The sequence below is a fragment of the Marinobacter sp. ES-1 genome (assembly GCF_000475255.1).
Lineage (GTDB): Bacteria > Pseudomonadota > Gammaproteobacteria > Pseudomonadales > Oleiphilaceae > Marinobacter > Marinobacter vinifirmus.
Genome location: NZ_AXBV01000064.1, coordinates 1 through 57671 on the forward strand (window position 1 = coordinate 1; position 57671 = coordinate 57671).

A 57671-nucleotide genomic window follows, 5' to 3' on the forward strand; every position below is an offset into this window, starting at 1 on the left:
GCTTTACGGTGTGTTGGGTAAGCAAAAGGCCGGAGGGAGTTATCCCGTCCGGCCTTTTTTGTGCCAGCTTGCCAGGCAGCCATTCAGAAAGCGGACTTTAAACCGGACATTTAACGCCTAAAAAGCAGCTCTTTCCTGCGACCGACTCACACCAAAGCCTTTATTTATGGGCGCTCACTGTGGCATTGTGGAGCTTTCAAAGCGGAAATTAAACCGGACACTCTCGCTCAAGTGCTATCAGAATATACCAAGGACTGTGTATGACTTCATTTATGGACCTGGCCCCGTTCGTACCGCAGGAAGAGGCGTTGATTAAGTACGAGCTTCTGGACCTTGCCAGCACGCTGAACCGTGAAGCCGCCAAACTGACCCGCCGGCTGGCTTGATCTTGGCGGGATGCAGAAACGCATTCGCAGTTATGTTCAGGCGAGAAATGAAGGCCGGATTCCGGGCGTTGACGGAGCACTGAAACCGGAAGCTTCACAGATTCTGTTCCAGGCCTTCATTCAGGGCGCGCTCGAACGCTCCACCGCACTCGAAATGACCGGAGCTTCCGAAAGCCGTACAGCACGAAGGCTCATCAAGCAGTTGAAAGACGATGGGCTGTTGAGTGAAACCAGCAGTCGATCCCCTCTGAAATGGGAAATCCCGGAACATGCGGAACCTTACTACTTCCCGCAGCTTGCTCCCGGTATCTGACTATCGATCAAAGGACAAAAGAGCCACAGGCCCTACTGGGCCCGGGAAAACAGATGGGTAACGTTACTCAGCCCGCTCGCCAGCTTGCCCTTCTCGGCTTGTTTCTTGCGGCCCTTGGCCACGTACAGCGGTAACAGTTCGCCATACAGGCTGGTGGAGATGGTGCGCTGTTCGTCTTCCAGGCGGTCCCGGCGTAGTTTGATGCCGTATTTCGCCAGTTTTGGCTCCAGTTCATCGGCCCGGCTGAGCAAGTCCCGCCTGGTCATCTGGTAGGCGTGTTCGCACACCATGCGGCGGCTCTGGAAGCTGAATACGTTGGAGAAGAACAGCTTGGCATCGTCCCGGGTGGGTTCGAACAGCAGGATGTCTTTGTCCGGGTAATCCCGGGCGTATTGGGCAATGCCCGACTGCATTCGCGAATAAACCATGGTGCGGAACATCTGGGACAGCAGGTTGGGCATGCCCGAGCGGGTGAGATCGCCCGGCTGCATGGTGCCGGCCCGCACGGCGGCGCTGGCATCGATGGGCACTTGCGGATTAACCGCCAGCACCAGGTCCGCACCATCCTCGAAAGCGACGGATGCATGCAGGCCTTTTCTCAGGGTGCCGTCTACATAGTACCGGCCGTCTACGTCTATCGGCACATACAAGCCTGGAGAGGCTGTGCTGGCCTGTACCGCCCTGGAAATGGGCACGTGGTCAAAGCCCGGCGCTCCGAAACACACGGCTTCGGTGCTTTCTACATCGGCAGCCACCACATACAGCCGGTGCTTCAGTTGCCGGAAGTCGTTCGTACGCCCCAGCATGGTGAACGCCCGGCGCAGGTAATCATGCAGGCCTTCGTTGTCGAACAGCCCGGCAGGCGCGACTTGGGCCAGGATGGTCATGGCTTCCAGCAGGCTCTGGTCGTACGGGTTGTTGACGAAACGGCTGATGGCGGTGGAAATCAGCTTCGGCACGGCCAGCAAGCGGTTACCGTACTCCCGGAGCGCCGGGCGGTAGAACACTTCCGGATGGAAGGGATGCACTTCGGCTTCGTTGCGCACAAAGATCCGGCACAGCTGGGCGGTGGTCACCTGGTTGGCCAGGTTCGCAGCCACAAAGGAGCCGGAGTTCACGCCTACGTAGACATCCACATTGTTGAAGTCGAGGCCGTCCAGCGCTTCATCCAGGGCTCGCAGGGCACCGATTTCATAAATACCGCCCAACGGGCCGCCGCCGCCAAGGGCGAGGCCTATGCGTGGTGCGGATTTAAGCTCGGTCGACTGCTTCATCGGCTGTCCTTCACGGTTACTGCAGCGAATTTACCCTACTAACCTAACAACGGTTTTTAGAGTGCGCACCCTATAACCACCGGAAAATCAGGAAACGGCCTGTTCCGCCAGCGCAACGGGGGAGGACTTCACCGGCCGCAGGTAGCGGCCGAAACCGGCATTTCGGATGGCCAGGTCAACGCAGCTCTTGATCACATGGGGAGAGTCCAGCAGCAATACATCTTCCAGCAACTGGATCGCCCATTCCCGATCGATACTGCGAATAACCGATTTCACCTTGGGCAGGCTGGCTGCGTTCATAGACAGGGAATCGTAGCCCATGGCCATCAGCAACAAGGCACCGCCCGGATCACCGGCCAGCTCGCCACAGATGCCTACCGGTTTGCCAACGGAGTGGGCATCCTGTGCAATCCGTACGAGTGCCTGCAGCACGGCCGGGTGGTAAGAGTGATAAAGCTGGGCCACGCGGGGGTTGTTTCGGTCGACCGCCAGCAGGTACTGTGTGAGGTCGTTGGAACCGACCGACAGGAAGTCCACCCGCTCGGCCAGTTCGCGAATCTGGTAAACCGCAGCCGGCACTTCCACCATCACGCCCACCTTGGGCATGTGGATGTCGTAACCTTCTTCCCGAACCTCGTGGTAGACCCGGTAAATCAGGTGCAGGGATTCTTCCACCTCGGAAATGTTGCTGATCATGGGCAGCATGATCTGCAGATTGTTCAGGCCCTCGCTGGCCTTGAGCATGGCCCGCACCTGTACCAGGAATATTTCCGGGTGGTCCAGGGTAACCCGGATGCCACGCCAGCCCAGGAACGGGTTTTCTTCCTGGATGGGGAAATAGGTCAGGGCCTTGTCGCCGCCAATGTCCAGGGTACGCATGGTAACCGGGTTGGGGGCGAAGGCTTCCAACTGCTCCCGATAGTATTCCCGCTGCTCCTGCTCGGAGGGGAAGCGATCCTTGATCATAAACGGCACTTCGGTGCGGTACAGGCCAATACCTTCGGCGCCATGGGAGAGTGACCGCAATACATCGGTCATCAGGCCGGTATTCACCAGCAACGCGACCCGGTGGCCGTCGGTGGTTTCACAGGGTTTGTCCCGCAGGGCTTCCAGGCCGCGAATCAGCTCGTTTTCTTCATCGCAAATAGCCTGGTAGAAGGCCCGCAGATCCGCTGAGGGCGAGGCGAAAATCTGCCCTTCGAAACCGTCGACAATCAGTTCCCTGCCATCCAGCTGGTTCACCGGGATGTCCACCAGGCCCATCACCGTGGGCACCCCCATGGCCCGGGCCAGGATGGCCACGTGGGAGTTACTGGAGCCCTTTACGGATACCAGCCCCACAAGCTGGCCTTTAGGTACTTCTCCGAGCATGGCCGGAGTGATTTCGTCACTGACCAGTATCGTATGCTCCGGATATTCCAGGTGCTTTTGCTCACCTTCCTGCAAATGTGACAGCAGGCGGCGACCGAGATCCCGGATATCCACCACCCGCTCCTGCAGGTAGTGGTCGTCCATCATTTCAAAATGCCGGATGTACTGCTGAACCACCTGTTTGAGAGCGCCCTGAGCCCAGATGCCTTCGCGGATCTTGTTGACCACCTCGCCGGGCAGTGCTTCATCGCTGAGCATGCGCAGATACACATCGAACAGTGCCTGTTCTTCCGGGCGCAGCTGGGACGCGAGCCGGTTCGCTACCCGTTCGATGTCTTCACGCACCGCCTGCACAGCAGACTGGAACAGCGCCAGTTCCTGCTCGATCTCCTCGGTAGGCTTCTCGGGCACCAGGTCCAGGTCTGCCGCGGGATAAACCACCACGCCGGTGCCAATGGCCACGCCCGGAGCGCCGGGCACGCCGTTGAAGCTGACGTCCTGGGTTTCTTCACCGGTAAGCGACAGGCCGCTGATCGCGCCCGTGGCTTCACTGTGCGCAATCACCCCGGCCAGTTGGGCTGATACGGTAACCAGGAATGCTTCTTCCCCTTCATCAAAGCACCGGGAGCTTTCCCGCTGCTGGACGACCAGCACGCCAAGTACGCGGCGGTGGTGGATAATGGGCACACCGAGGAAGGAACGGAATCGTTCCTCACCGGTTTCAGGAAAGTAGCGGTAGCGCGGATGGGAAGGCGCATCTTCGAGGTTAATGGGTTCTTCACGGGAACCCACCAGGCCAACAAGACCTTCGGAATAGGCCAGGCTGACCTTGCCCACAGAATCTTTGTACAGGCCTTCTGTGGCCATCAGGATGTAACGGTTGGAGGCCGGGTCCAGCAGGTAAACGGAGCAGACCTCGGTGTTCATGGCTTTCTGCACCCGCGATACGATGATCTCCAGCGCCTCGTTCAGATCGCGGGCGCTGTTCACCTCTTGTACTAGACTTCGCAGGATGCTCAGCATGGAGTCAGTCCGTCATTTCTGATGTTCCTTCAACGCCGGTTCTGCTCACTCCGATGCCACTGTTCCATGTTATGGAACAGTCTGGGAGCCAGTTCTCTCAGCGCACGTCTGTATACTTCTCTCTTGAATGAGACCACCTGCCCCAACGGATACCAGTAGCTTACCCACTGCCAGCCGTCGAACTCCGGTGAATCCGTGCCATCCACGCGTACATGCGCGTCTGGCGATAACATCCTCAGCAGGAACCATTTCTGTTTTTGCCCCACACAAACGGGGTGCGAGTTGTGGCGTACCATCCTTCGCGGAAGACGGTATCGAAGCCAGCCCCGGGTGCAGCTGATGATTTCCACATCGCTGGCACTGAGGCCGATTTCCTCTCCAAGCTCCCGATACAGCGCGTCTTCCGGTGATTCATTGTGCTTGATACCACCCTGCGGAAACTGCCAGGAGTCCTGCCCTATTCGCCTTGCCCAGAGAACTTCTCCCCTGTGGTTGGCCAGAATGATTCCGACATTGGGTCTGAAACCGTCTGAGTCGATCACGGCACAGTCCTCGTTAAAGTCGGCTGCCGGTTAATTTGTAACCGGCGGAAATTGTCCAAGTTGCTCTCATTCTTACAGAATCCCAAGGGTTCGGCAAACGGAGCCGTTGGCGGCAGGTCATGCTAGACTGTGCGCCTTGCTACGAAGCCTGTAAAGATGGGAGGAAACGGCTTGACGCTCGCAATTTTTGATCTGGACAACACCCTGCTCAATGGTGACAGCGACCACGCATGGGGTGAGTTTCTGGTGGAAGAAGGCATGGTGGATGCCGAAGAGTACAAGCGGGCCAATGACCGCTTTTATGAGGAATACCTGAACGGCGAGCTGGACGTTTTCCACTATCAGCGCTTTGTACTGGCACCGTTAACCCGGCACAGCATGGATGAGCTGGAAAGCTGGCGTGAAGCCTTTATGGCCAAGAAAGTTCAGCCGATGATGCAAGACAAGGCCGCGAAACTGCTGGCAGAGCACCGCGAGCAGGGTCATACGCTGATGATCATCACCGCCACTAACCGATTTATTACCGAACCGATTGCCGAGTTACTGGGCGTAGACCACCTGATTGCTACGGAACCGGAGCTGGTAAACGGCAAGTTCACCGGCGAAGTGGCAGGTACGCCGAGCTTTCAGGAAGGCAAGGTGGTGCGGCTGAATGACTGGCTGGCCGCCCATAACGAGAGCCTGGACGGAGCCTGGTTCTACAGTGACTCCCACAACGACTTGCCGCTGTTGCGGAAGGTGGAGAATCCGGTGGCGGTGGACCCGGACCCGACGCTGGAGAAGACGGCTATCGAGAATGGCTGGGCGGTGATGTCGCTGCGGGGGTAAGGCTTGATGCACCAACCCTGACGGATACAAAGGGGTCTGACCCTACGGGTCAGACCCCACCCTTCTCTACCGCCTTTCTCCCCTGGCGGCGATCACAAAAACCCGGTAAGAGAGCGCACAAAGCACGACTTGATATAGTCGGTCTCCGGAATCCCCGGCACGATCGGATGATCAGGCGCCTGGTGGCCCTGCTCCAGCAGCTGCACAAACCTGTCGATCTTGCGCCCGCTGCCCCGGATAATGTCGATCAGCTTTTCCTGGGACAAATGCATGGAACAAGATGCGGATACCAGCAAGCCATCACGCTCCAGCAAGCGCAGTCCGAGCTGGTTCAGCCTGGCATAGGCCTGTTCACCCGCTTTCTGATCCCGGCGGCGGGGAATCAGTGCGGGCGGGTCCAGCACTACGATGTCGAACTTTTCTTTCTCGTCTGCCAGGGCTTTCAGGGCGTCGAAGGCATCGCCTTCGATGGTGTCCACATTCTCCAGCCCGTTCAGTTTGGCATTGTGATGCACCGCATCCACTGCCGATGAAGACGCGTCTACACAGGTCACCTGGGATGCACCCGCACAAGCCGCTTGAATACCCCAACCACCCACGTAGCTGAACACATCCAGCACTTTCTTGCCGGGCGCATAGGCCTGAAGGCGCTGGCGGTTCATGCGGTGGTCGTAGAACCAGCCGGTTTTCTGGCCGCCAGCCAATGGCACTTCAAAGCGGGCGCCGTTTTCTTCTACCAGCACGGTGTCAGCTTCCGGGCCATGGGCAAATTCCACATAGGTGTCCAGCCCCTCCACCTTGCGCATCTTGCCATCGTTTTTCAGTACGATGATGCGGGCATGGGCCAGGCGCTGAACGGCTCGCACGATGGCGTCTTTCATCTGCTCCATGCCGGCGGTGGAGATTTGCACCACTACTACGTCGTCAAACCGGTCCACCACCAGGCCAGACAGGCCATCGCTGTCGCCGAACACCCAGCGATAAAAAGGCTTATCAAACAAACGTTCCCGAAGGCTCAACGCCGCCTCCATCCGGTCCGTCAACCGCTTCGGCGTCATGCCGTGGTCCGCATCCCGGCTGATCAGCCGGCCGCAAATCAACGCATGAGGATTAACGAAAGCGATACCCATGGGCTTGTCATTCGAAGCACGCACCTGCACCTGTGAGCCGGGTTCAAACCCTGGCAGCGGGCTACGCTGGGTGTCCACCTCATTGCTGTAAACCCACAAGTGGCCGGCACGGAGACGGCGTTCTGCGCCCTTGCGCAGGTAGAGAACGGGAAAGTCCATCAATGATTATTCCTCAGCGGCCACGTGTTCTGCGTACGCAGCAGCATCCATCAGGCCGTCCAGCTCGCCTTCATCGGCCAGCTTCACCTTGAACATCCAGCCATCGCCATATGGGTCTTCATTGACGATTTCCGGCTCGTCTTCGAGCTTTTCATTAATTTCGATAACCTCACCGGTCACCGGGCTGAATACATCAGACGCTGACTTAACGGACTCTGCCACACCGGCCTCCTCACCACCGTTTACAGTCACGCCCAGTTCGGGCACGCCGATGTAGACCACGTCGCCCAGTTGCTCCTGGGCGAAGTCGGTGATGCCCACGGTAGCTGTGCCATCGGCATCTACCCGCACCCATTGATGAGTTTCGATGTATTTCAGATCTGCAGGAATGTCGCTCATGATTCGTGTGTCCTGTTGAAATTTTCCGCGCAGTTTAACCGAAGAGATTAGTTCCAGCGAATGCTCCGGGCCAGCTTCACGAACGCGTTCAGGTAATCCACGGCTTCGTCGCGCTCCCGGAAGCCCAGAAAGATCTGTTTAGGCATGCCCTGCTGGCCCAACTTCAGGGCTTTAATGGGCAGGTTGAGGGCGTATTCATCCACCAACCAGCGGGGCAGTGCACTCACGCCTCGCCCTGCGGCTACCATCTGCAACATGATGTCGGTAGTTTCGATGGTTTTGTGCCGGGCCGGGCCAGTGTGAGCGGGCAGAAAGAACCGGGTAAAAATGTCCAGGCGCTCGACCGCAACCGGGTAGGTAATCAGGGTTTCCTGCTCAAGTTGATAGGGCTCTACCCAGTGCTCGCCCGCCAGCGGATGGGTTTCGGGGACGACCAGTACCTGCTCATAATCGAACACCGGCTCGAAACAAACGCCAGGCTTGTGCAGCGGGTCGGGGGTCACCAGCAGGTCGATGTCATGGCCGAATAACGCGCCCATACCACCGAACTGGAATTCCTGCTTTACATCCACATCGACATCCGGCCATTGCTGCAGGTAGGGGCCGACAACCTTCAACAGCCATTGGTAACAGGGATGGCATTCCATACCCACCCGCAAACTACCCCGCTGCCCTTTGGCAATCTGGCGGATCTGCATTTCTGCATGTTCAAACTGTGGCAGCAGCCTATTCGCCAGCCCCAGCAGCTGATTGCCGGCCTGGGTAAAACGCAACTGCCTGCCTTCCCGAAGCCAGACGGGCGTGCCCAGCTGCTGTTCCAGCTTGCGCATGGCATGGGATAACGCCGACTGGGTGAGGTGCAGCTGTTCAGCTGCCGCGGTTAACGAACCCTGGCGCTCTACCGCGCGCAGAATCTCAAGGTGATATCGTTCGATCATACCCATCCGTGAATAACGCTCATGATTTATTGAAATAATACCATTTTTATTCATGAAAGAAGCCCCTTAACCTTGGCTCCTGATTCAACACACAGGATTCAAGGATTCGATCATGGCAATTACACACAACCTCGGATTTCCCCGCATCGGCAGTCAGCGGGAGCTGAAATTTGCACTGGAAAGTTACTGGGCTGGCCGGCAGACCGAACAGGAACTGGCCATCACGGCCACGGAACTGCGCCGGCGCCACTGGCAGCAACAAGCAAAGCTGGATTTTGTACCCGTGGGAGATTTTTCCCTGTACGACCAGGTGCTGGACATGTCCGTTACCCTGGGCAACCTGCCGGCAAGGGTCGCAGACAAGCAGGGCTCGGAGCTGGATGCCTATTTCCGTGCTGCCCGGGGCCGGGGTGCCAGCGACAGCCCCTGCTGCGCCACTGCGGCGGGCGAGATGACCAAGTGGTTCGACACCAACTATCACTACATTGTGCCGGAGTTTACCGCCGACACCCGCTTTCAACTGAACCCTGAGCGACTGCTGGCCCAACTGGCCGAAGCGCAGGCACAGGGCGTTAAGGCCAAACCCATCATCATCGGGCCAGTGACCTACCTCTGGCTGGGTAAAACCTCCGATGGCAGCAACCGGCTGGACTTGCTGGAACACCTGCTGCCGGCGTATTCGCAACTGCTGGAAGCCCTGGCCGATGCCGGCGCTGACTGGGTACAGATTGATGAACCGGCCCTGGTGACCGACCTGGACGCCAACTGGCGCTATGCCTTCAATCTGGCCTATCACCAGCTCAAGGCCAATCGCCCGAAACTGCTGCTGGCCACCTACTTCGGAGAACTCCGGGACAACCTGCAACTGGCCTGCGAACTGCCGGTAGCCGGCCTGCACATTGATGCCGTGAGCGCACCGGCAGAAGTCAGCCGGGTGGCGGACTGGCTGCCGAGCCACAAGATTCTCTCGCTGGGCGTGATCAATGGCCGCAACATCTGGAAATCCGACCTGAACAATATTCTGGACTGGCTCGAACCACTGAACGAAAAGCTGGGCGAGCGCCTGTGGCTGGCGCCCTCCTGTTCACTGCTGCACGTGCCGGTCGACCTGGCCCCTGAGCAGGAGCTGGATACCGAAATCCGTAGCTGGCTGGCCTTTGCAGTGCAGAAACTCGATGAGCTGCAAACGCTTGCAAAAGCACTTAACGAAGGTCGCACCGCCGTGCGCAGCGAACTGGCTGAAAACCGTATCGCCATCGAAAGCCGTCGCAGATCCAGCCGGGTAACCAACCCTACCGTTCAAAAAGCCGTTGCTGCGGTAACGCCAGAGCTGGGTAATCGCCAAAGCCCCTACCCCCAGCGAATCGCCAAACAACGGCAAATTCTTAGCCTGCCGGCATTCCCGACCACCACCATTGGCTCCTTCCCGCAAACCCCGGAAATCCGCCAGGCCCGCCTGCAGTTCCGCAAAGGCGAGCTGAGCGGCACCCAATACACCGAGCAAATGCAGGCAGAGATCGCCCGTTGCATCAAAGAGCAGGAAAAACTGGGGCTGGATGTGTTGGTGCACGGCGAACCCGAGCGCAACGACATGGTGGAATACTTCGGTGAACAGCTGGATGGCTATGCCTTTACCCGCTTCGGCTGGGTACAGTCCTATGGCTCCCGCTGCGTGAAACCGCCCATTCTGTTTGGCGACATTCGCCGGCCCAGGGCAATGACTGTGGACTGGATCCGCTACGCCCAGTCTCTCACCGACAAGCCGGTGAAAGGTATGCTGACCGGCCCGGTGACCATTCTGAACTGGTCCTTCGTGCGGGACGATCAGCCAAGAAAAGACTCCTGTCTGCAACTGGCCCTGGCCATTCGCGAGGAAGTCCAGGACCTGGAGAAAGCCGGCGTGAATATCATCCAGATCGACGAAGCCGCCCTGCGCGAAGGCCTGCCGTTGCGGCAGTCAGACTGGGCAAACTACCTGGACTGGGCCATCAACAGCTTCCGCATCGCTGCCAATGGCGTGGAAGACGGCACCCAGATCCACACCCATATGTGCTATTCGGAGTTCAACGACATCATCGAAGCCATCGCCCGCATGGATGCCGATGTGATCACCATTGAAACCTCGCGGTCAGATATGGAACTGCTGGATGCCTTCCGGAACTTTGAATACCCGAACGATATCGGGCCGGGCGTGTACGACATCCACTCCCCGAACATTCCGGACAAGGAACACATCATCAACCTGATGACCCTGGCGGCGGAGCGCATCCCGGCAGAGCGGCTGTGGATTAACCCGGATTGCGGATTGAAAACCCGCAAGTGGGAGGAAGTGACGCCGGCGCTGGAGACAATGGTGGCGGCTGCGCAAGCACTGCGGGCCTGACACTCGCGCACAGTTTTGTCCCTATATGTTACAAACCGGCGTGCAGGTCAGCCATTGGGAATATATAGGGACATCTTGATCGGCTAGTAGCCGGCGCTACCTTCATCCAGGTTGAACCGGAACTGCTCTGCGCGGCAGACTTTTGTGGTGATGTTGCCGGAAGGATCGAGCTCAAACCAACGGTAGCCCGGGGCTAACGGTTCTACCGCAAAATCAGTGGAACCTCGCGCAAACTGAATACAGGTCGACGGAGAGGCCATTAGCTGCACGCCTTTGCGCTGCTGCTGAAGCTCCTGATGAATGTGCCCCCAGAGCACGCATCTGACGTTGGTGTGCCGGTCGATCACCTGCCAGAAAGCCTCACGGTTTTTGAGGCCTATCTGGTTCATCCAGTCCGAGCCGATATCAATCGGGTGATGGTGCAGGCAAACCATGGTGGGCAAGCCCGAGTGTTCCGACAGGGTTTGATCCAGGAACGCCAATTCGTCCGCCGAAAGTTCTCCATGCACTTTCCCGTGTACGGAGGAATCCAGCATAACGAAGTGCCAGCCCCCCAGCACAAACTGCCGGCGCCGGGCGTCGAACTCATCCGCAACGGCGTACATGGTGGCTGAGTCATCGTGATTGCCGGCAATCCATGCAGACGGGCACTGGAAAACCTCCAGTTTCTGCCCGAAATAATGGTAGGAAGCCACGGAAGCATCCTGGCTGATATCGCCGGTGGCCAGCACCAGGTCCGGCTGGCCATGGCTGCGCAGAGCCTCTTCAATGACGGCCGACAGGCTTTCGCGGGTGTTCACCCCCAGCAGGGCACCATTTTCCCGTGCCATCAGGTGCGGGTCTGTCAGCTGTAAGACTTTTAGCGGGCGGGCAGATTGGTGGTCAGACATTCAGGACCTATTCTGTTCGGGGCAAACGGTTGAAGTTACAACGAGTGTACGATGGCCGGGTTCCTTTTGATTAATGTGAAATCGTAGATTGTTCACATTCTGGCCCGCAGACACAAAATTTTTGCAGTTTTTGACAACTTCACCACAGGCAGAGTGAGATGCTGTCTAGTCGATCCCCTCACCCGCCGACCAGACGGCCTTCTCCATGGGCAGGTGCCCGAAGCGCAAACAGTAATCCAGCCAGTCGGCCAGGAAACCATTCACCTGAACCTTTTCATCGGGGTGATGCATAAAACGGTTCGGGTAATCGTTCACCGGCGCGATCTGGCGCTGCCGGTGGCAACTGATGACTTCCGCCATCATTGCATCGTGGTAGACCCGCACGGTCATCTGTGGATTATTCAGCCAGCGGCCGCTGTTGTGGACCTGCTCCAGCAACAGGGTTTCGGTGAACTTTGCCGTTTGCAGCACTTCAATCCGCACTCGCCCCAGGTACTGGTTCTCCCGGTGCAATTCAAACTCGCACACCGGCTTGCCATCGGATTCCAGCTGCCGCAGCTTGCGGAGCCGCTGATAGTTGCCATCACACAACGCTCCCAGCTGGCGCAAATCCGGTACATAGGACTTGGGACGCTTCACCCACTCAGTCATGCCAACCACTCCCGGCGCAGCCTGTCGCGGTTCAGCTGTAGCCACTGGATAGCAATGATCGCAGCGGCATTGTTAATGCGGCCATCGGCAATCATGGCGAAGCACTCGCCGGCGCTGACCACGTGGCTGAGAATGTCTTCGTGTTCATGCTCCACACCGAAAATACCGCCGGCTTCGGCAGTACTGACCCGGCCACAGTACAGGTGGATCATCTCGGTGGTGCCGCCCGGGGAAACCAGGTAATCACAGATCTTGTCCAGCCGGCTGAAACTCAGGCCGGCTTCTTCCTGCCCTTCCCTCTGCGCCACGTCTTCCGGGCTTTCGCCCTCTTCGTTCATTCCGGCTACGAGCTCCAGCAACCAGGGGGATTGGTTGCGGCCCAGGGCCCCGAGGCGGAATTGTTCCAGCAGTACGACTTCATCCCTTTGCGGGTCGTAGGGGAGCACGCAGGTGGCGTCGCCGCGGATGAAGAGTTCGCGGGTGAAGGTGGGCATGTCGCGGCCGTCAAAGCGCGGGTGGGTCAGCCAGAGTTTGTCCATGCGGAAGAAGCCCTGGAAGACGGTTTCGCGTTTTTCGATTTTGACGTCGCTGGCATTGAACTGGAACGGTTTCGGCATTCGTGTTTCCGGTTTGGTGTTCGGCTTGGAACGATAGCCTTTGGGATTGCTTGGGTGCAAGTGTCTTACGACTGGTGTAATCATTTGGCCTTGGCCCCAGACTTCCATGCTTGGTGACCGGCAGCCCTTGGGACAGGCCCGCTCCGTTTCCTGTGCAAAACGTTGTCTGCCAAACCAGGTTCAATTGGTGCATCGTCGCACAGCATGAGCATCACATTCAGATGCGATCACTGCCAAGCTGGATTGAGTAGGTCGGGCGTCTCTGTCCAGAAATTTGTGGAGCCATGGATGGCGGAACAGAAGCGCCCACGGATGGCCCGAGCGTTTTCTGGACAGAGACGCCCGACCTGCTCATAACTCCAGAGTTATCAGGCCAGGAGCGGGCAAACTGAAGAGTCAGACTTTGTCGTAAAGCTTTGAGCCAGACTCAACAAACTCCCGAGACTTGGCCTCCATGCCGGCGTCAATTGCCGAAACTTCGTCAATGCCCTGCTCTGCTGCGTAATCCCGCACTTCCTGCGAGATTTTCATGGAACAGAACTTCGGCCCGCACATGGAGCAGAAGTGGGCCACTTTGGCGGATTCCTTGGGCAGGGTTTCGTCGTGGTAGGCGCGGGCGGTGTCCGGGTCCAGGCCGAGGTTGAACTGGTCTTCCCAGCGGAACTCGAAGCGGGCCTTGGACAGCGCGTTGTCGCGGATCTGGGCGCCTGGGTGGCCTTTGGCGAGATCGGCAGCGTGGGCGGCGATTTTGTAGGTGATGATGCCGGTTTTCACGTCGTCTTTATTGGGCAGGCCCAGATGCTCTTTCGGGGTGACGTAGCAAAGCATGGCGCAGCCATACCAGCCGATCATCGCCGCGCCGATGCCGGAGGTGATGTGGTCGTAGCCCGGGGCAATATCCGTGGTCAGCGGGCCAAGGGTGTAGAACGGCGCTTCGTCGCAGCATTCCAGCTGCTTATCCATGTTTTCTTTGATCAGGTGCATGGGCACGTGGCCAGGGCCTTCGATCATGCACTGAACATCGTGCTTCCAGGCGATCTTGGTGAGCTCTCCCAAAGTTTCCAGTTCGCCAAATTGTGCCGCATCGTTGGCATCTGCAATGGAACCCGGGCGCAGGCCGTCACCGAGGCTGAAGGAGACGTCGTAGGCCTTCATGATTTCGCAGATGTCTTCAAAGTGCTCATACAAGAAGCTTTCCTTGTGGTGCGCCAGGCACCACTTGGCCATGATGGAGCCACCGCGAGAGACGATGCCGGTGGTGCGTTTGGCGGTGAGTGGCACGTGGTGCAAACGAACACCCGCGTGGATGGTGAAGTAATCCACGCCTTGCTCGGCTTGTTCGATCAGGGTGTCCCGGAAGATTTCCCAGGTCAGGTCTTCGGCCACACCGCCGACTTTTTCCAGGGCCTGGTAGATTGGCACCGTGCCGATGGGAACCGGGGAGTTGCGGATGATCCACTCGCGGGTTTCGTGGATGTTCTTGCCGGTGGACAGGTCCATCACCGTGTCGGAACCCCAGCGGATACCCCAGGTCAGTTTTTCTACTTCGTCTTCGATGGACGAGGTCACCGCCGAGTTGCCGATGTTGCCGTTGATTTTCACCAGGAAGTTGCGACCGATGATCATCGGCTCGGTTTCCGGATGGTTGATGTTGGCGGGAATAATCGCACGGCCCCGGGCCACTTCATCCCGAACAAACTCGGGGGTGATCTCCGGCGGCAGGTTGGCACCGAAGGACTGGCCGGGGTGCTGGTCCGCCAGCAAGCCGTTGGCCCGGGCCTCCTGCAGCTTCATATTTTCCCGAATGGCAACGTATTCCATCTCCGGCGTAATGATGCCCTGGCGAGCATAGTGCATCTGGGATACGTTTCTTCCGGGCTTGGCGCGCAGTGGCTTGCGCTCGTCCATAAACCGCAGGGGGTCAAGCTGAGGGTCTTTCATGCGACGACGGGTGAATTCGGAGGTGTAGCCGTCCAGTTGCTGTACATCGCCCCGCTCGGCAATCCAGGCAGCGCGAACCGGCGGCAAGCCCTTGCGCAGATCAATGGTGGCTTCCGGGTCTGTGTAGGGCCCAGAGGTATCGTATACCACCACGGGCGGGTTCTTTTCGCCGCCCATTTCGGTGGGGGTGTCGCCCACGGTAATTTCCCGCATTGGCACCCGTAGATCAGGTCGGCTACCCTGCACGTATATTTTTCGTGAGCTTGGTAATGGTTTGATTGCTGCGGAGTCTACTTTTGCGGAGTCGCTGAGGTATGCTAGTAAGTCCGTCATGATCTGCTCCCGGATGGTCTTGTGGTATCGGGTCGCGTATGACGGAGTTGCGACAAATTGCCCTACAGGCTTAGTGTCGCGGTTCATCTGGTCTTAATCCCTACGCCGGTATTATCCGGATCAGGTCGCGGGTTCTGCGTTGCAATCTCAGCCGACTGCCGATTTCCGGCAGATCAGCACCCCGTCAAGACGCGATTCTGAATTCGTTTGTCCACAAAATACGTGGACTTAGCAAGTCTAGAGACGGGAACGATTATTGTCCATAATGGTCAACCAATACCTTTGGGTCATTGCCGGGCAGATTCCCGGAGTCAGTATTTCAGGAGAACCAATGAAAAAACGTTTACTTCCAGGATTGATCACCCTGCTCGCAGCCCAGCCTGCGCTTGCTCTGGATCTGATGGAAACCTACGAGAAAGCCCTGTCTTACGACTCCGGCATTGCCTCTGCCATGGCACAGTTCCAGGCCCAGCAGGCCGCCAGTGATGTAAGCAAGAGTTCTTTGTTGCCGCAGATTGGTGCGTTTGCCGAGGGCAACCATATCGACTTTGATGCCAAGAATGGCCCGGGTGACAGCTATAAGTCGCTTGAGTATGGCGTGCGCCTGACCCAGCCCATTTTCCGTTCAGACAGCTGGTTCCGCTACGACGCCAGCCAGTTCCAGACCGAAGCCGCCCAGGCCCAGTACAACCTGGCCCAGCAGCAGCTCATTCTGGATGTAGCCACTGCTTACTTTAACGTGCTACGGGCCCAGGATACCGTGACAACCGCCCGCGCTACCGAAGCCGCCATCCAGCGCCAGTACGAACAGGCCCAGGAGCGTTTCGACGTAGGCCTGATTGCGATTACCGAAGTATACGAGGCCCGCGCCAGCTACGACGACAGCAAGAGCCAGCGCATCGCCGCCGAGAACCAGCTGAACGTGGCGCGCGAACAATTGGCCCGGTTGACCGGTGAATACGCGGAAGACCTGGAAAACCTGCGGGAGAACTTCCCGTTGGGCCGTCCGGAGCCGATGAACCCGAATGACTGGGAAACCACTGCTCTGGAGCAGAACTGGGCAATCCAGGCGGCCATGTCACAACTGAACGCCAGCGAAGCTAACCTTAAAGTAGCCAAGTCCGGCCACATGCCAACCCTGGACCTGGTAGCCTCTTACGGCGAGTCAGAACTGGACGGTGCCAAGTCAAACCAGCAAGAAGGTACGCAAGGCGTCATCGGCCTGCAGCTGAACGTTCCCCTGTACATGGGCGGTGGCACTGAAGCCGGCGTGCGCCAACAGCGTTCCCTGGTAACCGTGGCCGAGCAGGACCTGAACACTACACGCCGGGATGTACAGGTGAACACCCGCAGCCTGTTCCTGACCGTGAACAACAACGTGGAGACAGCCTCTGCCCTTGAGCAGACCATCATCTCCCGCCGCAGTGCACTGGATGCAACCCGCGCCGGCTATGATGTAGGTACCCGGAACATTGTGGAAGTGCTGGATGCAGAACGAGCGTACTACGTGGCCCTGCGGGATTACGCCAACGCCCGCTATGACTACGTGATCAACACCCTGCAACTGAAGCAGGCGGCAGGCACCCTGAGCCCGCAGGACCTGATTGATCTGAACAACTGGCTCAGCGAAGGCGCCCGGGGCATTGAAGCCCTGGCCGAAGAAGGAAAAACACTGGACGACCCGATGCAGTAAGCGGGCTAACCGTGCAAAATTCCGGGTGCCCGTGCGGCGCCCGGAATTACAACCGTTCCGTAATACCCTCCACGACCTTATCCAGCGCACCCCGGTTCTTGTTGACTACCGCCAGAGCCCGCTCACCGTATGCCTTCAGCGCCTCCGGATCGTCCACCAGTGAACAGATCGCCCGCGCCAGCTCATCCGCATTTTCGACCAACTGGACCCCCTGATCATCCAGTAAGCGCTGATAAATTGTCTCGAAATTAAACACATGAGTGCCGGAGAATACCGGAATGCCCCAGGCCGCAGGCTCCAGCGGATTGTGCCCTCCCCGCTCGATCAGTGAGCCGCCCACGAAGGCGAGGTCACTGGCTCCGTAAAGCATCATCAGCTCTCCCATGGTGTCTCCAAGATACACCTCCGCACCAGCGGGAGATGCTCCTGTTGACCGGCGAACCACGGAAAAGCCCTCGCCTTGAGTCATCTCAGCTACCGAATCAAACCGCTCCGGATGCCGGGGCACAATGATGAGTAAGGCATCGGCGTGCTGAGCCAGAATCTGGCGATGAGCCGCCAGCAATTGCTCGTCTTCTCCGGTGTGGGTGCTGCCGGCAATCCAAACGGGGCGCTCACCCAGGGATTTTCGGAAGCTGACAGAGGCCGCACGGACATCATCAGGAATATCCGCATCGAATTTTACGCTGCCGGTGACCTCAACATTACCCGGAGCCACTCCGATGCGGCGAAACCGCTCTGCGTCTTTTTCGGCTTGCGCAGCCACCCAGCTGATGCTTTTGATAATAGGTGCTGCCACGCCCCGAACCCGTTCATACCCCCGGGCAGATCGTTCAGACAGACGGGCATTGATCAGAAAAACAGGCACATGACGGTGTCGGCACTGGCGGATCATATTGGGCCAGATTTCCGTTTCCATGATCACCAGGATGCGGGGGTTAACCCGATTCAGGAAGCGCCGAATAGCCCCGGGCGTGTCGTAAGGGGCGTAGGCATAGGCTACCCTGTCACCAAACATCTTCCGGGCCTGGGCCAGCCCGGTATCAGTCATGGCAGTCATCAGGATGGTCGCACCCAGGTTACGGGCCAGCAGGCGCCGGACCATGGGGCCGGCAGCAATGGTTTCACCCACGGAAACTGCGTGAACCCAGATAACCGGCCCGTGCATCTCGGGCACCAGTCCCAGCCGGTGCTGCCAGTTCTGCCTCAAGGCCGGCGCCTTGCGGCCCTGCCACCAGAGCCGGACAAGGATAAACGGCAGGGCGAGCCGGATCAGCAGGGAATAGATAAACTGGAACACGCAGGACTCCCGGCAAAACAGTGCGTTATCATAGGGATAAATTTGCTGTGGACGGGCATCTTGCCCCCCGGTAAAACGTTTGTCGATGCAGGATTCACGATTTTGAAAAAGAAGTACCGCAAACTCCCCAGAAACACCGATTATTCAGCTTACCGCCATCCCCGCTGGTGGCCAACCTGGCTGGGCATTGCGGTGATGTGGCTGGCTGCGCAGTTACCTATCCGCTTTCAATGGTGGCTGGGCAAGGTGATCGGCCTGGCCGCCTGGAAGCTGGCTAAAAGCCGTCGGCATATTACCGAGACCAACATCCGCCTTTGCTTCCCGGAACTCAACGAGCAGCAGCAAGGTGCGCTGGTACGTAACGCCTTCATCGCCAACGGCATTGGCGTAATGGAGCTGGGCATCGCCTGGTTCCGGGATCCGGCCAAACTGACCGGTATCACGCAGGTGCACGGGCTGGAACATTTTGAGAAGGCCCTCGAAGATGGCCACGGTGTGCTGCTTCTGGGCGGTCATTACAGCACACTCGATCTGGGCGGCAGCCTGGTAACCGAGTTTATTAACGCGGATGTGATGCAGCGGGACCACAACAACCCGCTGATGAACGCCGTCATGACCCGGGCCCGGGGCCGGCGTTATGGCACAGTGCTCGGCGCCAAAGACCTGCGCAGCTTATTCAAGTGCCTGAAGCAAAACCACGCTGTGTGGTACGCCACCGACCAGGATTACGGCCGCAAAGACATCGTTTTTGCCCCTTTCTTCGGCATTCCGGCCGGCAGCATTACCGCCACGTCCCGGATTGTGGAGCGCAGCAAATGCAAGGTAGTGCCGTTCAGCCACTTCCGCCGCGAAGACACACCGGGCTACGACATCTATTTCCAGCCGGCGCTGGAAAATTTCCCGACCGGCGATGACCTGCAAGATGCTACACGCATCAACGCCATTATCGAACAGGAAATCCGCAAGGCGCCGGATCAGTACCTTTGGATGCACCGCCGCTTCAAAACCCGGCCGGACAAAGACGACCCCGGCTTCTACGGCCGCAAACGCAAGAAAAAAGGCTAGTCCCTTGGAAGACGATGCGCAGGCGCCGGTCATCTGGCTGATTACCGACAACAAACCCGGCCACCGCAACCAGTTGCGAGGCCTTGCCGGGCGTTTGCGCGCACTCACGGGCGCAAAGCTGTATTGGTTAAACGCTGCGGATTACACCGTGCCGCTCTGGCGGGCTTTGCTCGGGCTCGCTCCCACTCTGGACAAGGCCTTGCCCCAACCTGACCTGATTGTTGCGGCGGGTTCCGGCACTCACCGGCTGCTACTGGCCCTGCGCCGGTACCGCAAGGCAAAAACACTGGTACTGATGAAACCAGCCTTTCCCCTTAACTGGGTAGATGGCGCCATCATTCCCGCCCACGACGACGTAAAACCTTCAAAAACCGTGCTGAACACGGAGGGCGTCATCAATGCAATCACGCCGCTGTCCGAACTGACCGGCAAGCCCAACGCACTCATACTCGTCGGTGGTCCCTCGGAACACTTTGACTGGAACAACGACACAATCACCTCGCAGATCAGCGACCTGATTGCCCGATACCCCCGGTGGCACTGGACCATCAGCGATTCCCGGCGCACACCGGAGGCTTTTTACCGGAGACTGACGGAACTTCAAAACGAAAACATCTTGGTTGTTCACCACAGCCAGACCTACGACGACTGGCTGAAGCACCAACTGGCAACCTCCCGGGCTGTCTGGGTAACGCCAGACAGCATGTCCATGGTGTGTGAAGCCGTCACCTCTGGCGTTCCTACCGGCATTTTCGACCTGCCCCCCCGGGCTAGCAGCCGGGTGGTTAATGGCATTAGCCGCTTAGCCCGGCTGGGGCTGGTCGCCCACTGGAGCGACCATGCCAGCGTAATGGCAGAACACCGGCCACAACACCCGAGGCTATGGGAAGCCGACAGAGCAGCGCGCTGGATCATCGAACGATTTCCCCGCCTTCTCCAGCCCAGACAAGACAAGGAGCAACGACCGTGAAAATACTGCAGGCCTTGCCCGCCTTGTACAGCGGTGGCGTGGAACGTGGCACCGTAGAGTTTGCGGCAGAACTGGTCAAACGCGGCCATCAGTCATTCGTGGTCTCCAACGGTGGACCAATGGCCGAACAGGTTCGCGGCCAGGGCTCGACCCATATCCACATGCCAATTCACCGTAAAACACCCGCCTCGTTCGGGCAGGTTTTACCAATGCGCAAACTGCTGCAAGAGCTCAAGCCAGATATCGTGCACGTGCGCTCAAGGATGCCCGCATGGATTATCCACCTGGCCCTGAAAACACTGCCACGGAACGAACACCCGGCCATAGTCTCAACCTTCCACGGCATGTATTCCGTAAATCCGTACAGCGCCATCATGGCCAGGGCAGACCAGGTGATTGCGGTTTCCAATTGTGTCCGGGACTACGTACTGGAAAACTTTCCTGTTCCGGAAAACAAACTGACAGTAATCCAGCGCGGCGTAGACATTGACGCCTTCCGCAACCGCGCCATCAACGACCAGTGGCTTGATATCCTGCTATCGCGGTTTCCACAACTGGCTGGCAAGAAGATCATCATGATGCCCGGCCGGATTTCCCGCTGGAAAGGCCAGCTGCATTTCATGGAAGCCATGGCCAGAATCGTGCGCCAACGGCCGGACTGTCACGGCATCATCGTTGGCGGCGCAGAGCCCGGTAAGGAAAGATTTCTGCAAGAGCTGGAAAAAGAACGCAGCCGCCTGGGCCTGACCGACAAGGTCACCTTCCTGGGGCAGCGCAATGACATGACCAACCTGTATCTGCTGGCCGATGTGGTTTGCCATATGTCCACCAAGCCTGAGCCGTTCGGGCGGACAGTAACCGAAGCCCTGGCGTCCGGCACACCGGTGGTGGCCTACAACCGTGGCGGCGCCGCAGAAACCCTGCAGGCCTGCTTTCGGGAAGGGCTGGTTACACCAGATGATACCGGGGCGTTTGCCAGTGCCGTGCTGGGACTGCTGGATAAGCCCCGGCCGGAGATTGAGTTGCCGGAGCGGTTTTTGTTGCGGGCGCAGACGGAGGCTACGCTTCGGGTTTATCAACAAGCCCTGAACGGAAAACCGGTTTGAAGGTCGCCCTGATATTCGCAACGCCTGGTAGTGCCTGGGGGGGCATGGAAAAACATGTGGCGGACCTGGCGGAAGCCCTCACGGGCATCGGACACGAGGTGCACATAATCGCCCATCCCGACTACCGCTCGCACTTCCCATTCGCCGAGTTTCACCCGTGCCCGATGAAGCTGAGCCGAAACAACCCTTGGCTTCGTTGGTGCGTTTCCCGGATATTGAAGCGGGTTTCTCCTGATGTCGCCCACGCCCACGGCAATAAAGCTGCCCTCATACTGGGCAGGTTGCCTCGTCAGACCTGGCAAACCGTAGGGACTATTCACGGAAGCAAATCAAACCTTCGCCCTTTCCTTCTGCTGGACAAAGTCATTGCCGTCAGCGGGTCGATCTACGAGGGCCTGAGTCACCCGTCCCGTCATCTGATTTACAATGGAATCCGGAAGGAAACTCCTAAATCGCCTCAAGGCAACTATCCACTCCCCGAAACAACGAACGTCATTGCTGCTGGGAGACTGGAGGCAGTAAAGGGCTTCGATATGCTAATTCAGGCATGGAGCATGATACATGACCGTTTTCCGACGGCACGCCTCACCATCTTTGGTGATGGCTCTGAAGCCAGAAACCTGCAGCGGCTGATTGACGATGAAGGCCTGAGACACGCTGTGACGATGGCAGGGCACCAAACAACACTGGCGTCGACATTGTCCCACGCCGACATGATGATCATCAGCTCAAGGCGGGAGGGGTTTCCTTACGTGTTGATCGAAGCCTTGATGGCCGGGCTGCCGGTTGTCTCAACCCCGGTGTCAGGCAGTGTCGACCTGCTTCCAGACAACGCGCTCGCCAGGGACATTTCCGCTCAGGCTATCGCCGACGTGATCGCTAGCGCACTGAACAACCTGGGTGGTCTTCAAGAATCTGAGCAATCCGCATTTGACTATGCGCAGACACATCTCACGCTCAGGGGCATGGCAGAGGCAACCGTCAGAGTGTATCAAGCCGAATAGTACCTGTGAGAGCGTCTTACCGCTCCTCGCCACCGGAACGACTGATTCCCTCAAGCATCTGCAGCTCCCTTGCCTTCGCCAATCGCATGAAATTACGGTTAGCGGCCACAACAGAAACACTGAACCCGAACCAGCCATTCAATACCTGGCGGTGAATCAGGTAATACTTCAAAAACTTCAAAGGAAATTCGACCATCAAACGCGGGGTCGAAATTCGCCGGCCCTTCCCATACAGGAACCGGGCCTGCTCGCTGGACAGTTGAGTGTATTTTCTTTCCATCTGCTCCAGAGAGATCAATGTCTTGTGCAAGACATCGCCTTTGAGCTCCAACACACTACCCGTATGCACTCTAGGCCGGTCATCGTTACTGTGTTTTTCGGCATGGATCGCAGCCCGTTTCCGGTTGTAAAGCCGCAGGATCTTCTTGGACTTGTCATGCCGAAAAGGGTGCCTCGGGTTGGGGGACGACAAAACCCAGCGCATACGATAGCCAGCGACATCCGGAGAGATCGGCTTGGAGAACAGCTGCTTGATGTTGCGCACCAGCGTATCGGAAAGCACTTCATCAGCATCCAGATCAAGCACCCAGTCATTCACGCAAAGGCTGGCGGCAAAGGCCTTTTGGCTCGCAAAGCCTTCCCATTCCCGATAAACCACCCGGGCGCCTGCGGCCTCCGCTAGCTCACAGGTTCGGTCTGTGCTTCCCGAATCAACAACGATGATTTCACCAGCCCATTCCTTCACCTTCTCAAGAGATTCCGGCAGCCTTTCCTCTTCATTCAACGTGATGTAGTAAACCGATAACGGCAGTTTCATCATAAACACCCGCAAACTGGCCCCTACTCGGCCCCAAACACTGCCGAGTTAGCGCACCTATGATAATATTTGGCCATCAGAAAAGGCTAATGCTGACCGAAAGCTACGCGTGGAGCAAACACATGATTTACCCCGTCATTATGGCCGGAGGGACGGGCTCGCGCCTTTGGCCGTTATCCAGGCAACTGAACCCCAAGCAGTTCCTGAAACTGACGGACCAACATCTATCCATGTTGCAGTTGACCGTAGCCCGGCTGGACGGCATGGAGTCGGCCGACCCACTCCTGATCTGCAACGAAGAGCACCGATTTCTGGCGGCTGAGCAAATGCGCCAGGCGGGCTACAAAGATGCCCGAATTATCCTGGAGCCCTGTGGGCGCAACACGGCACCGGCCATCGCTCTGGCAGCACTGAAAGTGGTTAAAAACATCGATGAAAACCAGAACCCGCTGATGCTGGTCCTGGCCGCAGACCACCTGATCAGGGACATCGCCGCGTTCCAGAGCTGCATCCAGAAGGCCGTGCCCCTGGCTCAGCAGAACAAGCTGGTGACTTTCGGCATAGTACCCGGTCATGCGGAAACCGCTTACGGCTACATTCAGCAAGGCCCAATACTGGCCGACGACAGTTTCAGCGTCAGCCGGTTTGTAGAGAAGCCCGACCAGACAGCTGCGGAAAAATACCTCGCATCCGGTGATTACCTCTGGAACAGCGGCATGTTCCTTTTCGGCGCCCGCACCTACCTTCAGGAACTGCAAAAACACCGCCCGGATATCCTCGCCATCTGCCAGGCTGCGCTGGATGATGCCAGTGAAGACCTGCACTTCACCCGTGTGAACGAGAGTGTATTCGCCGAATGCCCGGAAGACTCCATCGACTACGCCGTAATGGAAAAAACCGACAACGCCGCCGTGGTCTCTCTGGATGCAGGCTGGAGTGATATCGGCTCCTGGTCTGCCCTGTGGGAAGTGAGTGAGAAAGACGCCAATGGCAACTGTTTCTCCGGCGACGTGATCGCCCACAGCACTGAAAGCACTCTGGTGCGGGCAGACAACCGCCTGGTGGCGACCGTGGGCGTGAAAGACCTGGTGATCATCGAAACCAAAGACGCCCTACTGGTTGCCCACAAAGACCAGGTTCAGGATGTGAAGAAAATCGTGGAAGCCATCAAAAACGATGGCCGGCACGAACACATGAACCACCGGGAAGTTTACCGGCCCTGGGGTGTATATGATTCTATCGATAACGGCCACCGCTACCAGGTGAAACGCATCACCGTGAAGCCCGGCGCCAAGCTATCTGTCCAGATGCACCACCACCGGGCAGAACACTGGATTGTGGTCAGCGGCACGGCCAAAGTCACCAACGGCGACGATTCCTATCTGGTCACGGAAAACCAATCCACCTACATTCCGGTCGGCCAGATCCATTGCCTGGAAAACCCCGGTGTGATCGATCTGGAACTGATCGAAGTACAATCCGGATCTTATTTGGGTGAAGACGATATTGTGAGATTTAAGGATCGGTACGGCAAAGCATGAGCAAACTTAAGTATTACCTGATCGCTGGCCTGTTACGTTTTGTCAGTCTTCTACCGCTGGGAACCGCTCAATTCATCGGCAACTGGGCTGGGCTCCTGGCGTGGAAACTAGGCGGCAGGCCACGGAAGATTACCGACATCAATCTGGAAATCTGTCTGCCCGAACTTACGAAAAAGGAACGCCAGGAACTATCCCGGGCTTCTCTGGCTCACACAGGCATGACAGCTTTGGAAATTCCCCTGATGTGGGAATGGCCCGTAGAGAAGTGCCTTGGGTTGATCAAGGAAACCGAGGGTCTGGAACTGGTTGACGAAGCCCTGGCGACGGGCAAAGGCTTAATCTTGCTCGCGCCGCACCTGGGCAACTGGGAGCTGACCGGCCTGTTTTTCTCCTCCCGCTACAAAATGGCAGCGCTCTATAGCCCTCCGCACATCAAGGAATTCGAGGATTATATGATTCGGGTGAGAGGACGCCTTGGTTCCGAACTGGTGCGCGGCGACCGTAGAGGGCTGATGCGACTGATGGGCATTTTGAAGGAAGGCGGTGTAGCCGGCATTCTCCCGGACCAGTCACCCCGTGGCAAAACCAACGCCTACGCGCCCTTTTTCGGCATGGAGGTGATGACCATGACACTGGTAGGGAAACTGGTTCAGAAAACCGGAGCCAACGTGCTGGTTACCTACGCCCAACGCCTGCCCAACGGCGAAGGCTTCAAGATTCTGGTCACTCCGGCGGAGCCTGGCATTGGTGCCGATGATGCAGTGGCCGGCGCCACCGCCTTGAATCAATCCGTGGAAAAGGTGGTACGAATGGCCCCTGAGCAGTACCAGTGGGAGTACAAACGTATGCGGCACCGGCCACCGGGGAATCCGAATCCTTATAAGCCCGGACAGATTTGTCAGTAACCAGCTATCAGTTGCGCTCGGCCAGAACTTTGCGATAGAGCTCACAGTAGCGACGACCGATAGCTTCAGGGCTGAAGTTTTTCAGGCCCTCAAGTGCCTTGGTCGCCAAGCCTTCCGCCAGAGCTGGCTCTTCAAGCAATTCCTGAATGGCAGAGGCCAAAGCTTCAGAGTCGCCGGCAGGTACTAAAAGCCCATTTTCGCGATCCTTGATCAGATCCGGTATGCCTCCGGCGCTCGCGCCGATCACAGGCACCCGATGTTGCATGGCTTCCAGGATGGTGGAACCCAGCCCCTCTGAGAGCGACGGGAACACAAAAACGTCCAGCGCAGCCAACCAGTCCCCAACATCGTCCCGATGACCCAGAAAGCTGATGTTCGGCAAGGCCTCCGCGAGCTCTTTGAGCCAATCTTCATCAGGGCCCTCACCCAGAAACACAAAATGCAGGTCCGGGGCGGAGTCCAGCAACTTTCGTGCAGCGTTAATCGTGACCTGATATCCCTTGTGCTTCAGCAATCGACCAACCTGCCCCACGAGCCGTTTGCCAGGATATTGGCTTCGTATTGCTCTCACACGCCGAGGCTCTGCAGGAAATGCGGAAAAACTTGATGGGATGACAACGGTATTGGCAGATTCCAAGCGCTGGCTGACAATGCGCCGGATAGCGGAGCTCAGGCACACCACTGTTTGCGCCCGACTATAGGCACTGGTAGTCAGCCGACCACTGCCAATAGGGTTGTCAACGCGCCTTGTAATAATATAAGGCGTTCCGCGAACGACGGATTCAATCCAGCCCCAGTATACCGCCTTGCCATCGTGACAATGAACCAGGTCCCAGCCACCTCCACTATGCCCGAGAACAAAGTGGGAGCATTCCCGAACCCCGAGATTAGGGGTGCCCTTCAGCTCACTGAAAAGACGACTTCCCGGCCGCGCTATCAGCGTTTGACAAATATTCTGACCAGCGAGCTCCCGGATCAGGTTAACCGTCTGTCGTTCGCCACCGGAGAAGCCCCCGGCCAGATTTACATGGCAAATGTGCATACCAACTCGGCCCAGTCGATGTTTTAATGGCGGCAGTGTAAGAGATCGACCTTAAAAAGGACATAACACCGTGAAGCTACTCGTAATCAGCTCCTATGTAGACACCTGGAATTCGGTTCGTCCGGAAGCCGAAATGCTTATCGGGCTCGCAAAGCTCGGTGTCGAAGTTGAGCTGATGACACAACCCGATGCAGAGTATCGCTCTCGCTTTGAAACCAACGGAATCAAGGTACACGGTTTCCATCCGAGAAAGAAAATTGAACCTGAAGCCATTCGCAGAATCCGCCAGCTTCTGAAAGAAGGCGAGTTCGACGCCGTTTACTGTTTTAACAACAAAGCCATCGCCAACACCAACCTTGCGGCCATCGGCCTGCCAGTCAAAGTTATGACCTATCGAGGCCAAACCGGCAATATCAGCCGCTGGGACCCAAGCGGCTACCTCACCCATCTCAGCCCGAGAGTGGATCGGATTATCTGTGTTTCCAAAGCAACCCGCGATGACCTTCAAAAGCACGTCTGGGGCAACAAAAACAAAGTGTGCACGGTCTATAAAGGCCACGATCTCGACTGGTACCAGGATACGCCGGTAGACCTCAAACAATTTGGAGTACCGGATGGCGCCTTTGTGATTGGGTCGGTGGCAAACATCCGCCCCAGAAAAGGACTGCCAATTCTGCTGAAAGCCACACACATGTTACCCCGGGACAGCAACATCCACTTACTTCTCGTGGGACGGGGAATGGACAATCCAGAGGTTCAGGCGCTAATCCAGGCCAGCCCGATGGCCGACAGGATTCACCTGACTGGATTCAGAAAAGACGCGCCGGCCATCATTGCGTCCTGTCAGGTATCCGTGCTGGCGTCAACCAAACGAGAGGGGCTTCCTAAAACGGTAATTGAAGCTATGGCCTATGGTGTTGCACCAATCGTCAGTGATACCGGAGGGAGTGCGGAGCTCATTGAAGATGGCGTTTCCGGCATACGCGTAACGCCCGGTAGCGCTGAAGAAATTGCTGCCGGCATTCAGCGGCTGCATGAATCCCCAGATCTATGCGCCAATATGGGCGAAAGCGCCCAAAAAAGGATCGCCTCGCACTTTCATGTACAGCAGTCGTCTGAAGCCCTTTTGAAGGTGCTGAACGAAACCGTCAGCGGCGAGTTTTAATCCAGAGCGCTGCGTATTTGTTGAAGGCATAAATGGCGGTGGTGACGGCCAGCAAAAACCCATGCCGGCCGTCCAAAAACCCTCTTTGAAGCAGATACTTCCGGACAAACGCTCCAAGGCTGTGGCTACAGGCAGAGAACAGTGAGGCTTTCTTGCCACGACGGGCCCGGCCCTCAGCCCAATCCTCCGCATATCGAACGGATTTCGCCATGTAGTCCGGGAAATTAGTGGCGGTATAGTGCAGCAAATCCCCGTCAAGCGTTTCTGCGCTGGCATCGGGGCAGTGAACCTTTTCATGCACCAGAGCGTCGTCATACCCGTATTCTTCACGGCGGTACAACCGGACTACTTTATCGGGATACCAGCCAGAGTGCCGGATGAAACGGCCAAAAAACCACGACAACCGCTTTACCTGAAACACCTTCTTCGCCGGAGCCTGTTCGATGGCGCGCTGAATGGATGAGGCCAGTTCCGGGGTGACCACTTCGTCGGTATCGATCCAGAACAACCACTCACCCTGCACGTGGCCCTGAGCTCTCTGGCGCTGCGGACCAAAGCCTGGCCAGTCGTCAGACCGGAAAATGCGCGCGCCAAACTGCTCCGCGATGGCCAGCGTATCGTCCGTCGAACCGGAATCCAGAATCACAACCTCATCGGCGAACGCCAGGCTCTCCAGGCACTTGGCGAATTCAGGCCCGGCATTTTTGGTGATCAGTACCGCGCTGAGTTTCACTGGCACGCCTCCAGAACCCGCTGCACCGAAATGCCCGTCAGACAGTTGTAATGGCCGAAACGGCAGGTGCGCTCAAAGCAGGGGCTGCACTCCACCGGATGCCGGACAATCGTCGCCTTATCCGTCAGCGGCGGAGTGAAATCGGGGCTGGTGGAACCGTAGATGGCAACCACTTCAGCACCCGAGGCCGCAGCCACATGCATCAAACCGGAATCGTGACTGACCACTTTGCGGCAATGACTGAACAGGTCCACGGTATCTTCCAGGCGGGTTTTACCGCAAAGGTTGAACACGCTTTCCTGACCATTGGCAATCTCGTCACCCGACTCAACATCTTTCGGACCACCCATAATCCAGACCTGAAAGCCCTGCTGCACCAGTTTTTCAGCGAGCGCCCGGTGGTTTTCAAGGGGCCACTGCTTTGCCGGGCCGAACTCCGCACCGGGGCAGATCGCAATGACGGGACATTCCGGGTCCAGGCCCAGTTTGCCCATCACGTCTTTCAGGTTCGCCTTGTCGATCGTCAGTGACGGTTGTGGCACATCAAACTGATAGTTCTCGTAATCCGCCTTGCTGGCCCCAAGCCCCATGTAACGCCACACGGTTTTGTCGGTGATGGTAGAGCCGTCTCGGGTTGGGTGTCTGCGCCGGGCATCGGTCAGCAGAATCGAACGCCCTTCCCCGCTGAAGCCAACCCGCTCGGGAATGCCTGCAAAGAAAGGAATCAAAGCGGACTTGAACGAACGCGGCAGGACAATCGCTTTATCGTACCCTTTCAGCGTTCGGGCCAATCGCCACTGGGCCTTCAGGGCCAGCTCACCACTTTTCCAGGGTGCCGCAATACCTTTGTTTACCTCTGGCATCCGAGCGATGATCGGAAGCGACCACCCGGGGGCCAACACGTCGATTTCTGCTTGCGGGTCCTGATGCTTGAGGGACATGAACAGCGCCTGAGCCATAACCATGTCACCCACCCAAGACGGGCCAACCACCAGATATTTCATCGATCCAGCCAAGCCAGGTAGGCCGCTACACCATTGGCAACGTCAGTGAACGAATCGGTATAGCCCGCATCACGCAACGCACTGACATCCGCCTGGGTGAAGCTCTGATAGCGGCCTTTCAGCTCATCCGGGAAAGGGATGAACTCCACCTTGCCCTTACCGTGGTACTGAATGACTGCCTCCGCCACCTCCAGGAACGACTGGGCACGGCCGGTGCCCAGGTTGAAAATGCCGGACTGGTCCGGATTATCATAGAACCACAGGTTCACCTTGCACACGTCGTCTACATATACAAAGTCACGCTGTTGCCCACCGTCAGAATAGCCATCCCAACCTTGGAACAGCTTGGGATTCTGGCCAGCTTTGATCTGTTCGTGCAGGTGATAGGCCACGGACGCCATCTTGCCCTTGTGCTGCTCTCTGGGGCCGTAGACGTTGAAGTAACGGAAGCCGACAATCTGGCTACGGGCAGACGGCAGAATCGTGCGCACGTACTGGTCAAACTGCCACTTGGAATAGCCATAGACGTTCAGTGGCCGTTCGCACTCGCGCGCTTCCCGGAACTCATCGCTGGCGCCGTAGACCGCCGCACTGGAGGCGTAGAGAAAAGGCACTTTGTGGTCCAGGCACCAATGCAGCAACACCTTGGAGTAGGTGTAGTTGTTCTCCATCATGAACTTGCCGTCCCACTCGGTGGTGTCTGAACACGCCCCTTCGTGGAAGATCGCCCGGATGCCCACCGGCAGGTCATTCGCCTTAACCCGCTCCAGGAACTCGCCTTTGTCCATGTAATCGGTGATATCCAGTTCCGCCAGATTACGGAAATAGGTGCCGTCGGTCAGATCGTCAACAACGAGAATGTCTGTCTCGCCCCGCTGATTAAGTGCGTGGACAATGTTCGCTCCGATGAAACCGGCACCGCCAGTGACGACAATCATGGTAAGGCTCCTGAAAATTCCGTGCGGGCGGGCCTGACAACGGCCCGGAATATGGCTGCCATCTTAACCTCTTTTACCCATAGCTAAAACCGCCAAAACCATTCACATCAGTGGCGAAGAACACTGTGAACACTGCATTAACAGCCGTTTAGTACGGAAAAAAGCATATGGGACGCCTTAAGCCACCATGGTACACTTTGCGCCTTCTAGCCGGTGCCGTGAAACACCGGCGCGCCCAGATGAAAGCTAACACCGGAGGCTCCCATGTCCCAGCCAAGCAGCTACCTCGCCACTCTGGAACGGCACCGCAAAACCTTTGCCATTCTGGAAGAGTATCAAGAAGTGGCGGAACAACTGCTCGAGCTTACCCGGCAGTGCCTGAAAAGCGGCGGCAAGGTCATCTTTATGGGTAACGGCGGCAGTGCAGCAGACTCTCAGCACTTGGCGGCCGAGTTTATGGTTCGCTACAAGAAAGAGCGCGGCCCGTTAGCGTCCATCGCGCTGACTACAGACACCTCGATTCTGACCGCGCACCCCAATGACTACGAGTTTGAAACCGTGTTCGAGCGGCAAGTGCTGGGGCTGGGCAAGCCTGAGGATCTGGTGATCGGCCTGACCACCTCCGGCCAGAGCGAGAACATCAACCGGGCCCTGAAAGCCGCCAACGAACTTGGCGCCGGAACCGTTGCCCTCACTGGCAGAGACGGCGGCAAGGTAAAAGACATCGCCAAATTGTCCATCATCATCAACAGTGACGAAACCGCCCGCATCCAGGAGGCCCACATGTTCATTGGCCACTGGCTGTGTGAAGCAATGGATGAGGTGGTGCTGTCCGGAGGCCTTGACTGATGCTTGACCTGGCCCGGCTGAACCAACTTCAGAACGCCTCTGTGCTGGTGATTGGCGATGTCATGCTCGATCGCTATTTCATCGGTGACACCAACCGCATTTCACCGGAAGCACCGGTGCCGGTGGTACGTGTCGCCCACACAGAAGACCGGGCCGGCGGTGCCGCCAACGTTGCCAGAAACATTGCCCACCTTGACGGCCAGGCCGCCATTCTGGGCATCATCGGCAACGACACAGACGGTCGTTTGCTGAAGGATCTTCTGGTCAAGGAAAAGGTCCATTCCGAGCTTCTGGAACTGGACGACGCACGCACCATATCCAAAACCCGTATTATCTCCCGCCATCAACAGATGGTTCGGCTCGACATGGAAGATACCTTCCCCGTCGCCCAAGCCGAGAGCGTCAAAAAACGTTACGGCGAGCTGGTTGAGCAATACAATACCGTCATCATCAGCGACTACGCCAAAGGCACCCTCGCCTGTGTTGGCGACTTGATCCAGACTGCACGAAAGGCCGGCAAGCAAGTGCTGGTGGACCCGAAAAGCAAGGATTTCTCCCTGTACCGGGGCGCCACAGTCATCACCCCGAACCTGACCGAATTCAAGGCGGCCGGTGGGGAAGCCTCATCCGATGAAGCGATGCTGAGTTCTGCCCGCGCCATGCTGGCCGAAGCGGGTATCGATACCATGCTGCTGACCCGTAGCGAACAAGGCATGAGCCTGATAACCCAGACTGAACATCACCATTTCCCGGCGGAAGTCCTGGAAGTGAGTGACGTCACCGGTGCCGGTGACACCGTGATCGCCACTCTGGGCACCTTGCTGAGCGCCGGGTTCGAATTGAAAGACGCGGCCTGGCTGTCCAACCTTGCGGCTGGCATTGTGGTCGCCAAACTAGGCGCCGCCACCGTTTCCCCGGAAGAGCTGGCAGCCCGCGCAAGCCACCAGTGGTCGGCCAAAACCAGCGGCTACCACCCCAGTGTCGAGCAGAGCCTGCTGCACATTGATTACGCCCGACAACAGGGCGAACGGATTGTCTTTACCAACGGTTGCTTCGACATTCTGCACGCCGGCCATGTGCGCTACCTGGCCCAGGCCCGGGCGCTCGGTGACCGACTGGTTGTCGGGCTGAACTCCGATGCCTCCGTGCGTCGCCTGAAGGGCGAAGAACGCCCGGTAAACTCACTGGAAGACCGGATGGAAGTGCTATCCGCCTTGGCCTGTGTGGACTGGGTCATCCCCTTCGGCGACAACACTGAGGAGAACGACACCCCGGAGCAACTCATCAAACGGGTGAATCCGCAGGTGCTCGCCAAAGGCGGCGATTACTCAATCGACACCATCGTCGGCGCCGACTTTGTTCAGCAAAACGGCGGTGAGGTTGCCATTCTGCCCACGGTTGAAGGCCGTTCCACCACCGGGCTGATCAAGAAAGTTCGAGGCTGATTTGTCTGCGCCACGCTCCATCTGCCTGCTGCGCCTGTCGGCCATTGGTGACACCTGCAACGCCGCTGCAGTGGTTCATGCTATCCGGCAGCATTACCCGGAAGCTGAGATCACCTGGGTGATCGGCAAGGCTGAAGCCGCGCTGATGACAGGCATGGACGGCGTCAACTTTGTTGTGTTTGACAAGAAACAGGGCCTGGCCGCATTCCGCAACCTTCGGCGCCAGCTCCAGGGCAAACGATTTGACGCCCTTCTGCTAATGCAAGTTGCGCTGCGAGCGAACCTCGCCAGTTTGTGCATATCCGCCAAACGACGAATCGGCTACGACAAAGCCAAGAGCAAAGAGCTGCACAGCCTGTTTATCAACGAGCGGATCGAGCCAACGGACAAGGTCCACGTGCTGGACAATTTCCGGCAGTTCCAGAAAACGCTGGGCATCCCCCTCGAAGCACCCGACTGGAACATTCCGGTTAATGCGGAAGAGCGGGACTGGGCCAAAGCCCAGCTCGACCCGGGCACCCGCAAACACCTTATTATCACCCCCGCCGCCTCCAACGCCGAGCGCAACTGGCTGCCCGAGCGATACGCGGCCGTGGCTGACCATGCCGCCAGTCAGGGTTTTTCCGTGTATCTGTGTGGCGGGCCGGCCGATCATGAAAAGCAATTGGCGGCCAACATTCAGGGCCAGGCCAAACACTCCCTGCATAACCTGGTTGGCCAGTCGAGCCTGAAGCAATTGTTCGCCCTGATTGGCGAGGCCAGCCTTGTGCTCGCACCAGACACCGGCCCGGCCCACATGGCCGTTGCCGCCGGCACGCCCGTTATTGGCCTGTATGCTCACAGCAACCCGAAACGTACCGGTCCCTACCTTTGGCAAAACTACGTGGTAGACGCCTACACCCCCGCCCTGAAACAGATGCGAGGGGAAACGCCGGAACAAAGCCGCTGGGGCCAGAGGCTCAAGGGCAAAGAACTGATGGAGAACATCACGACGGAACACGTTATCGACATGTTGGACCGCTATATTCAGGAACAGAACCTATGACCAACAAAGCCGTATTTCTGGACCGGGATGGCGTGATCAACGTGGATCACGGCTATGTTTATCGCAAAGAAGATTTCGAGTTTGTCGATGGTATATTCGAGGCCTGCCGGCACTTCCAGGAACAGGGTTATCTGCTGATTGTCGTCACCAACCAGTCCGGCATTGCCCGAGGCATGTACTCAGAAGCTCAATTCCAGGAGCTAACAGACTGGATGGTAGAACGATTCAAGGAACAGGGTGTGACCATCACCAAGGTTTATCATTGCCCCCACCATCCGGACTTTGGGCCTGCTGATGAACGAGACTGTGATTGCAGGAAGCCTAAGCCGGGGATGATATTGAGGGGGATTGAGGAGTTTGATTTGGACCCGGCGGAGTGCATTATGATTGGGGATAAGGAGAGTGATATGAAGGCGGCTGAAGCGGCACACCTTTCTCGCAGGATCATGGTCAGCGAGGCATCACAAAGCATGACGAAAAATGCCAAAACCTCATTCATCAAAACGCTAGCAGAACTCACATCATGAAAAAGCTAATCGTTGACCTCGACGGAACCATTACAAAAGGTGATACGTCAGACTACCGCAAAGTGTCGCCCAATCTGGACGTCATCGACAAGTTACGCTTCTACAAGAGTCTGGGATACGAAGTCATTATTCAGACTGCTCGCAACATGCGCACCTACGAAGGGAACGTGGGCAAAATCAACATCCATACCTTACCAATCATCACCGAATGGCTGGACCAGCATGAAGTACCCTATGACGAGATTCACGTGGGCAAACCGTGGTGCGGCTTCGAGGGATTCTATGTGGACGACCGGGCCGTGCGTCCGTCCGAATTTACCCAGATGACACCGGAAGAAATTGAAGAGCTGATCGCTGGAGAGCGTCGGTAATGTTTCTAATAATGTCGGCAGCCTATATTACTCAGGAATTGCGGTCGGAGTTTGGCGCCCTCCCTCCCAGCTTTCTACCGCTAGGTAATCGCCGGCTTTTTCAACACCAGGTGCGCCTGGCCCCCAAAAACTCCGACGTCTTTCTGACACTGCCAGAATCCTATGAAGTCTCGGATTTTGACGCCGAGTGGCTCGAAAAACACAACGTCAACATCGTCAAGCTGCCAGACGGCCTTAACTTGGGCGCCTCGCTCGTTACCGCCTTGAATTTGGTTGAACAGGGTCTCGAAACGCCACTGCACGTTCTTTTCGGCGACACACTGATTGAGCCGCTACCGCACGGAGACGATCTGGTTGCCGTCGCCACGGTAGAGGACAATTACGACTGGGCCATCGTCAGCGAAGATGATGATAACTGGCTGGTTAGCAGCCAGGATGCGATGGCCGCAAACGAACATTCAGTGGTAACAGGTTACTTCAAGTTCAGCAGTCCCAGACAACTGATACGTTGTATCACACGGTGCAACTGGCAGTTTCTAGAGGGTTTGGGACAATACAGAAAAGCCATCGGGCTCAGCACAGTCAAAGTCTCCAGCTGGCTGGATTTTGGGCATGCAAATACCTACTTTAGATCTAAGTCGGCGCATACGACCCAACGAGTCTTCAATGACCTGAAAATCACACCCAGCTGGATTGAAAAATCAGGAACACACGACGCAAAAATCGCAGCAGAAGCAAACTGGTTTGAAAGCCTGCCACCAATGTTACGGCGTTTCACACCACAATATCTGGGGCGTACCAAAGGACTGAATGAAAGCTCATACAGACTAGAGTATCTGCATCACACTCCACTGAACGAGTTATATGTTTTTGCAGATATTCCACCGTTGTTGTGGAAGAAGATCTTCAAGGAGTGCCTTTCGTTTCTCGGCGAATGCAAGGCTCACAGCAGCCAGGGAGATAAGCAACCTGCCGCAGAACTAAGCGCACTTTTCACAGAAAAGACCACTTCCAGACTTGAAAGCTTTTCTCTGGAAAGCGGCATACCTCTTGACATGGCCTTTCAGTTTCGCTCAAAAGGAACGCAAAGTCGGACATTTGAGCTGTCACTACAGGATCTCGTGAAAGGCAGCGAAAGTCGGCTTCCACTAATCGAGTCAGCAAGCACTCTTGTCCACGGTGATTTCTGCTTCAGCAACGTCCTGTACGAATTCCGCACCAATCGAATCAAGGTTATCGACCCGCGCGGGCTGACTCCAAACGGGGACCAGAGTATTTTTGGTGATATCCGATACGACCTGGCGAAGCTAAGCCACTCGGTTTTGGGCATGTACGACTGGATCATTGCTGGCTACCACAATACTGTTTTCAACGGCCGAGAAGTTTCTATCGCACTTCCCGAGACGCCGAAGCTCCATGATGTACAGCAGCTTTTTCTGGAAATGGTGGACTCACATTTTTCCGTGACTCCAACTGAACTCTATGCCATGCAGATCCAACTATTCCTCTCTATGCTACCGCTACACAATGACGACAAACATCGACAAAAAGCCCTGTTAGCGAACGCTTTTCGCCTATACGACATAATGGAGAGACACCAGCAATGATTGTTATCCCAATGGCCGGGCTCAGCTCCCGTTTTTTCAAAGCTGGGTACGATAAGCCAAAGTATATGCTGGAGGCCCATGGACGGACGCTTTTCGAACACTCCGTTTTGAGTTTCGAGAAATACTTTAGCAACGAGCATTTCATCTTCGTTGTGCGAAACGTATTCGACACCCCAAGCTTTGTAACCAAAGGTGCCAAAGCATTGGGCATTAAGAGCTACGATGTTATCGTTCTTGACGAAGAAACCCGCGGCCAAGCTGAAACAGTGTATCTCGCCCTGAAGCAGGTCAAAGCAGATGAGCAAGCGCTGACTATTTTCAATATTGACACCTTCCGGCCTGGCTTTCTCTTCCCGCCCGTCAGTCGTATCGGTAGCGGCTATCTTGAAGTCTTCAAAGGACCAGGAGAGCATTGGTCATTTGCAGAGCCTATCGCAACAAATTCAACACTCGTCAAAAGAACCGCTGAGAAAAACCGCATATCGGAACTGTGTAGCACCGGCTTGTACTACTTCCGTAATGCGAAATATTTCACTGATGCCTTTGAGCAATACCGTCTGACGCCGGAGTCTGAGTGGCCTAAAGGCGAACTTTACATAGCACCACTATATAACCTGCTGATAGAGCGCGGTGACTCTGTTCACTACCACTTGATACACCACAATGAGGTGATTTTCTGCGGAACTCCAGAAGAATACACCGAGTTTCTAACGCAAAAACATAAGGTTTAACGATGAAGGTTGCATTCGTTCTCGGCGCCTCGAACTACCGACTCGCACTTTATCGAGCAACAATCGACACGGCTTCGGAATTACGAAACAGTGGCATCGAGGTAGACTATATTTTCTGGGAGTACCCCGGGGATTTGCAAGGAAATGATCAGTATATTCCAATCTTCGGTTTATCTAAGGAAAAAAAGGCAAGCAAATGGTTCCTAAAGTTTTTTTCATCAATTCTGGGCCGCCATTTTTACTATTTTCTATTTAGCCGTTTTTTTTCAGCTCAACTGTATAACCGACTGAACGCAAAAGATTATTCCGCCATTTTCTTTCATGGCATGAGCTGCATCCCAATGCACAAAGGAGTAGGTGACGAATATATCATTGTTCATAGCTGCAAGGCTGAAAACCTACTTGGCAAACTATCCGGAATTAAACGCATTTTCTATCGAAAAATATACCAACGAATTTACTCGGATAAAAATTTACTTTCAGTATCAAAAGATGTCTCAAGAGATATGTTAACCGGCATTGGTGCTTCGCCCAAAACGATTGGAGAAATCTACAACGGTTTCAACTTTGCGCGCCTTAAGTCAGCGATGCAGGCACCCTGCTCAGCGAGGCTCCCGGAAGCCTATATTATGTCTGCTGGAAGACCAGACCGCACTAAGCGCTTCGACCTCTTGATTGATGCGTACTCGAAAACAAAGAAAACCTATCCTTTGGTGATATTCGGTGATGGCAGAAAGCTCAGCGCCCTGAAACAACAAGCTGCCGAACTTGGATTGTCTGATAAAGTTATCTTCCCTGGATTCTGTAGTGACTTACTCGGAGCCTATCGAAACGCCGTGTTATACGTCTCAAGCTCCGATGTTGAAGGCTTGCCCACAGTGGTCGTTGAGAGCTTGGTATCAGGAACACCGGTTGTCGCAACTGATGCGGGAGGGAGCAACGAACTGCTTGCTGGCAGACTTAGCAAGTGGATTGTCCGCCGTGGTGACGTTGACGGCTTAGCAAAGGCGATTGACGAAATCCTATTAGAGCCTCCTGAGGTAAGCGAGAACGATATTTCCTTCCTTGATTACCGGGCTGTAGCTGGAACGTATGCCGACTGTGTGTATAGGAAAATGGAGCGCTCAAGTGGTTAGTAACACGGACATAACAGTCGTAGTTCAGGGACCTGTCCAGACATTTCGGGACAGGGAGCAGGAAGAAGGCATTACCAAAAAGTGCCTGAAATCTGTACGCCAGCATCTTCCCGGCGCTCACATTATTCTTTCAACCTGGCCTGATCAGGATCTGGCAGGCCTTGACTACGACGAACTCGTGATAAGCCCCGACCCCGGACCCAACATCCGCTACTTCAAAGCTAACGGGGAGCCCCAGCAATTCAACAACAACCGGCAAATTGTTTCTACCAAAGCCGGACTTAATCGCGTCAAAACTCCATATGCTGTCAAACTCCGTAGTGATAACTTTCTAACCGGCTCTATGTTTGTTGAGATTCAGGGCAGATACCCTGCACGTAGCGAAAAATTCCGTTTTCTGCAGGAGCGAGTGGTTGTCAGCAACGTTTTCACAAGAAAGTATGCTAAAGGCTTTCCGGTGGCATATCATCTAAGTGATTTCTTCTACTTCGGACGCACAGAGGATCTCATGTCTTTGTGGGATCTGGACTTGCTCCATAATGCGACAGATCCTATCAAAGAGAATGAAGTATCCTACTACTCAACTTTCCCAATTGATTGCACTCAGATGTTTTGGCTACGCGCTTTGTCAAAGTTCGATCCAGATATTTCGCTGAGAGGCCTACTGGACAATTCACACGGGAACATTGAAAAGTCAAACCACATCTACGCCAACAATCTTGTAATTGCTTCGCCCGAGGAGCTCGGACTTGGCCTCTGTCAGAAATTTCTCGGCACCGCAAGAATATCCCGACCTCGTGGGCAATGCGCCCAATGGCACCATTTCGAGTGGCAAAATCAGTACAACCGATTTTGCAATCTATCGTCCCCGATAGGTGAAGGAAGTAAGCTCACGGCACTAAAACTTGCCTTTCAGCGACTTATTTATGTCCACCCAACTAAAATTGAAACAATGTTCAAAATACTTAAACGAAAGAAGATCCGGGACAACCTCAGAGAGTCAGGGTGATGCCAGCAACCAATTCTACCTTTGGATGAGCTACATAGGCGCTTTGGGTCCGTTAATTGAACTCAAAGCGTCTCGGCCTCTCTGCCGCCAGTATCAAAATCAAGAAACCAACATAGAAAATAACTGGAACATGCAACAAGGGGACATCCGTCAGCGCTGATACACTCAACAAGAGCACAATCGCCGCTCCCCCCTTGCTTCGCCAGAGTGGCATTCCCGAAGACCAGAAAATCTTGATTGCCACAGCCAAGGTCAATACGAAAATACAGAGACCCAAAACACCTTTCTTTACCCAGAGATCTAAGAACTGATTGTGAAAGTGAGCCGCATTGAAACGATTAAGCTGCCCACTCAGCTTACCGTCTTCGTACAATCGCTGTAACGCATCTCGATAACCGTCTCCGTGTCCCACTAAAGGAGAATCAGCAATTAAAGGAATCGCTGAACGCCAAAGTTGCAACCGAATACCAATCGAAGTAGATAGATCCCCACTACTCACGGCTTCGACCTCATCGATGGTCCGCGCGATTCGATCCGAATTTATAATTGCTAAACCCGTAGAGGCGGCAACCAGCACCACTAACAGAGCCATAACAGTTTTGCGAGCCCTTACTCCCTGCTGCTTTAATGCTGATAGCAAAGGCAAAGCTATAACCACCACCAGGACCGGTATAAGAACTCCTCGCGTCTGGGTCATCATCAGCGAAACTAACAGCGCGAGAATAGACAACGATGCTATCGCTTTTGGCTTGGAGTTCGTACCCGAGAACAAAGCCCACGCATACAACGCAATCAATAGCGTGCCAATTACTGTAGCAAACGGTATAGGATTTATAGTCCCTCCAACACGCCCACCATGGTCAAGATACTCGCTGAAAGCTACAATAGACAGGGATAGTGAGGACAGGAACAATAGGCCAATGCGCCATGAGTCCGGCAGCGTTAGTCGTTTCGCAAACTGTCCGTATAGCGCAAAGCACAGTAGCGCTCTTAACTCGCTCCAGCTCCCACCGTGATAAAAATAAACAAAAGCACTGTAAAACACATAAAGCCAGAACACCTTTAAGAATGGATCTAGCGGCGAACTATCATTAACTGCTGAACACCGAAGAGCAGGCCACGTAGCGGCCATGAGCAGCAGGGAAACAATCACAAGACCAGGAACATACTTAGCACCTTCTGAAACCCACCACATGATGGTGAAAACGTAAACGACAGGCGCCAACACTAACCATTTGGCTACTACTGGCGCGTAACGAGAACTAAGTAGGTTTAACATTAAGGTTCCGGGACTATAGTAGGTGATCAGAAGAGGTTATAGGCATCAAGCAACGCAGCCCAACCATGTTCAACATTAAGGTTCGTATCGCTCACTGAAACCTTATAAATAGAACGCTTTAACCTTTCCAAATTTCTAATCTTCCACTTCGCAGCGGAACTGTTCCGTGCACCAGAGAAGATGCGTGCTTTGTCGAAGTCAATTAGAAAAACCTCCGACCCTCTAAGCAGAACATTGAAACAATTAAGGTCAGCATGATAAACCCCCGCATCATGAAAACTGCGAACCGATCTGCCGATTTCTCGCCAAACTTGTGAGTCTAAACTATCCAAACAATCACCTAGTGGTCGAGCATTGATAAACCGTTCTATGATGATTGCCCCTGTGTATGACAAACCGGCACGGTTAACTATCGCCCCAATCGGCTTGGGGACAGGAAAACCGGACGATGAAAGCTTGCTTAAAACACGGAACTCACGGAAAGGTCGACTCCTACTGGCACCAAAATAAAGGTAGTTTGATGACACAATGCGAGCAACAAGTCCGCCTCTTCTATAGTGTCGAAGGACCCAAGCATTCTGACCGTGCTCTACAAACCACGCACTACCCCGCCCTCCCACTGAAACAGGCGTTGCCTTGTCCTGCCAGAACTCCGGATCAAACCAACCAGGATCAAAGACATCAGCATACTCAGGCGCAACCAGAGCAGTAACGTCGCCAGATTGTATACTCACTTCGCCACCAGAGCTCACAGAGTCCACCTTCTAAGACATCGTTTATATTACGCTAATAAAAAAAGCCGCCCTTCTGAAAACAAAAGAGCGGCTTATCGACCTGTCAGGCCGGATACATCAATTTACTTAACCGACGTCAACCACTCGGAATGCTGAGCCAGCTTACCCTTCACCGCATCAAAATACATACTCTGCAGCTTCTCGGTAATCGGGCCACGCTTGCCTTCGCCAATCTGACGTCCGTCCAGTTCACGGATTGGCAGCACTTCAGCGGCGGTGCCGGTGAAGAAGGCTTCTTCAGCAATGTACACTTCGTCGCGAGTGATGCGGCGTTCTTTCACCACCAGGCCAAGGTCTTTGGCGAAGTCGATGATGGTGGCGCGGGTGATGCCGGCCAGGCAGGAGGTCAGTTCCGGGGTGTGCAGCTCACCGTTGCGAACGATGAAGATGTTCTCGCCGGAGCCTTCCGCCACGTAGCCTTCGTTGTCCAGCAACAGGGCTTCTTCAGCGCCGCCGGAAATGGCTTCGTTCAGGGCCAGCATGGAGTTGATGTAGTTGCCGTTGGCCTTCGCCTTACACATGGTGATGTTCACGTGGTGGCGAGTGTAAGAAGAAGTGCGCACCTTGATGCCCAGCTCCTTGGCTTCTGGCGACATGTAAGACGGCCAGCTCCAGGCCGCAACCATTACGTGCACCTGCAGGTTGTCGGCGCGCAGGCCCATGCCTTCGGAACCCAGAAATACCATGGGGCGCAGGTAGGCTTCGTCCAGGTTGTTCTCACGAACCGCAGCGCGCTGGGCTTCGTTGATCACGTCTTTGCTGAACGGCATTTTCATGTTCAGGATGTGGGCGGAGTTGAACAACCGGTCGGTGTGTTCTTTCAGCCGGAAAATTGCCGGGCCGTTCGCGGTGTTGTACGCACGCACGCCTTCAAAGCAGCCGAGGCCGTAATGCAGGGTGTGAGTGAGTACGTGGGTTTTGGCTTCCCGCCAGGGAACCATTTCACCATCCAGCCAGATAAGGCCATCGCGATCAGCCATCGACATTTCTACAGTGCTCCTGAATAAGCAGTTTTCGGGGATCCAGCATTCTAGCAGGAAAGCCGGACAGAAATAAATTTAGCTTGCTACTCAAGCATGACTTTTTTCCACATACTTTGGATGTAGTCACGCTCTTCCTGAAATGCACTGCCCTCCACCTGGCTATTCAGGTTTTGCAGCGCCCGGCGGTGAATGGTCGAACGCAAGGTAATGTATACCTCCCGCAACTTCTCTGTGTCCTCCACCGGCAATACACCGGCACGGCCCAGCTCTTCCATCTGGCGAATATTGTCGCTCCACTGGGTCAGCTCCGGGTGCTCGGCACTCCAGGCCAACATCAGGTACTGCATCATGAATTCGATATCCACAATACCGCCGGCATCGTGTTTGATGTGAAACACTTCGTCCCGCCGGATTTCCGGCGTGCCGAGGCTACTGCGCATTTTCTCCCGCATCTCCACCACCTGCTGGCGCAGGGCAGCTTTATCCCTTGACGTGCACAGAATCTGGTGACGGATACCCTCGAAGGCTTGAAGGGTATCCGGGCAGCCGGCAACGCCACGGGCCCGGGCCAGGGCCTGATGCTCCCAGGTCCAGGCATCGTTCTGCTGATATTTCTCAAACGCCTGCAAGGTGCTGACCAGCAGGCCGGAGTTACCGGACGGCCGCAGGCGCATATCCACTTCATAAAGCTGGCCGGAGGGCGTCTGAGTGCTGAGAATGTGCACAATGCGCTGGCCCAGGCGGGTGTAGAACACCGCGTTGTCGATGGGCTTGTCACCATCGGTGGCCAGTTGCGGATCGGCCTGGTGTACAAACACCAGGTCCAGGTCCGAGGTGTAACCGAGTTCGATACCGCCGAGCTTGCCGTAGCCGATGATGGCGAAGTCTGTGTCACACGCCGAACCATCTGCCCGCCGCGGATAACCATGGCGGCTGACCAGGTTGGAGAAGGCCACATCCACCACATGGTCCAGCACCACTTCGGCAATCCAGGTCAGGTAATCACTCACCTTCATCAGGGGCAAGGTGCCCTTGAGCTCAGACGCGGCTACTCGCAGCACATGGGCCTTCTTGAAGTAACGCAACGCCTCCATCTGTTCTTCCAGGTCTTCGTAGGGAATGCGTAGCATCTGCTGGCGCAGGTCATCCTGCAGTTCTTCCTTGGCAGGCGGGCTGTACAGGCTCTCGGCATTCAGCAGTTCGTCCAGCAGCAGCGGCGTTTCAGCCAGCAGGCGGGCAATCCAGGGGCTGTCGCTACACAGGCGCACCAGCTGGGTGAGTGCGCCGGGGTTTTCCACCAGCAGCACCATGTAGGCGGTGCGGCGCAAAATGGCCTCTACCAGCTGCAATACCCGGTCGAGGGTTTCCGACGCATTCTCAACATCCATCAACGCGTTCAGCAATAACGGCATGAACTGGTTCAGCCGTTTGCGGCCTTGGGTTTGCAGGGTCTGCACGGTTCGGCTGTCCCGCAGGCTCACCAGGCGCTTGTAACTATCTTCCGGATTTTCGAAACCTTTCTCCGCCAGCCATTCCACCGCAGCGGGCTCTTCCATTTCCGCCAGCCAGAGTTCGTAACAGCCGTCATCCATGCCGTTTTCGGAATCGCCTTCCTCTTCCTCGGTCGCGATGATGTTGGCGAAGTGCCGGGCAACGCGGTTGCGGTGCTCATCCAGCGCCTGCTGGAAGGCGGCCCAGTCATCAAACTCCATAATGCGGGCAACCCGGGCCTGGGAAAGTTCGTCGTCCGGTAAGACCTGGGTCTGCTTGTCTTCCATGCCCTGCAGTGCATGCTCCAGGTTGCGCAGGAACACATAGGCCTCTCGCAGCTCCTTCACAACGGAGGATGGCAGCAGCTCCAGCTCTTCCAGCTCTTTCAGGATATTCAGCAGTTCCCGCTGTTGCAGCTCCCGGTCCCGGCCGCCACGGATCAGCTGGAAAGCCTGCACCACAAACTCGATCTCGCGGATACCTCCACTGCCCAGCTTGATGTTGTTCTCCAGTCCCTTGCGGCGCACTTCCCGGCTGATCATGTCTTTCATGGTGCGCAGCGATTCGAAGGCACTGAAATCAATGTATTTTCGATAAACAAACGGCCGCAGGCTTTCCATCAAAACCTGCCCCGCCCGCTGGTCGCCGGCCACCACCCGGGCCTTGACCATGGCATAGCGCTCCCAGTCCCGGCCCTGATCCTGGTAGTAGGTTTCCAGTGCCGCAAAACTGAGCGCCAGGGCACCACTCTGGCCATAGGGGCGCAAGCGCATATCCACCCGGAACACAAAGCCGTCGGCCGTAATCTGATCCAGGGCCTGAATCAGCCGCTGGCCAAGACGGATAAAGAATTGCTGGTTGTCCAGGGCCCGCCGGCCACCCTCGGTTTCGCCCTTGGACGGAAAGGCAAAAATCAGGTCGATGTCCGAGGATACATTCAGTTCCCGCCCGCCGAGCTTGCCCATGCCCAGCACCACCATTTTCTGGGGCACGTGTTCACGGGTAATGGGGTCGGGGCCCATGGGTGTACCGAATTCCTCACAGACCTTGTCATAAAGCCAGCTGAGAGCGCCATCAATGGCCACGTCGGCAAAGGCACTGGTGGCAGCCATGGTTTCATGCAGATCGGCCCACTTCATCAGATCCCGCCAGATAATCCGGAACTGCACTTCCCGCCGGTACTGGCGAAGGGCTACGTGCAGCGACGGCTCGGAATCAACGGTTGCCAGGAAATCGCCCCAGCGCTGTTTCAGCCACGCTTCTGTGGTGGGCTCGGACAGTGCGCGGGCCTTAACCGCGGCCTGAACCTGCTCCGGATAGCGTTCCAGCGTCTGGGCCAGAAACACACTGCGGGCGCAGGCCTCGGCAACATCCGCCTGTGACAGCTCCGCTGGTAACGAACCCATAGGCTCAGACATAACGCAAACCCCTGTCTCTCTGATATATTTCCGGTACTGTATAACGAACTTGCCACGGACTGAACAGGCAGCCCCACTCCATGATGCGCAATCGTCGCCCGCTGAACCCGGAACACTCGCAGCCACACCTACCCATGGGAGGGCTGATCCGCCAGCGCATTAGCCGCTTGTTCTTCACACTGGGAGCCCTTGTTACCGCACAGGTCCTCATTCTCTGGGCGGTAGAACCGCTGAGCTTTTTCGAAGCCATGTGGCTGACCATGACCACACTGGTCACCGTAGGCTATGGCGACTACGCCCCGGTAACCGCTATCGGGCGCATCAGTACCGTGGTGCTGATGTTTGTAACCGCCATTACCCTGCTTACGCTGATTGTCAGCGACTATATTGAATACCGGTTCTACCGCCGTGAACGAATCCTCTCCGGACGCTGGATCTACAACATGAAAGACCACATCGTAATCATCAACACCCCGCGCACCGGTGGCGAGCAATACTTCATGCGCTTCGCCACCCAGATCCGGTCGATACCGGAGTACCACACAGTGCCAATCATGCTGCTGACCCGGCAGTTTCCCGGCGGCCTGCCGGCCGAGCTGCGGGATTGCGGGATGGTGCACTTTCACGGTGCCGGAAACGACCCGGAAGGCCTGAAAGCGGTACATGCCGGCAGTGCAAGGCATGTTATAGTACTCGCGGCCGACGAGTCTGACCCGTTCTCAGACAGCCTGACCTTCGACATCGCCCACCGGCTAACCGAATCCAACCTGGGCGGCAAAACCACCGTGGAATGCGTAACAGACGCCAACCGAGACCGCTTCAAGGCGTTGGGGGTGCGCACCATCATTCGGCCGGTTCGAACCTATCCGGAAATCATGGTGCGCGCCGTGGTGGCGCCAGGTTCAGAGAAAGTGCTGGAAGACATGTTCAACTACGAGCGTGACCACCCCCACCGCTACGACCTGGAGCTGGACGACCTGACCTGGGCAGACATCGTCAGCGCCCTGGTACGGCATGGCATCGGCACAGCGCTGGCCTATATCGACCACGACAACGAAGTGATCTGCCATCCGGACACCAACAAGGAAGTGGAAGGCAAGGGGCTGATCGTATTGGTGCGCTCAACGGACACACCGGAGGTTTCCGTGGTGGAGGAGGCACTGGACCGCTACCGGGATTTTCTGGCGCAGTGGCGATCCATGCATGAGCAGAACGAGCAAAAGGCAGCTAACGAAGCCGTCCCGGAAAAAGAAAGCAACGCCGGAACCAATTAACGACCAAGAGCCAGGGCTAACTGCAACTGGCCCAAGTGCGGGAATTGGCGGATAAGCTCTGAGGCGGTGGTGCCGGCCTGAAGCTGCTCACTGAGCGGTTGCCACTGACTAGCAGAACCCGACGCCTCGACAACCCCGGCAATAGCGCTCAGAGCGGATTCCGGCAGCTTTACCGGCTCACCGGTCAGCCAGCTTACGCTCAAGGTATGCAGCAGGTCCGTTACCGATAAGGGCTCATCGCAAGCCGTAATATCCGGATGATAGATTCCGGCAAGGAAGTAACCCTGCTCAGCCTTGCTGACCAGGTTCAGGAACACCGGCACCTCACTGGCCAGCGCCTGCGCCCAGTACATCAATTCCCCAGGTTCGCCGGCCTTCAGCTCGAACTCCACCTCGTGCAGCGGCAGCGAACGGCCACCACCGAGAATTTCTCCCGAATCCACCGCCACTTCGATCACGCTGGCGCCGGATTCCAGCATGACTACCTGCCGCTGGAAGTTGGTTTCGAACGCCAGTTCCAGCGCTTGCAGATCAACCTGTCCATGCAGAGGCGTTTGCTCCAGCAGCGATAAATCCAGCTCCGGGTCAGACAGCTCCCATTCCCACTCCTCGCGGCGATGGGCGCCCTCCACAAACTCGCCCCGGGTTTTCAGGGTCTGGATAAACCGGTCACCCGCCTGGCGTACCCGCAAGGCGGCCTGGGCGCCGTTAAGGGCTGCGTTCGGGGTGTCGTAGTAGCGGTTGATCAGGGCCTTACACGGCCCTTTCGAAGCTTCCGGCCGGGCCAGCAGCCATTCAAGGGCCTTGGCTTGTGCAGGCTCAGACAAAGTAAGTTTGATTTCGAGTTCTGTGGCCATGGAAGCTCCGCGGAAAATTGTGCGATTTATTAAAACAGAAAAGCCGGTGACCTGAGTCACCGGCTTTTTGATACTACTTGATTAGCTGGTTAGCTCATCAGAAGTAGTAAACGGCGCCAACGGCTGCGAGGGTTTTCTCGTCAGTGGCGAAATCAGCATCAGTGATCTTGTCATCCCCGTTGGAATCCCACTGGTGCACCTGGTCTCCGCCTGCGAAGTAACCTTCAACATACACATACATGTTGTCAGACAGGTTATGCAGCGCCTGAATGGTCACAATGTCTTTTACATCTTGGTCGCCCGCTTTCAGGGCATTCAGATCGCCGTCCGCTTCAGAACGCTCATAAGAAAGAGCAAACTGGTTCTTGCCTAAAGTGTAAACACCCATCAAACCAAATTTGTCTTCAACGTCCTTGCGGGTCTGGAACTGAGCGGTCAGGCTCAGGTTATCCAGGTTGTATGTAGCGCGCAGGCCGTAGGTGTTCTCGTTGTTACCACTCAGGTCTTGGGCGCCGCTGTCATCAAGACCATTGCTGGAGTATTTGAGTTTACCGTCGTTTGAATCCATAGCAAACGCCAGTTCCAGCGCGTCTACACTGTAGATGGCGGCCAACTGATACGGATAAGACTTACCACCTTCCTTTGAGTCGCCGTTAACCTGAACAGCAGCCGCCAGCTTCAGGCCACCGAAAGACGGAGACATATACTGAATCAGGTCGCCTTCACCTGTGTCATAACCGCCGGCCAGATTGTATCCTCCTACTTCGTAGAAGTTACCAATCACCTCAATCGCAGATTCGTAGGTAGAGTCGTCAGAACCCACCCACACCTGACCAAAGCTGTCACCTTTCACACCAATGTAGGCTTCGTCCAGCTTATCGATACCGCTGCTCTTCGCTTTGTCGTCAGCGTTAATGCCTTCCAGCTCCATTTTGAAGAAGCCGGTGATACCTGGTGCAATTTCGTGGCTATGGGCAACACCCAGAGTTGAGCCGTTGTCAAAGTGATCAACTTCGCTAGGGCCTTCGTCAAAGTTCTCATAAGACAGTGCGTACTGAATATTACCGTAAACGGTCGGCAGGTTGCTTTCCTGGGCCAGAGCAGCGCCAGAGAAGGTTGCGGCTGCAATAGCAGAAGCAAGAATAGTTTTTTTCATGTTGCGTCTTCCTTTTTGAGTTAACTCAGGTTTTCGACGGGTATAAGCCCCGATTTTTACTGGTAAATCCAGCAAATGCCGGTTTTACCTGAACCCCGATCAACCCCCATTTATTTCCAACAGGGGGCCGACATTTCTTCTTTTTATCTGGCCGGGAAAGCCCCGAACCTTAGTTCTCAACCACTTACAGAACTTTGTTAAAGTTCCGCGTGATAAATCTGTTTTAATACAATGCTTGCATTTTTGCAAATTTTCACGGGCTAATTTTTAGCCTTTTTTGGTCAGGAAGCAAAGTTCTTTATTCCTCAATTGCCTGACCACTCATTCCTGACTTATTAACCAAAATCAGGGCCAGAACCCAAAAACCGCTTCCAGAACAATCAACTAAGGCGACCCGAGCCAGCAAAACCACCAACCGGCTCAAACATTACCTTATCTGCCGCCCTTTTGTGAGGCACCAGATACAACTCTGTCACATTTCTGTGCACTAACCCTTTTTGCCGGTTTCCAGCATGAACGTGACAGGGCCGTCATTTACCAGGGCCACTTTCATGTCTGCACCGAACTGCCCTTCCCCCACACGACTCTCCCCAAGCTCACCACGGGCCTGGGCAACAAAGTACTGATACATGGAATTGGCCACCTCCGGCTCAGCCGCCAGCGAGAACCCCGGGCGGGTGCCGGAGCCGGTATCGGCGGCAAGTGTGAACTGGGGAACAATCAGCAGGGAACCGCCGGAGTCCTGAACGTTAACGTTCATCCGGCCCTGCTCGTCGGGGAATACCCGGTAAGAGAGGATTTTTCGGCACAAGTCCCTGGCCTCATTCTGTGTGTCGTCCCTTTCCACACCCAGCAATAACAAAAGCCCCGGCCCGATGGCAGAAATCTTTTCGCCATCCACCGTAACACTGGCTTCGGAAACGCGCTGGATCAGTCCTTTCATTCCATCCCTTGGCAAAGATGAGCACAGGGTTAAAAATCAGCAACCCGAAAGAGTGTATAGGTCCCTCAGCGGGGCCGCAAGCCCTTGAAGGCCAATAATAAGTCTATGCTCAACCGGCGCTGGGCAGGCTTTTCGCCACCACTTCGTCGACGCCCCGCAACAGCGCATCCACAATGGCCGGCTCGGAGGCCGAGTGGCCGGCATCCCGGATAATATGCAGCTCGGCTTCTGGCCAGGCCCGGTGCAAGGCGAGGGCATTATCCAGCGGGCACACCATGTCGTAACGGCCATGCACGATTACCCCGGGAATACCCGCCAACCGGCCCGCGTCCCGCACAATCTGATCCGGTTCCAGAAAGGCGTTGTTCATGAAGTAATGGCACTCAATACGTGCCAGGGCGATGGCCACATGGGGATGACCGAAATGCTCCACCACCTTGGGGTTCGGATGCAGGGTGGCGCAACGGCCTTCCCAGATCGACCAGGCCTTGGCCGCCTGAATCTGCTCCAGTTCATTGGCGCTGGTGAGCCGGCGATAGTAGGCCGTCACCATATCACCGCGCTCAGCTTCGGGAATCGGGGCCAGGAAATCCTGCCAGTAATCCGGAAACACCCGGCTCGCGCCTTCCTGATAAAACCACTGAATATCTCGCGGCCGGCACAGGAAAATGCCCCGCAACACCAGCCCGAGAACCCGCTCCGGATAGGTTTCGGCATACACCAGGCTGAGCGTGGAGCCCCAGCTGCCACCAAACAGCAACCAGCGGTCAATACCCAGAAACTGGCGAATGGTTTCCATATCCTTAACCAGCTTGTCGGTGCTGTTGCCTTCCAACTCCGCCAAAGGCGTGGAACGGCCAGCGCCGCGCTGGTCCATCAGGATAATCCGGAAACGCTCGGCATCGAAAAACCGACGATGGTAATCCTCACACCCACCACCCGGGCCACCGTGAACCACAAGCACAGGAATGCCATCCGGATTGCCGGATTCTTCCAGGTACAGCTCATGGGGTTCGTCCACCGCAAGGCGATGACGGGCGTAGGGTTCGATGTCCGGGTAGAGGTTCAGCATGACGAACTCCGTTTCAGGGATAACGGCAGTCTAGCTGAGATATGCAAGGACAATAAAGGAGGGATTGCTTTGCCACGAAATCCACTAAAGAACACGAAAAAACTTAAAAGAAAATGATTATTGTTTTGCCACGGACACTCACGGAATCACACGGACAACTGCCTAAAGCATTTTTGTCCGTGAGGGTCAGTGAGTGTCCGTGGCCAATGAGTTTCTTTCTTTCGTGTCCTTTCGTGGATTTCGTGGCAAAAAGTCTTTTACTTCTTACCCGCGCGCTTGCGCTCGTTCTCGGTCAGAAGCTTCTTGCGCAGACGGATCGACTTGGGCGTTACTTCCACAAGCTCATCGTCGTCGATGAACTCCAGCGCCTGCTCCAGGGTGAACTTGATGGGCGGCACCAGGCCGATCACTTCGTCTTTACCGGAGGCACGCATGTTGTCCAGCTTTTTGCCCTTAGTGGGGTTAACCACCAGGTCGTTGTCGCGGCTGTGGATACCACAAAGCTGGCCTTCGTAGATTTCCTGGCCCGGGTCCAGGAACAGCTTGCCCCGGCTCTGCAGGGTTTCCAGGGAGTAGGTCAGCGCAGTGCCAGTAGCCATGGAAACGATAACACCGTTCTGGCGGCTGGTTACGTCACCCATCTTCACCGGGCCGTAGTGGCTGAAGGTGGAGGTCAGGATGCCGGTACCGGAGGTCATGGTCAGGAAGGTGTTCCGGAAACCGATCAGGCCGCGGGCAGGAATGGTGTATTCCAGGCGGATTCGGCCCTTGCCGTCCGGGATCATGTTGGTCATGTCACCCTTACGCAGACCCATCTGCTCCATGATCGCGCCCTGGTGCTGCTCTTCGATGTCGATGATCACGTTTTCGTACGGCTCTTCCTTCTGGCCGTTTACTTCCTTGACCACCACTTCCGGGCGGCCTACGGCCAGCTCGAAGTTTTCGCGGCGCATGTTCTCGATCAGAACCGAAAGGTGCAGTTCACCACGGCCAGACACCTTGAACTTGTCCGCTGAATCGCCTTCTTCAACACGGAGTGCCACATTGTGCAGCAGCTCTTTTTCCAGGCGCTCTTTGATGTTACGGCTGGTCACGTATTTCCCTTCTTTACCGGCAAACGGCGAATCGTTTACCTGGAAGGTCATGGATACGGTGGGCTCGTCAACGGTCAGCGCCGGCAGGGCTTCTACGTTAGAGGGATCACACAGGGTGTCGGAAATGAACAGCTGGTCCAGGCCACTCACGCACACAATGTCGCCAGCCTGGGCTTCTTCAACCTCTACACGCTGCAGGCCGGAGTGGCCCATGATCTTCAGAATACGGCCGTTACGCTTCTTGCCGTCGGCACCGAGAGCCACCACCGGCGTGTTGGTTTTCACTTTACCGCGCATGATACGGCCGATACCGATTACACCCAGGAAGCTGTTGTAGTCCAGCTGGGAGATCTGCATCTGGAACGGGCCGTCCATGTCAACAGAAGGCGCAGGCACGTGGTCAACAATCGCCTGGAACACGGCGTCCATGTTGTCCTGGAGGTCTTCATGGTCCATACCGGCAATGCCGTTCAGGGCGCTGGCGTAAACAATCGGGAAGTCCAGCTGCTCGTCGGTGGCACCCAGGTTATCGAACAGGTCAAAGACCTGGTCTACAACCCAGTCCGGGCGCGCACCCGGGCGGTCGATCTTGTTCACAACCACAATCGGACGCAGGCCCGCTGCGAAAGCTTTCTGGGTAACAAAGCGGGTTTGCGGCATGGGGCCGTCGATGGAATCCACCACCAGCAGCACACTGTCTACCATGCTCATTACCCGCTCAACTTCGCCACCGAAGTCAGCGTGGCCCGGGGTGTCTACGATGTTGATATCGTAGTCCTTCCATTTCAGCGCGGTGTTTTTTGCCAGAATGGTAATGCCACGCTCTTTTTCCTGGTCGTTGGAGTCCATAACGCGCTCGTTTTCGAGCTCTTTACGGTCCAGGGTGCCAGACTGGCGCAGCAACTGGTCAACCAGGGTGGTTTTACCGTGGTCAACGTGGGCAATGATGGCGACGTTTCTAAGCTTATCAATCACAACGGGTATCCTGCAGAAATTAGCGGCGCGCAGTATATCGAAAAGTCCATGTCGATAATATGAAGAATAGTGCCTAATATGTAACCAACCCTTCCGGCGCACTGATATCAGGCAATCCACCGGTTTTCGCACCAAAGTGGTGCGCTATTCTGGTGCAATTCCAGGCCGGCCACCGTACAGTTTTGCACACACAACGCACCAAAGCCTTGCCACTGCGCTGTTGTGGCGCAGTTACACAAAACTGGCAAGGCACTTGCTTAGTGAGGAGCAGCCGTAATTGAAAGGTAAGGGCCAAAGGCTTCTGGTAAGCTGCCTTCACCTGCAAGAGATCGGGCCTCAGCACACTGAACGATCCGGCACAACGAACACGAAATCACTACGGAGCATGCACAATGTCCAAGACGATTGATTTGATCAAAGAACACGAAGTCAAATGGGTTGACCTGCGCTTCACCGACAGCCGCGGTAAAGAACAGCACGTTACACTGCCTGCCACTGAAGTAGACGAAGACTTTTTTGCCGACGGCAAGATGTTCGACGGCTCTTCTATTTCTGGCTGGAAAGGCATCAACGAGTCCGACATGATCCTGATGCCGGTTGACGATACCGCCGTGCTGGATCCGTTCACCGAAGAAACCACCATTAACATCACCTGCAACATTGTAGAGCCGACAACCATGCAGGGTTACGAGCGCGACCCCCGCTCCGTTGCCCAGCGCGCAGAGGAATACCTGAAGTCCACCGGCATTGCCGACGGCGCCCTGTTTGGCCCGGAGCCCGAGTTCTTCATCTTTGACTCCGTGAAGTGGAAGACCGACATGCAGGGCTCCATGTACTCCCTGCACTCCGAAGAAGCCGCCTGGGTATCCGGCGAAGACTTCGACCGCAACAACATCGGCCACCGCCCGGGCGTAAAAGGCGGCTACTTCCCGGTTCCGCCGGTAGACAGCCTGCACGACCTGCGTGGCGCTATGTGTGCGGCTATGGAAAGCATGGGCCTGACCATCGAAGTGCACCACCACGAAGTGGGCACAGCCGGCCAGTGTGAAATCGGCGTTGGCCCGAACACCCTGACCCGCAAGGCAGACGAAGTTCAGATTCTGAAGTACTGCGTGCACAACGTAGCCCACGCCTACGGCAAAACCGCCACCTTCATGCCCAAGCCGGTCGTGGGTGACAACGGTTCCGGCATGCACGTACACATGTCCCTGAACAAAGACGGCAAAAACCTGTTTGCAGGTGACAGCTATGCCGGCCTGAGCGAAATGGCCCTGTACTACATCGGCGGCATCATCAAGCACTCCAAGGCCATCAACGCCTTCACCAACCCGGCCACCAACAGCTACAAGCGCCTGGTACCCGGCTTTGAAGCCCCGGTCATGCTGGCCTACTCTGCCCGTAACCGTTCCGCTTCCATCCGGATTCCGTACGTAAGCAGCCCGAAGGCACGCCGTATCGAAGTGCGCTTCCCGGACCCGGCAGCCAACCCGTACCTGGCCTTCGCCGCCCTGATGATGGCCGGCCTGGACGGCATCCAGAACAAGATCCACCCTGGCGATGCCATGGACAAGGACTTGTACGACCTGCCGAAGGAAGAAGCCATGAACATCCCGCAGGTAGCCACTACCCTGCAGGAGGCGCTCGATTGCCTGGCGGAAGACCACGAGTTCCTGACCCGCGGCGGCGTGTTCACCGAAGACATGATTGCCGGCTACATCGACCTGAAGCGTGGCGAAGTTGAGCGTATCAACATGACCACTCACCCGGTTGAATTCGAACTGTATTACTCCTGCTAAGCCGCCGCACCAATTTGGTGCAGCCCGGTAACAGCTAGCCCCGCCCGGTGCGGGGCTTTTTTGTATCAGCCGTTGAAAACCCCGCCAGCGGCGCCGATAATCGAGGCAGTTGATCAACGCAGGCCTTTATTATGAAAACACCTCTCGCCCTTGTAACCGGATTCTGTTTACTGGCCGCCGCCGGCGCCCACGCAGAGGTGTACCGGCATGTGGATGCCCAGGGCAACGTCACCTTCTCAGACGAGCCGATGCAGGGCAGCGAAACCGTAAAAGTAAAACCGGTTACCACCATCACCCTGCCCAAACCGGAAGTGGTGCGAGAAACCGACCAGCTGCGGCAAGAAGTCCAGAAGGAAGGTGCCAACTACGACAGCCTCACCTTTGTGCACCCGCAAAACGACCAGGCCTTCCACAGCGGCAGTGGCGACGTCACCTTTGAAGTGCGCAGCACCCCCGGCCTGCAGCGTGGCCACAAATACGAAATCACCCTCGACGGCCAGCCCGTAGGCCAGAGCTCCTCCGGCTCGGTAACCGTGAACAACATTGATCGCGGCACCCACCAGGCCGGAGTGCATATCGTGGACGACCAGGGCGTTCAGGTGAAAACCGGCCCCGGCATCAGCTTTACCGTTCATCGCCCGTCTGTCCTGCGCCGATAACACATCAGCGGTAGCATCCGGAATTAGTTGCACCAATTTAGTGCATACGCACCACATTAACGCCATACTCTGGGCAGCGAAGGGGCAAATCGCCGGCTGCCTGTAGCCTTTCCCGCACCATCTGCACCAAGCCACAGCACCGCCATGCCCCACAGGCCAGCCCGCGCCCGGCCGTTGCCCATTTTTTTCTGCGAGCCAGCAAAACTGGTTCGGATTTTGCAAAACCGGGGTACACGCATGAAACGAAAACGGAAGCCGAGCATGACGTCGCAGCCGCCCGCCGCCCCGGACAGTAAATACAAAAGCATTCTGGACAGCCTGAGCACCTCCCTTCTGGTGCTGGGCGAAGACCTCACTATCCGTTACCTGAACCCGGCGGCCGAGAACCTGTTTGAAACCAGCCTGACCCGCACCCGGGGCCAACCGCTGGGCGACCTGCTAATCGACTCCAGCGACGCCCTGAAGACCCTGTACGCAGCCCTCAACAACGGCCAGTCCTACACCCGCCGCGAGGCCGAGTTCGCCCTGCTGACAGGCTCACGCTTCACCGTAGACTATTCGGTAACCCCGGTCAGCGTAGACCCCACCGAGCTGGTGATCGAAATCCAGCCGAAAGACCGGATGCTGCGCATCAGCCGGGAAGAAGACATCATCTCCCAGCAGGAAACCACCCGCATCCTGGTGCGCGGCATGGCCCATGAAATCAAGAACCCGCTGGGGGGCATTCGAGGTGCGGCGCAACTGCTGGACCGGGAACTGAACAGCGAAGACCAGCGCGAATACACCCAGGTGATCATTAACGAAGCCGACCGCCTGCGCAGCCTGGTAGACCGCATGCTGGGCCCCAACAAGGCCCTGCAAATGGCCAGCACCAACATCCACGAAGTACTGGAACGGGTACGCACCCTGATTGAAGCCGAAAGCAAGGGCCGGGTGCGCCTGAAGCGGGATTACGACCCCAGCATTCCGGAATTCACCGGCGACAAGGAACAGCTGATCCAGGCCTTCCTGAACATCGCCCGCAACGCCATGGAAGCCGCTTTCGAAAACCAGGTAGACAGCCACAGCGGCGACATGCCCACCATCACCTTCCGCACACGGGCCCTGCGCCAGTTCACCATCGGCCACCGACGCCACCGCCTGGTGTGCCGGGTAGACATCATCGACAACGGCCCGGGTATACCGCCGGAACTGCTGCAGAACATCTTCTACCCTATGATCAGTGGCCGGGCGTCCGGCACGGGCCTGGGGCTTTCCATTACCCAAAGCATCATCGGCCAGCATCGCGGGCTGGTGGAATGCGAGAGTGAACCGGGAAGAACCGACTTCATCATCTTCCTGCCTCTGGAGGACAACCAATGAGCCGAACGGGAAACGTCTGGATCATAGACGACGACAAAAGCATCCGTTGGGTACTGGACCGTGCCCTTACCCAGGCCGGCCTGCACCCCCGCGTATTCGACAGCGGTGAAAGCATCATGATGCGCCTGGAGCACGAACAACCGGATGCCATCATCAGCGACATCCGCATGCCCGGCGTAGACGGCATTACCCTGCTGTCCCGGATCGTGAAAAAGCACCCGGACCTGCCCGTTATCATCATGACCGCCCACTCCGACCTGGACAGCGCGGTGACCAGCTACCAGACCGGTGCCTTCGAATACCTGCCCAAACCCTTTGATGTGGATGAAGCCGTGGCCCTGGTTAAGCGGGCCATCGCCCACAGCCACGAGAAAAAGGCCGCGGCGGAACCACAGATGGAGTCGGTTCAGAAAAACCTGGAAATCATCGGCGAAGCACCCGCCATGCAGGAGGTGTTCCGGGCCATCGGCCGGCTCTCCAACTCCAACATTACCGTGCTGATCAACGGCGAGAGTGGCACCGGTAAAGAACTGGTGGCCCAGGCCCTGCACAACCACAGCCCCCGGGCCCACAACCCGTTCATCGCCCTGAACATGGCCGCCATCCCAAAAGACCTGATTGAATCGGAACTCTTCGGCCACGAAAAAGGCGCCTTCACCGGCGCCGGCGCCACCCGCCAGGGCCGCTTTGAGCAAGCCAACGGCGGCACCCTGTTTCTGGACGAAATCGGCGACATGCCCGCCGACACCCAGACCCGCCTGCTGCGGGTACTGGCCGATGGCGAATTCTACCGGGTAGGCGGCACCACCCCCATCAAAGTGGATGTGCGCATCATCGCCGCCACACACCAGGACCTGGAAAAACTGGTGCAGGCCGGCAGCTTCCGGGAGGATTTATTCCACCGCCTGAACGTAATTCGCGTACACCTGCCCAAACTGGCCGAACGCCGGGAAGACATCCCCAAGCTGATGCAGCACTTCCTGAAGCGGGCCGCCAAGGAACTGGCGGTAGAAGCAAAAATCCTGCGGCCAGACGCCGAAGAATACCTGACCACCCTGCCCTGGCCCGGCAACGTGCGCCAACTGGAAAACACCTGCCGCTGGCTGACCGTCATGGCCAGCGGCCGGGAAATCCACGTAGACGACCTGCCCCCGGAACTGCTGCACCAGGCCGACACCGACAACACCGGCACCGGCCAGACCTGGCAGGAAGGCCTGAAAAACTGGGCCGAACTGGAACTGAAGCGGGGCAAGAAAGCGATCCTGGACAACGCGGTGCCGGAGTTCGAGAAAATCATGATCGAAGCCGCCCTGAAACACACCGGCGGCCGCCGCCGG

General features: G+C 56.5%; 51 protein-coding genes and 1 riboswitch (1 of these 52 running past the window's edge). Of the genes, 26 read left to right on the plus strand and 25 right to left on the minus strand.

Annotated elements, in window-relative coordinates; all coding sequences use genetic code 11:
• Positions 1 to 260: 260 nt before the first annotated feature.
• A complete protein-coding gene (locus Q668_RS17620) occupies positions 261 to 386 on the plus strand; it encodes a hypothetical protein (protein WP_022989886.1) in 126 nt (41 codons plus the stop codon).
• A 10-nt stretch (positions 387 to 396) separates the two neighbouring features.
• Positions 397 to 699, plus strand: coding sequence for a hypothetical protein (locus Q668_RS12180; RefSeq protein ID WP_022989887.1), 303 nt, complete (start codon positions 397 to 399; stop codon positions 697 to 699).
• A 32-nt stretch (positions 700 to 731) separates the two neighbouring features.
• Here the strand turns inward: Q668_RS12180 and Q668_RS12185 are convergent, their stop codons facing one another.
• The 3 genes from Q668_RS12185 to Q668_RS12195 form a co-directional block, all read right to left on the minus strand.
• Complete coding sequence (locus tag Q668_RS12185) at positions 732 to 1973, minus strand: patatin-like phospholipase family protein (RefSeq protein WP_022989888.1); 1242 nt, start codon at positions 1971 to 1973, stop codon at positions 732 to 734.
• A gap of 87 nt (positions 1974 to 2060) precedes the next feature.
• Positions 2061 to 4367 carry a phosphoenolpyruvate--protein phosphotransferase gene (gene ptsP, locus Q668_RS12190; protein WP_022989889.1) on the minus strand — a complete coding sequence of 769 codons (2307 nt, stop codon included), beginning with the start codon at positions 4365 to 4367 and terminating at the stop codon, positions 2061 to 2063.
• A 29-nt stretch (positions 4368 to 4396) separates the two neighbouring features.
• Positions 4397 to 4909 (minus strand): RNA pyrophosphohydrolase, encoded by a 513-nt coding sequence (locus tag Q668_RS12195; RefSeq protein ID WP_022989890.1) that lies wholly within the window; start codon positions 4907 to 4909, stop codon positions 4397 to 4399.
• 171 nt (positions 4910 to 5080) lie between these two features.
• Here Q668_RS12195 and Q668_RS12200 point away from each other — a divergent pair, with 171 nt between their 5' ends.
• Positions 5081 to 5737, plus strand: a complete 657-nt coding sequence (locus Q668_RS12200; RefSeq protein WP_022989891.1) for an HAD family hydrolase — start codon at positions 5081 to 5083, stop codon at positions 5735 to 5737.
• 92 nt (positions 5738 to 5829) lie between these two features.
• Here the strand turns inward: Q668_RS12200 and Q668_RS12205 are convergent, their stop codons facing one another.
• Genes Q668_RS12205 through Q668_RS12215 form a run of 3 tightly spaced genes read right to left on the minus strand, consistent with a single transcriptional unit; the run spans position 5830 to position 8363 of the window.
• Positions 5830 to 7026 carry a class I SAM-dependent rRNA methyltransferase gene (locus Q668_RS12205; protein WP_022989892.1) on the minus strand — a complete coding sequence of 399 codons (1197 nt, stop codon included), beginning with the start codon at positions 7024 to 7026 and terminating at the stop codon, positions 5830 to 5832.
• 6 nt (positions 7027 to 7032) lie between these two features.
• Complete coding sequence (gene gcvH, locus Q668_RS12210) at positions 7033 to 7425, minus strand: glycine cleavage system protein GcvH (protein WP_022989893.1); 393 nt, start codon at positions 7423 to 7425, stop codon at positions 7033 to 7035.
• Positions 7426 to 7472: 47 nt separating this feature from the next.
• A complete protein-coding gene (locus Q668_RS12215; RefSeq protein ID WP_022989894.1) occupies positions 7473 to 8363 on the minus strand; it encodes a LysR family transcriptional regulator in 891 nt (296 codons plus the stop codon).
• A gap of 112 nt (positions 8364 to 8475) precedes the next feature.
• On the opposite strand from Q668_RS12215, the gene metE reads away from it, so the two are divergent.
• Entirely contained in the window at positions 8476 to 10746 is a 2271-nt protein-coding gene (metE, locus tag Q668_RS12220) for a 5-methyltetrahydropteroyltriglutamate--homocysteine S-methyltransferase (RefSeq protein ID WP_022989895.1), read from the plus strand.
• A gap of 83 nt (positions 10747 to 10829) precedes the next feature.
• Here the strand turns inward: metE and cpdA are convergent, their stop codons facing one another.
• The 4 genes from cpdA to thiC all read right to left on the minus strand — a co-directional run bounded on the left by cpdA (position 10830) and on the right by thiC (position 15178).
• Positions 10830 to 11636 carry a 3',5'-cyclic-AMP phosphodiesterase gene (gene cpdA / locus Q668_RS12225; RefSeq protein ID WP_022989896.1) on the minus strand — a complete coding sequence of 269 codons (807 nt, stop codon included), beginning with the start codon at positions 11634 to 11636 and terminating at the stop codon, positions 10830 to 10832.
• Positions 11637 to 11801: 165 nt separating this feature from the next.
• Positions 11802 to 12287, minus strand: a complete 486-nt coding sequence (locus Q668_RS12230) for a DUF1249 domain-containing protein (protein WP_022989897.1) — start codon at positions 12285 to 12287, stop codon at positions 11802 to 11804.
• Positions 12284 to 12904, minus strand: a complete 621-nt coding sequence (locus Q668_RS12235) for an NUDIX domain-containing protein (RefSeq protein ID WP_022989898.1) — start codon at positions 12902 to 12904, stop codon at positions 12284 to 12286. Before Q668_RS12235 ends, Q668_RS12230 begins: the two co-directional genes overlap by 4 nt.
• Positions 12905 to 13300: 396 nt before the next feature.
• Positions 13301 to 15178, minus strand: a complete 1878-nt coding sequence (gene thiC, locus Q668_RS12240) for a phosphomethylpyrimidine synthase ThiC (RefSeq protein WP_036219911.1) — start codon at positions 15176 to 15178, stop codon at positions 13301 to 13303.
• 80 nt (positions 15179 to 15258) lie between these two features.
• Positions 15259 to 15372: riboswitch (TPP riboswitch) on the minus strand.
• 137 nt (positions 15373 to 15509) lie between these two features.
• On the opposite strand from thiC, the gene Q668_RS12245 reads away from it, so the two are divergent.
• Complete coding sequence (locus tag Q668_RS12245) at positions 15510 to 16871, plus strand: TolC family outer membrane protein (protein ID WP_022989900.1); 1362 nt, start codon at positions 15510 to 15512, stop codon at positions 16869 to 16871.
• A 46-nt stretch (positions 16872 to 16917) separates the two neighbouring features.
• Here the strand turns inward: Q668_RS12245 and waaA are convergent, their stop codons facing one another.
• Positions 16918 to 18171, minus strand: a complete 1254-nt coding sequence (gene waaA, locus Q668_RS12250; RefSeq protein ID WP_022989901.1) for a lipid IV(A) 3-deoxy-D-manno-octulosonic acid transferase — start codon at positions 18169 to 18171, stop codon at positions 16918 to 16920.
• Between the two features lie 102 nt (positions 18172 to 18273).
• On the opposite strand from waaA, the gene lpxL reads away from it, so the two are divergent.
• From lpxL to Q668_RS12270, 4 genes are read left to right on the plus strand one after another with little or no spacing between them, the layout of a single operon-like run.
• Positions 18274 to 19236, plus strand: a complete 963-nt coding sequence (lpxL, locus tag Q668_RS12255; RefSeq protein WP_022989902.1) for an LpxL/LpxP family Kdo(2)-lipid IV(A) lauroyl/palmitoleoyl acyltransferase — start codon at positions 18274 to 18276, stop codon at positions 19234 to 19236.
• Between the two features lie 4 nt (positions 19237 to 19240).
• On the plus strand, positions 19241 to 20206 hold the full coding sequence (locus Q668_RS12260) for a mitochondrial fission ELM1 family protein (protein ID WP_022989903.1): 966 nt from the start codon (positions 19241 to 19243) through the stop codon (positions 20204 to 20206).
• Complete coding sequence (locus Q668_RS12265; protein ID WP_022989904.1) at positions 20203 to 21312, plus strand: glycosyltransferase family 4 protein; 1110 nt, start codon at positions 20203 to 20205, stop codon at positions 21310 to 21312. Before Q668_RS12260 ends, Q668_RS12265 begins: the two co-directional genes overlap by 4 nt.
• Positions 21309 to 22316, plus strand: coding sequence for a glycosyltransferase (locus Q668_RS12270; RefSeq protein ID WP_022989905.1), 1008 nt, complete (start codon positions 21309 to 21311; stop codon positions 22314 to 22316). The genes Q668_RS12265 and Q668_RS12270 overlap by 4 nt, the downstream gene beginning before the upstream one ends.
• A gap of 16 nt (positions 22317 to 22332) precedes the next feature.
• Here the strand turns inward: Q668_RS12270 and Q668_RS12275 are convergent, their stop codons facing one another.
• The gene (locus Q668_RS12275) at positions 22333 to 23136 is read right to left on the minus strand and encodes a glycosyltransferase family 2 protein (RefSeq protein WP_227498357.1); all 804 of its coding nucleotides are present in this window, start codon (positions 23134 to 23136) and stop codon (positions 22333 to 22335) included.
• Between the two features lie 119 nt (positions 23137 to 23255).
• Here Q668_RS12275 and Q668_RS12280 point away from each other — a divergent pair, with 119 nt between their 5' ends.
• Both Q668_RS12280 and Q668_RS12285 read left to right on the plus strand, forming a co-directional pair.
• On the plus strand, positions 23256 to 24674 hold the full coding sequence (locus Q668_RS12280) for a mannose-1-phosphate guanylyltransferase/mannose-6-phosphate isomerase (RefSeq protein WP_036219926.1): 1419 nt from the start codon (positions 23256 to 23258) through the stop codon (positions 24672 to 24674).
• Positions 24671 to 25579, plus strand: a complete 909-nt coding sequence (locus Q668_RS12285) for a lysophospholipid acyltransferase family protein (protein ID WP_022989908.1) — start codon at positions 24671 to 24673, stop codon at positions 25577 to 25579. Before Q668_RS12280 ends, Q668_RS12285 begins: the two co-directional genes overlap by 4 nt.
• Before the next feature lie 7 nt (positions 25580 to 25586).
• On the opposite strand, the gene Q668_RS12290 is transcribed toward Q668_RS12285, so the two are convergent.
• Positions 25587 to 26621: a glycosyltransferase family 4 protein gene (locus tag Q668_RS12290; RefSeq protein WP_036219914.1), complete on the minus strand. Its 1035-nt coding sequence runs from the start codon at positions 26619 to 26621 to the stop codon at positions 25587 to 25589.
• 70 nt (positions 26622 to 26691) lie between these two features.
• Here Q668_RS12290 and Q668_RS12295 point away from each other — a divergent pair, with 70 nt between their 5' ends.
• A complete protein-coding gene (locus Q668_RS12295) occupies positions 26692 to 27786 on the plus strand; it encodes a glycosyltransferase family 4 protein (protein WP_036219916.1) in 1095 nt (364 codons plus the stop codon).
• On the opposite strand, the gene Q668_RS12300 is transcribed toward Q668_RS12295, so the two are convergent.
• Genes Q668_RS12300 through rfaD form a run of 3 tightly spaced genes read right to left on the minus strand, consistent with a single transcriptional unit; the run spans position 27770 to position 30461 of the window.
• A complete protein-coding gene (locus Q668_RS12300; RefSeq protein ID WP_022989912.1) occupies positions 27770 to 28519 on the minus strand; it encodes a glycosyltransferase family 2 protein in 750 nt (249 codons plus the stop codon). The two genes, Q668_RS12295 and Q668_RS12300, sit on opposite strands and share 17 nt — an antisense overlap.
• On the minus strand, positions 28516 to 29523 hold the full coding sequence (gene waaF, locus Q668_RS12305; protein WP_022989913.1) for a lipopolysaccharide heptosyltransferase II: 1008 nt from the start codon (positions 29521 to 29523) through the stop codon (positions 28516 to 28518). Before waaF ends, Q668_RS12300 begins: the two co-directional genes overlap by 4 nt.
• Complete coding sequence (gene rfaD, locus Q668_RS12310) at positions 29520 to 30461, minus strand: ADP-glyceromanno-heptose 6-epimerase (protein WP_022989914.1); 942 nt, start codon at positions 30459 to 30461, stop codon at positions 29520 to 29522. Before rfaD ends, waaF begins: the two co-directional genes overlap by 4 nt.
• Positions 30462 to 30725: 264 nt before the next feature.
• Between rfaD and Q668_RS12315 the strand changes: the two genes are divergently transcribed.
• Genes Q668_RS12315 through Q668_RS12355 form a run of 9 tightly spaced genes read left to right on the plus strand, consistent with a single transcriptional unit; the run spans position 30726 to position 39181 of the window.
• The gene (locus Q668_RS12315) at positions 30726 to 31310 is read left to right on the plus strand and encodes an SIS domain-containing protein (protein WP_022989915.1); all 585 of its coding nucleotides are present in this window, start codon (positions 30726 to 30728) and stop codon (positions 31308 to 31310) included.
• Positions 31307 to 32755 carry a bifunctional D-glycero-beta-D-manno-heptose-7-phosphate kinase/D-glycero-beta-D-manno-heptose 1-phosphate adenylyltransferase HldE gene (hldE, locus tag Q668_RS12320; RefSeq protein WP_413771526.1) on the plus strand — a complete coding sequence of 483 codons (1449 nt, stop codon included), beginning with the start codon at positions 31307 to 31309 and terminating at the stop codon, positions 32753 to 32755. The genes Q668_RS12315 and hldE overlap by 4 nt, the downstream gene beginning before the upstream one ends.
• A gap of 1 nt (position 32756) precedes the next feature.
• Positions 32757 to 33800: a glycosyltransferase family 9 protein gene (locus Q668_RS12325; protein ID WP_022989917.1), complete on the plus strand. Its 1044-nt coding sequence runs from the start codon at positions 32757 to 32759 to the stop codon at positions 33798 to 33800.
• A complete protein-coding gene (gene gmhB / locus Q668_RS12330; protein ID WP_022989918.1) occupies positions 33797 to 34327 on the plus strand; it encodes a D-glycero-beta-D-manno-heptose 1,7-bisphosphate 7-phosphatase in 531 nt (176 codons plus the stop codon). Before Q668_RS12325 ends, gmhB begins: the two co-directional genes overlap by 4 nt.
• Positions 34324 to 34698 (plus strand): phosphatase, encoded by a 375-nt coding sequence (locus Q668_RS12335; protein ID WP_022989919.1) that lies wholly within the window; start codon positions 34324 to 34326, stop codon positions 34696 to 34698. Before gmhB ends, Q668_RS12335 begins: the two co-directional genes overlap by 4 nt.
• An 11-nt stretch (positions 34699 to 34709) precedes the next feature.
• The gene (locus tag Q668_RS12340; RefSeq protein ID WP_227498355.1) at positions 34710 to 36305 is read left to right on the plus strand and encodes a hypothetical protein; all 1596 of its coding nucleotides are present in this window, start codon (positions 34710 to 34712) and stop codon (positions 36303 to 36305) included.
• A complete protein-coding gene (locus Q668_RS12345) occupies positions 36302 to 37036 on the plus strand; it encodes a glycosyltransferase family 2 protein (RefSeq protein WP_022989921.1) in 735 nt (244 codons plus the stop codon). Before Q668_RS12340 ends, Q668_RS12345 begins: the two co-directional genes overlap by 4 nt.
• A 2-nt stretch (positions 37037 to 37038) precedes the next feature.
• Positions 37039 to 38172, plus strand: coding sequence for a glycosyltransferase (locus Q668_RS12350; RefSeq protein ID WP_022989922.1), 1134 nt, complete (start codon positions 37039 to 37041; stop codon positions 38170 to 38172).
• Positions 38165 to 39181: a WavE lipopolysaccharide synthesis family protein gene (locus tag Q668_RS12355; RefSeq protein ID WP_022989923.1), complete on the plus strand. Its 1017-nt coding sequence runs from the start codon at positions 38165 to 38167 to the stop codon at positions 39179 to 39181. The genes Q668_RS12350 and Q668_RS12355 overlap by 8 nt, the downstream gene beginning before the upstream one ends.
• 52 nt (positions 39182 to 39233) lie before the next feature.
• Here the strand turns inward: Q668_RS12355 and Q668_RS12360 are convergent, their stop codons facing one another.
• From Q668_RS12360 to glnE, 4 genes are all read right to left on the minus strand, one after another.
• On the minus strand, positions 39234 to 40460 hold the full coding sequence (locus Q668_RS12360) for an O-antigen ligase family protein (protein WP_022989924.1): 1227 nt from the start codon (positions 40458 to 40460) through the stop codon (positions 39234 to 39236).
• Between the two features lie 26 nt (positions 40461 to 40486).
• Positions 40487 to 41212 (minus strand): 3-deoxy-D-manno-octulosonic acid kinase, encoded by a 726-nt coding sequence (locus Q668_RS16915; RefSeq protein ID WP_161628530.1) that lies wholly within the window; start codon positions 41210 to 41212, stop codon positions 40487 to 40489.
• 104 nt (positions 41213 to 41316) lie between these two features.
• Positions 41317 to 42240, minus strand: a complete 924-nt coding sequence (locus Q668_RS12365) for a branched-chain amino acid transaminase (protein WP_022989925.1) — start codon at positions 42238 to 42240, stop codon at positions 41317 to 41319.
• 80 nt (positions 42241 to 42320) lie between these two features.
• On the minus strand, positions 42321 to 45146 hold the full coding sequence (gene glnE, locus Q668_RS12370; protein WP_022989926.1) for a bifunctional [glutamate--ammonia ligase]-adenylyl-L-tyrosine phosphorylase/[glutamate--ammonia-ligase] adenylyltransferase: 2826 nt from the start codon (positions 45144 to 45146) through the stop codon (positions 42321 to 42323).
• Between the two features lie 80 nt (positions 45147 to 45226).
• Between glnE and Q668_RS12375 the strand changes: the two genes are divergently transcribed.
• Positions 45227 to 46420, plus strand: coding sequence for a potassium channel family protein (locus tag Q668_RS12375; protein WP_036219919.1), 1194 nt, complete (start codon positions 45227 to 45229; stop codon positions 46418 to 46420).
• On the opposite strand, the gene Q668_RS12380 is transcribed toward Q668_RS12375, so the two are convergent.
• The 5 genes from Q668_RS12380 to typA form a co-directional block, all read right to left on the minus strand.
• Entirely contained in the window at positions 46417 to 47277 is an 861-nt protein-coding gene (locus Q668_RS12380) for a CYTH domain-containing protein (RefSeq protein ID WP_022989928.1), read from the minus strand. The two genes, Q668_RS12375 and Q668_RS12380, sit on opposite strands and share 4 nt — an antisense overlap.
• 97 nt (positions 47278 to 47374) lie before the next feature.
• Positions 47375 to 48433 carry a porin gene (locus tag Q668_RS12385; RefSeq protein WP_022989929.1) on the minus strand — a complete coding sequence of 353 codons (1059 nt, stop codon included), beginning with the start codon at positions 48431 to 48433 and terminating at the stop codon, positions 47375 to 47377.
• 487 nt (positions 48434 to 48920) lie between these two features.
• Positions 48921 to 49376 (minus strand): D-aminoacyl-tRNA deacylase, encoded by a 456-nt coding sequence (gene dtd, locus Q668_RS12390; RefSeq protein WP_022989930.1) that lies wholly within the window; start codon positions 49374 to 49376, stop codon positions 48921 to 48923.
• 109 nt (positions 49377 to 49485) lie between these two features.
• Positions 49486 to 50448, minus strand: coding sequence for a prolyl aminopeptidase (pip, locus tag Q668_RS12395; protein ID WP_022989931.1), 963 nt, complete (start codon positions 50446 to 50448; stop codon positions 49486 to 49488).
• Between the two features lie 257 nt (positions 50449 to 50705).
• Positions 50706 to 52517: a translational GTPase TypA gene (gene typA, locus Q668_RS12400; protein ID WP_022989932.1), complete on the minus strand. Its 1812-nt coding sequence runs from the start codon at positions 52515 to 52517 to the stop codon at positions 50706 to 50708.
• 392 nt (positions 52518 to 52909) lie between these two features.
• Between typA and glnA the strand changes: the two genes are divergently transcribed.
• The 4 genes from glnA to glnG form a co-directional block, all read left to right on the plus strand.
• The gene (gene glnA / locus Q668_RS12405) at positions 52910 to 54313 is read left to right on the plus strand and encodes a glutamate--ammonia ligase (RefSeq protein ID WP_022989933.1); all 1404 of its coding nucleotides are present in this window, start codon (positions 52910 to 52912) and stop codon (positions 54311 to 54313) included.
• Between the two features lie 131 nt (positions 54314 to 54444).
• Positions 54445 to 54972 carry a DUF4124 domain-containing protein gene (locus tag Q668_RS12410; RefSeq protein ID WP_022989934.1) on the plus strand — a complete coding sequence of 176 codons (528 nt, stop codon included), beginning with the start codon at positions 54445 to 54447 and terminating at the stop codon, positions 54970 to 54972.
• A 261-nt stretch (positions 54973 to 55233) separates the two neighbouring features.
• The gene (gene glnL, locus Q668_RS12420; RefSeq protein ID WP_022989936.1) at positions 55234 to 56334 is read left to right on the plus strand and encodes a nitrogen regulation protein NR(II); all 1101 of its coding nucleotides are present in this window, start codon (positions 55234 to 55236) and stop codon (positions 56332 to 56334) included.
• A protein-coding gene (glnG, locus tag Q668_RS12425; RefSeq protein ID WP_022989937.1) for a nitrogen regulation protein NR(I) crosses the window boundary here: on the plus strand, positions 56331 to 57671 show its 5' portion. It continues 93 nt past the right edge of the window; the window shows 1341 of its 1434 coding nt (coding positions 1-1341); it begins with the start codon at positions 56331 to 56333; its stop codon lies beyond the right edge, outside the window. Before glnL ends, glnG begins: the two co-directional genes overlap by 4 nt.

Coding starts and splice junctions, on each gene's coding strand:
- Q668_RS17620 (WP_022989886.1), top strand. CDS start 261: ATGACTTCATTTATGGACCTGGCCCCGTTCGTACCGCAGGAAGAGGCG.
- Q668_RS12180 (WP_022989887.1), top strand. CDS start 397: ATGCAGAAACGCATTCGCAGTTATGTTCAGGCGAGAAATGAAGGCCGG.
- Q668_RS12185 (WP_022989888.1), bottom strand. CDS start 1,973: ATGAAGCAGTCGACCGAGCTTAAATCCGCACCACGCATAGGCCTCGCC.
- ptsP (WP_022989889.1), bottom strand. CDS start 4,367: ATGCTGAGCATCCTGCGAAGTCTAGTACAAGAGGTGAACAGCGCCCGC.
- Q668_RS12205 (WP_022989892.1), bottom strand. CDS start 7,026: ATGGACTTTCCCGTTCTCTACCTGCGCAAGGGCGCAGAACGCCGTCTC.
- gcvH (WP_022989893.1), bottom strand. CDS start 7,425: ATGAGCGACATTCCTGCAGATCTGAAATACATCGAAACTCATCAATGG.
- Q668_RS12215 (WP_022989894.1), bottom strand. CDS start 8,363: ATGATCGAACGATATCACCTTGAGATTCTGCGCGCGGTAGAGCGCCAG.
- metE (WP_022989895.1), top strand. CDS start 8,476: ATGGCAATTACACACAACCTCGGATTTCCCCGCATCGGCAGTCAGCGG.
- cpdA (WP_022989896.1), bottom strand. CDS start 11,636: ATGTCTGACCACCAATCTGCCCGCCCGCTAAAAGTCTTACAGCTGACA.
- Q668_RS12230 (WP_022989897.1), bottom strand. CDS start 12,287: ATGACTGAGTGGGTGAAGCGTCCCAAGTCCTATGTACCGGATTTGCGC.
- Q668_RS12235 (WP_022989898.1), bottom strand. CDS start 12,904: ATGCCGAAACCGTTCCAGTTCAATGCCAGCGACGTCAAAATCGAAAAA.
- thiC (WP_036219911.1), bottom strand. CDS start 15,178: ATGACGGACTTACTAGCATACCTCAGCGACTCCGCAAAAGTAGACTCC.
- Q668_RS12245 (WP_022989900.1), top strand. CDS start 15,510: ATGAAAAAACGTTTACTTCCAGGATTGATCACCCTGCTCGCAGCCCAG.
- Q668_RS12275 (WP_227498357.1), bottom strand. CDS start 23,136: ATGATGAAACTGCCGTTATCGGTTTACTACATCACGTTGAATGAAGAG.
- Q668_RS12280 (WP_036219926.1), top strand. CDS start 23,256: ATGATTTACCCCGTCATTATGGCCGGAGGGACGGGCTCGCGCCTTTGG.
- Q668_RS12285 (WP_022989908.1), top strand. CDS start 24,671: ATGAGCAAACTTAAGTATTACCTGATCGCTGGCCTGTTACGTTTTGTC.
- Q668_RS12290 (WP_036219914.1), bottom strand. CDS start 26,621: ATGCACATTTGCCATGTAAATCTGGCCGGGGGCTTCTCCGGTGGCGAA.
- waaF (WP_022989913.1), bottom strand. CDS start 29,523: ATGAAATATCTGGTGGTTGGCCCGTCTTGGGTGGGTGACATGGTTATG.
- rfaD (WP_022989914.1), bottom strand. CDS start 30,461: ATGATTGTCGTCACTGGCGGTGCCGGTTTCATCGGAGCGAACATTGTC.
- Q668_RS12315 (WP_022989915.1), top strand. CDS start 30,726: ATGTCCCAGCCAAGCAGCTACCTCGCCACTCTGGAACGGCACCGCAAA.
- gmhB (WP_022989918.1), top strand. CDS start 33,797: ATGACCAACAAAGCCGTATTTCTGGACCGGGATGGCGTGATCAACGTG.
- Q668_RS12335 (WP_022989919.1), top strand. CDS start 34,324: ATGAAAAAGCTAATCGTTGACCTCGACGGAACCATTACAAAAGGTGAT.
- Q668_RS12340 (WP_227498355.1), top strand. CDS start 34,710: ATGTCGGCAGCCTATATTACTCAGGAATTGCGGTCGGAGTTTGGCGCC.
- Q668_RS12345 (WP_022989921.1), top strand. CDS start 36,302: ATGATTGTTATCCCAATGGCCGGGCTCAGCTCCCGTTTTTTCAAAGCT.
- Q668_RS12350 (WP_022989922.1), top strand. CDS start 37,039: ATGAAGGTTGCATTCGTTCTCGGCGCCTCGAACTACCGACTCGCACTT.
- Q668_RS12360 (WP_022989924.1), bottom strand. CDS start 40,460: ATGTTAAACCTACTTAGTTCTCGTTACGCGCCAGTAGTAGCCAAATGG.
- Q668_RS12365 (WP_022989925.1), bottom strand. CDS start 42,240: ATGTCGATGGCTGATCGCGATGGCCTTATCTGGCTGGATGGTGAAATG.
- glnE (WP_022989926.1), bottom strand. CDS start 45,146: ATGTCTGAGCCTATGGGTTCGTTACCAGCGGAGCTGTCACAGGCGGAT.
- Q668_RS12375 (WP_036219919.1), top strand. CDS start 45,227: ATGATGCGCAATCGTCGCCCGCTGAACCCGGAACACTCGCAGCCACAC.
- Q668_RS12380 (WP_022989928.1), bottom strand. CDS start 47,277: ATGGCCACAGAACTCGAAATCAAACTTACTTTGTCTGAGCCTGCACAA.
- Q668_RS12385 (WP_022989929.1), bottom strand. CDS start 48,433: ATGAAAAAAACTATTCTTGCTTCTGCTATTGCAGCCGCAACCTTCTCT.
- dtd (WP_022989930.1), bottom strand. CDS start 49,376: ATGAAAGGACTGATCCAGCGCGTTTCCGAAGCCAGTGTTACGGTGGAT.
- pip (WP_022989931.1), bottom strand. CDS start 50,448: ATGCTGAACCTCTACCCGGACATCGAACCCTACGCCCGTCATCGCCTT.
- glnA (WP_022989933.1), top strand. CDS start 52,910: ATGTCCAAGACGATTGATTTGATCAAAGAACACGAAGTCAAATGGGTT.
- Q668_RS12410 (WP_022989934.1), top strand. CDS start 54,445: ATGAAAACACCTCTCGCCCTTGTAACCGGATTCTGTTTACTGGCCGCC.
- glnL (WP_022989936.1), top strand. CDS start 55,234: ATGACGTCGCAGCCGCCCGCCGCCCCGGACAGTAAATACAAAAGCATT.